We start from the raw sequence: 57,671 nt of genomic DNA on the forward strand, positions 1-57,671 counted from the left end.
TTTCTTTCAGGTGTTAATACTTCAAGTAACATATAATGTTTCTTAGAATTAGGTTTGACAAGAAAGGTGAAAGGCGTGTGTGAAATCGAGTTTCACGCCGCGCCTTTCACATCTTTATAATTATTTGGAGGCTTCTGCCAGCAGGCGTTTACCTTTTTCTATCGCGTCTTCGATATTACCTACCAGGTTGAAGGCAGCTTCCGGATACTCATCCACTTCACCGTCCATGATCATGTTAAAACCACGGATCGTTTCTTCGATGGGTACCAGTACGCCTTTAAGACCGGTAAACTGTTCTGCCACGTGGAAAGGCTGTGACAGGAAACGTTGTACGCGGCGTGCGCGGGATACTGTCAGCTTATCTTCGTCGCTCAGCTCATCCATACCCAGGATGGCGATGATATCCTGTAACTCTTTATAACGCTGCAGGATCATCTTAACGCGTTGTGCGCAGTTATAGTGCGCCTCGCCTACGATAGCGGGGCTAAGGATACGGGAGGTAGAATCCAGCGGGCTCACAGCCGGGTAGATACCTAAGTCGGAGATCTTACGATCCAGTACCGTGGTAGCATCCAGGTGGGCGAAGGTAGTAGCCGGAGCAGGGTCGGTCAAGTCATCCGCAGGTACATAAACGGCCTGTACGGAGGTGATGGAACCGTTTTTGGTAGAGGTGATACGTTCCTGCATCAGACCCATTTCCGTAGCCAGCGTAGGCTGATAACCCACGGCAGAAGGCATACGGCCCAGCAGTGCGGACACTTCAGAACCAGCCTGTGTGAAACGGAAGATATTGTCAACGAAGAAGAGGATATCACGACCGCCGGCAGCAGAGCCGTCGCCATCGCGGAAGTACTCAGCGATAGTCAGACCGGACAGGGCCACACGCGCACGGGCGCCAGGGGGCTCGTTCATCTGACCGAAGATAAAGGTAGCCTGGGAGTTCTTCAGCTCTTCCTTATCAACGGCAGCCAGTTCCCAGCCGCCATGCTCCATGGACTCCTGGAACTTCTTACCATATTTTACGATACCAGCTTCGATCATTTCACGCATCAGATCGTTTCCTTCGCGCGTACGCTCGCCTACGCCAGCAAACACGGAAAGGCCTTCGTAACCTTTTGCGATGTTGTTGATCAGCTCCTGGATCAATACTGTCTTACCTACGCCTGCACCGCCAAACAGACCGATCTTACCACCTTTTGCGTAGGGCTCGATAAGGTCAATTACTTTGATACCGGTGTACAGCACTTCGGTATCTGTAGCGAGGTCTTCAAACCTGGGGGGCTGACGGTGGATGGGGTAACCATTGGCGGTATCGATATCGCCAAGGCCATCAATAGCTTCACCTACCACATTGAACAAACGTCCTTTTATCTGATCGCCGATGGGCATTTTAATAGGAGTGCCTTTATCAGTTACCGCCATTCCCCTCACAAAACCATCTGTAGAGTCCATTGCTACGCAACGAACGCTGTCTTCTCCCAGGTGTTGCTGTACTTCCAGCACCACTTTCTGACCATTATCACGGGTAATTTCCAGGGCGTTGTAGATTTCGGGTAATTTTCCTTCAAAATGCACGTCCACTACGGGACCGATAATTTGCTTGATCTTACCTGTATTAGGCATATTATATTAGTGGTTTATAAATACTTAAAATGAGCGGTTTATAAAATTTGGCGCAAAGGTAATGATTGAAGGGGTAAGATTCAAATATACGCCCGGATTTGTTGGAGTTATCCTCAAATGTAAGAATAATCTAATGTTAAAGCAATTCCTGATCACGTAATTTGTCGCTTCCAGGGCCAATTTGTCCGGCGACTGCACAATATTCACCTGCGAATGGCGTGTTAATGAAGTTGAAATGTTAAAATTCAGGGGGTGATCTGTTAAGGACAGTTAAATAAAGTTAAGTTAGTTGACATATTGGGCCTCTGGTATGAAAATCGCATTACATTCAGCGTTAACAGTTATGTAGGAAATGAAGTGATTGGATTTCCTTGATACCTTAAAAAGTAAGTGACATGAAAAGCAAGATAACCTATTATGCGAGCGTGATGATAGCCAGCCTTTTCTTCACCACGTTGTTTGGCAGCGGGTGCGCCACCGCCCAGGTCCCACAGGCCGGCGTAAACGTATCCTTTTCTGCCTTTTACGACGCTTTAAGTCCCTACGGCCAGTGGATGAGCTATGGCAATTACGGCCAGGTGTGGGTGCCAAATGCAGGCCAGGACTTTCAGCCTTATTCTACCAACGGCCACTGGGTATATACGGATTATGGCTGGACCTGGGCCTCTGACTACGATTGGGGTTGGGCGCCTTTCCATTACGGCCGCTGGACATATGACAACTATTATGGATGGATCTGGGTACCCGGCGAAGAGTGGGGACCTGCCTGGGTGAGCTGGCGTAACAGCCCTGACTATTATGGCTGGGCGCCTTTAAGCCCTGGCATCAGCATCGGGGTTAACTATAACCCTCCTACTACCTACTGGTCATTTGTACCCTGTCAGTATATTTCCAGCCCGGTCATTAACCGGTATTATGTGGACCGCAGCCGGAATGTGACCATCATCCACAATACCACCATTATCAATAATGTACGGACCGGTGGCCGTACCCGCTACTACCGTGGCCCTGAAGTGAGAGATGTAGAACGTGTAACTCGCCGGCCCATTACCCCGGTTAGGGTGGTAGACAGCCGTCAGCCGGAACGTAGCCGGGTAGCCGATAACCAGATGCGGATCTTCCGCCCGCAGGGCGAGGCCTTGCGCCGGCCGCTGGCTGATAACCGCAACCGTACCACCGCTCCTGCGCGGGTAGACAATGGTAACAGGGTATTACCTGCACCCAATAATAACAACAGCAGTCAGCCTGGCGTACCGGGCAGGACCAGCCGGAGAGTATTTGATAATAACGATAACAGGCGCGTGGATGACAACCGGGTAACGCCCACGCCTACCACGCCGAATAATATTCAGCCTACTACGCCTGCTACTACACCCAACAGGCCTACGACTACACCGGCGCCAGACCGGAGCATTCCAAGGCGGGTATTTGATAATAACAATACCAATAACCGCCCGATAACACCGGCCACCACGCCTGCTACGCCAAACCGGCCTACGCCTACACCAGCGCCCGACCGGAGCACGCCAAGACGGGTATTTGACCAGCCTAACCGGCCTACACCAGCACCAGTGCCCAGACCTACGCCTGCTCCAACGCCAATGCCGCGGACAGCGCCTGCTCCGGCCCCCAGGCCTGCACCGGCTCCACAGCCACAGTCAAGGCCTGCACCGGCTCCAAGACCTAGCCCGGCGCCGCAGCGTACTTTTTCTAACCCGGCCCCCAGGCCTACGCCTGCCCCACGTGTGCAGCAGCAGTCAGCCCCCAGGCCGGCCCCTGCGCCCAGACCGGCTAATAATGACGGTGGAAGCAGGAGGATACAAAGGAATTAAGATCGTTTAGATAGATGACTAGGAGATAAAAAATGAAAAGACCCGTTGGTTTTGCACCAGCGGGCTTTTTGTTTGGAATGAAACCGGGATTGTGAGATAGACAGCTGAAATGGTAGTTCAGGCGGAACGGGGATCGCTATCCCGGAGTGTATGCAGGAAAATGTAAGCGGGGAGGTTGACTGGGGCGGAGTAAGAATGACTGGTGTTTTGGAGTTTATATTAAGGGAATGTGAGCATGGAGGTTGTGTGTTGGGAAAGTAGCCGGGCGCCGGTGGGTTATGTGGAAGCAGCCTAAAGCATAAATGTTTACGCTTTAGGCTGACAAGCTGAGGACCTAAGCGATTTATTTAGTACACAGGAACGGGTCGGGATCGCCCTGCGCTACCCGCTTATCTGCAGACCAGCAGAAGTTCATGGCCTGGCTGGTGATACTCACCAGCTTTAACTCCACTTTCATGCCCTTGCGGCTGCCGGACGCCTCAATAGACCGGGTACCCTTACCCGGGACATCGTTCACCGTATATTGTTCTGATTTGAAAACATCCCCTTTACTGCGCAGGTACTGCACGGTGACCACCACATTATCGATGGGATATTCCGTTTGGTTACGTACGATCACCTGCAGGTTCTTGATACCTCCCAGGAGCCCGGTGCGGTAATCGCTGGTGCTTACAGAAATGAACTGCTGCCAGTTGCGGCGGTAATAGGTACGGCGCTCCACAAACTGCCCCTGCACCCGCTCCTGCTGATCCTTACGGTCTGCTATCTGCTGGGCGGCCCCGCTGGCGGTGCTAAGGCTTTGTTTCAGGTCACGGTTCTCGTTCAGCAGGCGCTCGTTCTGGTTCAGGATCTGCCGGATACGATGCTGCTGCCGGTAATAGCCAACGCCGATGATCACGGCTAAAAAGAAAAAAATAATGGTATATAATGACCCTCTTTTCATCTGGAATAGTTTGTCCCTGGTTACTGTAATGACCTCAGCAGAAAAAATGATGCCATTTAATGGGGTGATATATAATATGCTAAAACCTTATAATACTTTCCGCGACATTACGGTTACTTCATTATTTTTGTAGCCCTATGGAGCTTGTCAAAGTAGATAACGCGAAAACCGCCAGGCAGTTTATACAGATCCATGTAGATCTGAATAAAAGCAATAAAGACTGGATACGCCCGCTGGATAAGGATATCAACCTGGTATTCGATCCGGAGAAAAATAAGACTTTCCGTAATGGAGAGGCAGTACGCTGGTTGTTAAAGAATGACCAGGGCGCCTATATAGGCCGTATTGCCGCATTTGTAAACAAGAAATACCGTAGCAAGGGCGATGAGCAGCCTACTGGCGGCGTTGGCTTCTTTGACTGTATTAATGACCAGGCCGCGGCCAACCTGCTGTTTGACACCGCCAAACAGTGGCTGCAGGAGCGGGGCATGGAAGCCATGGATGGCCCCATTAACTTTGGGGAGCGCAATAACTGGTGGGGATTGCTGGTAGAAGGATTCCATGAGCCCCTGTATGGCATGAACTACAATCCCCCCTACTACCAGCAATTGTTTGAGCAGTATGGTTTTCAGCCGTTCTTTCACCAGATCTGCTTTGCCATGAAGGTAAGCGACCCGCTGCAAAAGAAATTCTATGCCCGGCATGCCAACATAGCGAAGGATCCCGCCTATAGCGCCCGGCATATTAAGAAAGGGCAGCTGGAAAAGTACGCGAAGGATTTCTCCATCATTTATAATAAAGCCTGGGCGATCCATGACGGCGGTAAGGAAATGTCGCCGGCGCAGGTCATGCAGCTCTTCAAGCAAATGAAACCCGTGATGGATGAGCGCATAGCCTGGTTCCTTTATTATAACGACGAGCCTATTGGCTTTTGGGTAAACCTGCCGGAACTGAACCAGTTCTTTAAACATATGAATGGCCGTTTTGGGCTGTTACAGAAACTGCAATTCCTGTGGCTGAAATGGACAGGGCGCTGCCGGAAATTTGTCGGGATCATATTCGGTGTGATACCAGCATTCCAGGCCAAAGGCGCGGATGCTTATATGATCGTGGAAGGCGCCAAGATCATACAGGGCCGGCACCTGTATGATGATTATGAGCTGCAATGGGTAGGCGATTTTAATCCTGTCATGATGAATATAGGCGAGAGCCTGGGCACATACCGCAGCAGGAAGCTGACCACCTACCGCTACTTGTTTGACCGTACCAAACCGTTCAAAAGACACCCGACGATCTGATACGAAGAGGGTGTATGATATTTTTGATACACCCTCTTTGTATGCTGGTACCTGGTGGCTGTTTAATATTCTGGAGCTTTTATACCCGCAGCCTGTATTTCAGACAATTAATCACTCCCTGTCATTTATCCCCAAACGGTTTCAGCAGGAATGATATTTCCATTCTTCCTTTTTTAACTTCCGGAAATTCAGTTAAATTTAGTTGGTTTTGTTGCCATCAATATCTAACCTGTTCGAACTATGTCCAACTTACACCCGCCCGGTATAGGGCAGGTACCGGAGTTATTGCCGCCCTCCTCTTTTTTCCGGCGGCAGGTTGCAAAAGTATCCGGCAGTATCCTGATATTCCTCGTTGCCTGCATCTTTTTGTTATGCAGCGCTACCGTATTGGCCACGGCCTGCATTGCCGGCGGTATTATACTGGCGTTGAATATGCCGCGCGTGCTTACTATTATCACCGCGCTGGCGCTGATGCTGCTGGGTATTATGGTGCTGGTGTTCCTGGTTCGTTTTCTTTTTAGCCGCCGCCAGCAGGAAACGCCCTGCCGTACCTTACTGGAGCCCTCTGAACATCCGCGCCTGTTTGATTTCATTACCCAGCTGGCAGCCGCCACCAAAACAAGGCTGCCGGAAAGGATCTTTGCCATTCCCGGCGTGCGGGCCAATATATTTTACCATACCGGCGCCAGGGGCGGTTTACGGCCATTCCGCCGTGACCTGGAAATAGGACTGGGCCTGGTGAACAGCCTTAACCTGGGCGAGCTGACCATGGTACTGGCCCATGAATTCGGTCATTTTTCCCGGCGCAGCATGCAGCTGGGCAATTACCTGCAGACGTTACAGGAAAAGATCTATCACCGGCTGTATGAGAACGGGCACTGGCGCACCACCCTGGTAAAATGGGCCGGCCGCCATGTGATCCTGAGCCTGTTTGCCCGGATGGTGATGTGGATAGGCAATGGCATACAACATGTGCTGCAATTGTTATATGATGATATTAACCGGGAGTACCTGCGGCTGGGCCGTGAAATGGAGCGTTATGCAGACTCCGTGGCTCTGCGTATTACCGGCACCAATACAGCTATCTCCGCCATGCGCCGGGTAGAGATGGGCAGCATCTGCTTTGAGCACTGCTTGCATAAACTACCCGCCCTGGCCGCACAGCAGCGCCGTTTCCGTAACCTGTACCGCGTGCATAGCGCGCTGCTGCACCACTACGCCGCACAAAATAATATGTTGCTGGATGCCGCGCAGCTGCCACTGATCACAGACGACTATCCGCAGGATGCGCTGCGGAGCCGGATCCAGTTCCGTCAGCAAGAGGCCCTGCAACCCGACCGCGAAGAGCGGGAACGATGGTACCGGCAGGCTGCCATCGACCGGGAAACAGACACCACCTCCTCCTGGGGGCTGTTCAACAACCCGGAGCAGCTGCAGGAATCCATGACCCAACTGGTGTACAACCGCGAAGTGCCGGAACAGGCCCCTTACCAGTGGTATACCCCCCAGGCGTTTATTACCGACCTGGAACAACGGCAACGTCAATACGAGCTACCCGCCGTTTTTAATAACTATTATGACGACCGCCCGTTTAGCGCCCTTACGCCCGGCTGCCTGCAGCCATTAACGCCCGCGGAACAGGCTACCGTCAACCCAGATACCTTATACGCCACCGCCCATGCCGGGCAGATCCACCAGTTATTCCGCAACCGCCAGGATGTAGAGACCCTGGAAGCCATTGCCGGCGGCGAGATACAGGTACAGGCCTTTGAGTTTAACGGCAAAACCCTCTCCGCCTCAGAAGCAGCAGGCCTGCTGGCCATCCTTACAGACGAGACCAACCGGCTGACCACCTGGCTGCAGGCGCAGGATTGCCTGGCCTTCCGCTACCACTACACCCAGGCCGTGGCGCAGCATACTGCACAAACACTGGTGCAACAGTACCAACGGGTATTGCAGCACCAGGATAAAGCGCAGCAGCTGGAAGCCCAATGCACCATGATCCTGCATTGCATCAGCGCCCTGTTTGGCGCCGCCGGGATCACTGTGGAAGAAGCCCTGCCCTGGTTTGAAATGCTGGAGGAAGAGAGCCGTATTTTCAGGAACCTGTTACAGGAGCTGTGGCAGCATCCGGACCTGACGCCGGCAATAGATGCGGAATTGGAGCAACGGATCCGGCAGTACCTGCAGCAGCCGGATAATTACCTCGATGGGCATACGCCGAAAGTAGCGGAGATACAGGTGTTGCATGATGTGAGCGCGGCTATGCTGGAGGTGTATAATGGGCGGATCACAGTGATGAAGAAGGGGTATCTGGAGATGGTGGTGGGGATGGAAGGCAGGTGACGCCCGCAACCTGTGACTGCCAGCCAGGCACACTCCACTCTCACAGAATTTCCGTACTTTCGACCTTTGCGAATGCGTTGTATATGGAGAATTTTATCGTTTCAGCCCGTAAATACCGTCCTCAGAACTTTTCGACCGTAGTAGGACAATCCCACATCACTACCACCCTTAAAAATGCGATCCGCAATAACCAGCTGGCGCATGCCTTCCTGTTCTGCGGTCCGCGCGGAGTAGGTAAGACCACCTGTGCCCGTATATTGGCCAAAACCATTAACTGCGAGCAACTGCAACCTGATGGGGAGGCCTGTAACGAGTGTCATTCCTGTAAATCATTTAACGAAGGCAGCTCCTTCAATATCCATGAGCTGGATGCTGCCTCCAACAACTCTGTAGATGATATCCGTACGCTGGTGGAGCAGGTGCGTTTTGCACCGCAGGCCGGTAAGTACAAGATCTATATCATAGATGAGGTGCACATGCTAAGCTCCTCCGCGTTCAACGCTTTCCTGAAAACGCTGGAAGAGCCCCCCTCCTATGCCATCTTTATCCTGGCCACTACGGAAAAGCATAAGATCCTGCCTACGATCCTGAGCCGTTGCCAGATCTTTGATTTTAAGCGTATTACCATACAGGATACGGTAGATCACCTGCAGGAGATCTGTACCAAAGAACAGATCCAGGCAGAAGCAGACGCCCTTCACCTGGTAGCCCAGAAGACAGACGGCTGTATGCGCGACTCACTGAGCACGCTGGATAAGATCGTAAGCTTTACCGGTGGTAAGCTTACCTACCAGAATACCCTGGAGCACCTGAACATACTTGATTACGATTACTTCTTTAAGTTGATGGACGCCGTGCTGCAACAGGATGTAGGCGGCGCGCTCCTCATCTTTGACGAGATACTGCAGAAAGGGTTTGAAGGGGATAATTTCCTGAACGGCTGGGCAGAGTTCCTACGGAACCTGCTGATGTGTAAGGAAGAAAAAGTGCTGCACCTGCTGGAAGTATCCGGCAACCTGAAGGACCGCTATAAGCAATTGTCCGGAAAGATCAGTCCGGCCTACCTGATCACGGCGCTGCACGTGCTGAATGATACGGAGATCAACTACCGTATGGCCCGTAATAAACGCCTGCATGTGGAGATGGCCCTTATTAAGCTGTGTTATCTGCAGCAGGCCGTTACCCTGGTGGGCGATGACCAATCCGGCGAGGTGGTAAAAAAAAAGTTAGTGCCTGATGGGGCGGTACCTCAACAGCTACGCGCACCCTTTGCGCAGGCCGCACCGGTAAAAGCCGGTAAGCCGGCAACTGCCGCCTCTATTGCCCAGAATGAATCTGCCCGTTTAACGATCGAAACGCCGCCGGCTGCGAAAACCACCACTCCGGTGGCCACTCCGCCGCCAGCTACGCATACTACAGCAGCTGCTACCGCGCCTGCAGCCACTCCTCCCCCCAGCACGGCCCCCGCTGCCCGTACCACGCCAGCCAAAACAGGCGCTACCGGCAGCAAACTTACCGGCCTGGCCGCCATGAAGGAAGCCCTGGCCGCCAAAGCGGAGCAAACACCTGTAAAGGAGGTGATCCCCATTACCCAGGGCGCCCTGGCCGTATATTGGGAGGAATTCATTGATATTTTCCGGCAGGCCAACAAAATGACGGTGGTGAGCAACCTGCAGCTGGCCGTCGTAAACCTGCTGGCCAAGGAAGAGATAGGGATCGTAAGCCGTAACATTGTACAGTTCCGGTTTATGGAGGAAGAGAAGCTGGCCATCTCCGACTTCTTTAAACGGAAGTTCAACAACCCGACCCTTGTGCTGACCCTGCAGCTGGACGAAAGCCAGCAAACGCAGGATATAGGGCCTGCCCCGCTGAGCAGCCGGGAGCAGTTCCAGCTTATGACAGAAAAATATCCGCTCATTAAAGAGCTGAAGGATAAATTGAATATGGAACTGGACTTTTAATCAATTGATAATGGATAATGAAGAATTAGTAACCGTGCTGCCGGTGATACCAGGTACCGGCCCTTTATTACAAAATCCCGCTGTCGCGCCATATTGCGCACAGCGGCCGATATAGCCCGGGTTATTATTAATATTCATTTTTCATTATTAATTTTTTCGTCTTTCTTTTGTAGGTTTGGGCAAAATTTTGAGTAAATACTATGGCAGAAGTTATCAGAATGCCTCTTCTAAGCGATACGATGACAGAAGGGGTGATTGCGGAATGGCATAAAAAGGTGGGCGATACCGTAAAATCAGACGATGTAATAGCCGAAGTGGAAACAGATAAGGCTACTATGGAAGTAATGGGTTACGTAGAGGGAACCCTCTTATATATAGGTGTGGAGAAAGGTAAGGCTGCCAAAGTAAATGAGATCATTGCGATTGTGGGTAAACCCGGAGAAGATTATAAAGCTTTACTGGAAGGTGGCGCACCAGCTCCTGCCGCTTCAAATGGCAAGGCCGATGCGACTCCTGCTCCCAAGGCAGAAGCACCTAAAGCAGACGCGCCCGCCCAGCAGCCCGCAGCCGCCAATGGCGATGTAGCTGCCGCAGCAGCTGCTGCCCTGAAAGATGCTACTGTGATCCGGATGCCGCTGTTGAGCGATACCATGACAGAAGGCAAGATCGTAGCCTGGAATAAAAAAGTAGGCGACACCGTAAAAAGCGACGATGTACTGGCAGAAGTGGAAACCGACAAGGCGACCATGGAAGTGATCGGTTATGCCGACGGTACCCTGTTATATATAGGCGTTAAAGAAGGCGATGCCGCTAAAGTGAATGGCATCATCGCCATAGTAGGCAAAAAAGGCACCAATGTAGATGCTATCCTGGCAGCAGAAGGCACTGGCGGCGCACCCGCAGCCACAGCCGCTGAAAGTCAGCCTGCAGCTACCGGCGGATCTGCCCCTGCTACCCCGGCCGCACAGGAAGCGCCCGCAGCTACCGCCAATAAGGATGGCCGCGTAAAAGCCTCTCCCCTTGCCAAGAAACTGGCAGAAGAAAAAGGCATCGACATTAGCCAGGTACCTGGTAGCGGCGATGGCGGCAGAATTGTGAAGAAGGATGTGGACGGATTTGTGCCCAGCGCTAAACCGGCTGCCACTACCGCTCCTGCAGCAGCTAAAGGCGGCGCCCCTGCATTTGTGCCCGCCGGCCAGGAAGGTTATACTGATACCCCGCTGAGCCAGATGCGTAAAGTGATTGCCCGCCGCCTGAGCGAGAGCAAATTCACCGCTCCCCATTTCTACCTGAAGATAGACGTGATCATGGATAAGGCCATGGAAGCGCGTAAAACTATCAACGAAATATCTCCTGTAAAGGTTTCCTTCAATGATATGGTGATCAAGGCTTCTGCCATGGCGCTGCGTCAGCATCCGTTTGTTAACAGCAGCTGGATGGGTGATTTCATCCGCCAGAACCATCATATCCATATCGGTTCTGCCGTTGCTATTGACGAAGGCCTGATCGTACCGGTTATCCGGTTTGCCGATCAGAAATCCCTGAGCCAGATAGCCGGCGAAGCCAAGGACCTGTACGACAAAGCGAAGAACAAGAAACTGCAACCGCAGGAGTTCAGCGGCAATACCTTCAGCATCTCCAACCTGGGTATGCTGGGTATAGACGAGTTCACCGCTATCATTAACCCGCCGGATTCCGCGATACTGGCCGTAGGCAATATCAAGGAAACCGTAGTGTCTGAGAAAGGCCAGTTTAAGGTAGTGAACATTATGAAGCTGACGATGAGCTGCGACCACCGTATTGTGGACGGAGCGGTAGGCGCCCGTTTCCTGGCTACCCTGAAGGGCTTCCTGGAGAATCCGGTGACGATGCTGGTATAAGTAGTTTTAAGATAAAGATATATGAAGGCGAAGCGAGGGCTTCGCCTTCTTTTTTGGGGGTGGTTGACGGGCTGGAGAGGTTTGTTATGCGGGTTGCGGGCGCTTGGGCTGGGCATGGGATTGGTAAGTACTTATAGGCGGGTTGTGAGTCAGCCGGGGCCACAGACCGATGGTATTTGCAACGCGGTTGTAGTGCCGGTAAGCTCAGGAGCTCGCCAGGTGCCAGCAGGCAGATGTTGCCCACCCTCGGAGCTCTTAGCAAGCCTGCTTGATAAGGTAAGAGATCAGCGGACTACTATTGTTAGCAAACCAGTTTCTCAGCCAGATAAAGCTCGCGCTTAAAATGAGACGCCCAATCGCCGGAAGGCGCCGGCAGTTCTTTGCCGGTTCGGCTGAATTTGCTAAATTGAGGTTATCCCCAAATAACTTTTCCCGTCATGAAAGCTCCTGTAAATACATTGAATTGGTTTGAGATCCCCGTAAATGATTTCGAAAGGGCGCGCAAGTTCTACAACCAGATATTTGAGTATGACATGCAAGACACCCTTATGGGCGGTAACCGACGCGGCTTTTTACCCCATGACCAGCAGGGCGGCGGCGTGGGCGGCGCCATTGTGCAAGGTCCTGATTATATTCCCAGTCAGCGCGGCAGCCTGGTATACCTGAATGCAGGCGATGACCTGAGCACGGTACTGGCCCGTGTAGCCGATGCCGGGGGACATGTTGTGCAGGAGAAAATGCTGGTGTCTGAGGATATAGAGCTGGGCTTTTATGCTATTATCCGGGATACGGAAGGCAACCGGATAGCGCTGCATTCAATGAAATAGCCGGGTGTTGAGGTCAGGGCTATTGCGGTAGGTTGCACTTTCAATGCAGGAAGTTGGATGTTGGGCAGCCGGTGTTAGGGCGTTGGGCGGCCGGGTGTTACCCCGCCACCTCGCATAATAACTTTCACTAAGTTTTGAAAATTCGAAAACATATACTATCTTGCATACAGTTTAAAAGGGATGCGTATGAAACTGGCAGAAGCAAAAGCACAATTCCTTCAGAGCTGGGGATCTTTAGGCGCCCAATGGGGCATTAACCGGACCATGGCGCAAATCCATGCGCTCTTACTGATCATGCCGGATCCCCTGAGTGCGGACGAGATCATGCAGGAGCTGAACATCTCCAGGGGCAATACCAACATGAACGTGCGGGAGCTGATCAACTGGGGGCTGGTAGAGAAGGTGCTGGTGCCCGGCGAGCGCCGGGAGTTCTTTACTGCAGAAAAAGACATCTGGAAAGTAGCCACCCATATTGCCCGGGAACGGAAGAAAAGGGAGCTGGATCCTATTATGAAAACACTGAACCAGCTGCAGGAAGTGGAAGGTGATCAGAAGGATAAGTATGTGAAATCTTTCCGGGAGTCTATTCAGAATATTAACCGGTTTGCCCATCAGACGGATAAAACCCTGAACGCATTTACCAAAGCGGAGGAAAACTGGTTTTATAATACTTTAGTGAAGGTCTTTAAGTAGTAATAACGTTAGTCTGGTTGTGGTGAATTTTTCAAATAGCAATTAGTAGTTGATTCATCCATTTTATTGGTGAAATCTTAAATATCAATTAATATAAGTCTTATTCATCCACTTATTGGTGAAATCTTCAAATAGCAATTAATATAGGTCTGAGTCATCATTTCATTGATAAGATCTTCAAATAGCAATTAATATAAGTCTGATCATCCATTTATCCATATACCGCCTCCCTGGCGGGGCAGGGAGGCTATTTTTTTGATTATATATTTCAATAAATATTGAAAATTATGAAAAACATGGTAAGCGTAGAAGGTAAACAGCACATGAAAAATGGTGGTGATGGGGAGGAACGGAAAGTGGTGGCGGATGTTGACCGGGATTCCAGAAGCAACGACCGGCTGCAAGGCCAGAAGACGATGGAGGATAGTGAAACCCGCGCCAAAAACAATGACCATCTGCAGGATCGGAAGATTCCTAATACCGGTAAACATATCACTGAAAACAACAATCACCTGCAAAACCGCAAGACCATGGCAGCCAGTGAACGGCACACCAGGCATGACGATCAGCTATCCTATCGGAAGATCGTAATAGCTGGTGGCACTGGCTTCCTGGGCCAGGGGCTGATCGATCATTTTGGCGGGGACAATGACATTATCGTGCTTACCCGTCACCCGCGGCAAAACCATGGCCGCACACGGTATGTGTATTGGGATGGAGAAAGCCTGCATGGCTGGGAATCAGCGCTGGAGAACGCGGACCTGCTTATTAACCTGGCTGGCAAGAGCGTGAACTGCCGTTATACAGAACGTAACAAACAAGCGATCCTGGATAGCCGTATCCGCACCACGGCGCTGCTGGGGACAGCCGTAGGCATGCTGGTGAACCCGCCGAAAGTATGGATCAATGCCGGTTCCGCGACCATTTACCGGCATGCGCAGGACCATCCGATGGATGAATTCATTGGCGAGATAGCCGACGATTTCTCCGTGCAGGTATGTAAACAATGGGAACAGACCTTTGAGGATATTACCCTGCCGCATACACGGAAGCTGATATTACGTATTGCCGTTACGCTGGGCCCGCAAGGCGGCGTGATGCCTCCTTTTCTGAACCTGCTGAAATTTGGGCTGGGCGGGCAGCAAGGCGATGGACGCCAGCAATTTAGCTGGGTACATATCACCGATCTGTGCCGTATGATAGCCTGGTTATATCATCAGCCCCGGTTGGATGGCGTATTTAATTGCAGCGCCCCTCATCCTGTAGATAACAAGACCTTTATGCAAACGCTACGGAAAGCCGGCGGGCACAGGTTTGGGCTACCGGCTCCCACCTGGCTGTTAAAGCTAGGCGCCCGGCTGATAGGCACAGAAACAGAGCTGCTGTTGAAAAGCCGCTGGGTGCTGCCGACCCGCATCACCATGGCCGGTTTTACCTTCCAGTATCCTTACCTGCAACCGGCGTTTGAAGATATCCTTCGGCAACTGCCACGCCGTCAGTACCACCTGTTTTAATACAGCGGGCACGATTTATGGGGAGGTTAGAGGACTTATCTCAGCATTATGGAAACAGCAATTAATGGTAATAAGAAGCTAACGGTGGTATTAGGCGCATCCGGTAACCCGGAACGTTACAGCTTTCTGGCGGTATCCAAATTAAAGGCGCATGGGCACCCGGTGGTAGCCATCGGTAACCGGGAGGCGCAGATCGCAGGTACGCCGGTGATCACGGAACATCCTGCCCTGGAGCAAGTAGATACGGTTACCCTTTATCTGAATCCACAGCGTCAGGAAGCCTATTATGATTATATCCTGCAGCTGCATCCCAAGCGCATTATCTTTAATCCCGGTACAGAAAATCCAAAGCTGGAACAGCTGGCAATTGACAATGGCATTAAGCCCATGGAGGCTTGTACCCTTGTATTACTGAGCACTGGTCAATACTAAACATCCCTGCTGTTACCTCTCCCCCATTCTCCGGTTGCCTACAAAAATTAGGCTTTTGAGCTGCCGTTTCGTATATTCGGTTAGTTTTTCCCGATCCATGTACCCCAATACAGGCTGGCAATAGACACAGATTGGCTTTTCTACTACAGGTTATCGACGTATAACTCAAACGCCTATTCACTTTTTAATTATATACACATGTTAAAATGGAGAAGATTCAACGGCGATCCTATTCAGTTACCCATTAAGGAAGAGGTACGCCAGGCCATTATCCGGGAAACAGGCCGCGGGTTCCGCTTAAAAGTATGCATTGGCACCGATTCGCAGGTGAAAGGCGTAGACACGGAGTTTGCTACCGTGATCGTTTTCCTGCGCGAAGGACATGGGGGTTTTATGTTCATCCACAACGAGAAAACGCGCGATGTTTATTCCATTAAGGAGCGCATGCTGATCGAAGTGGCCAAGAGCATAGAAATTGCCTATGAGCTGTGCGACCTTTTCACGGAGTATGATGTAGACATGGAAGTGCATGCAGACATCAACACCAATCCCCAGTTTAAAAGTAACCTGGCCTTGCGCGAAGCAATGGGTTATATACTGGGTATGGGATTCGCTTTTAAGGCCAAACCGGAAGCCTTTGCCAGCAGCAGTTGCGCCAATAAGGTGGTAAATTGAGTCTGGTAACGTAACCGAACGTATTTAGCCCCATTGTTTTTGGATGTGTCCGCACCTCCGGTAGGTTTGTCTCCCCTATTTTAACCCAATATTAAGTTTTCCTCAGCTGTAACAAATCCCCGCTTTTCTCCCTTTAATAGGTGTATCCCGTACGGCATACAGCCACGTTATTGCAATAACAACGCAGCGACAATTATCATTTTCTAAAACCAGTTTACAATTATGAAATTTAACAGATCCCTATTGTCTGGCGGAATAGCTATGCTTATTTGCCTGCTGGCAGCCTGCAGCAAGGATGAAACCCCGCCAGCCGGAAGTTCTTTAATCATCACCCGCTACGCCTCCATGTCAGTTGGTAACTGGATAGCGGTTAAGATCACTACTGACGACAGCTATAAGACAGAAAAAGGCGTTACCTATAACTTTAAGGAAGATACAGTACACTACATAACACTCACTAAAGAGCAACACAATACGGTGAAGGACCTGCTGCCTGCTTTCCCATTGGGTAAGCTACAGGATAGCGGCGAGGACAATTTTGGATGCAGAAGCTGTACAGATCAGCTGGTGTACGTATTTACCTATAAAGCTCCAGACGGCGAAACGGAAACCTGGGAGGTAGAGGATACCAAGGCGCCCGATTTTATGGAGGACTATATGAAGCAGGTACACGACAAACTGCAGACGGCCGGTCTATAGCCAGCCTTCCACAGGGCAATGGCCGGCAGAGAGATCAGGCTATTGCCCTGAATTGCGCATTCATTTCATCTATGAACCCCAGGATGGCATCGCGACCTACTTTTTTTGCGGTAGCGGTAATAAAATGCTGGGGCAGGAACTCCCAGTTCTCCCGCAGCTTATTGAGGAAGGCTTTTACGTTACGGCTGGTCTCTGCCTGCGTATTTTTATCGGCCTTGGTGAACACCAGGTTAAAAGGCACCTGCCACTCCCCCAGCTGGTTAATGAAGTCCAGGTCTAATTTCTGGGGCGTATGGCGGCTATCTATCAGTACAAATACATTTACCAGGTTTTCCCTTTTGCGCAGGTAGTTCTCTATCATCTGCTCCCATTGGCGGCGCTGTGATTGACTTACTTTGGCAAAGCCATAACCCGGCAGATCCACCAGGTACCAGGCCTGGTTAATGAGGAAGTGATTGATCAGCTGCGTTTTACCGGGCGTACCGGATGTTTTGGCCAGGTTATCCTTGTTGGCCAGCATATTTATGAGAGATGATTTTCCCACGTTAGAACGCCCAATAAAAGCATATTCCGGCAGGTTGGGCGTAGGGCATTTCTGCCAGTCCACATTACTTATCAGGTATTCAGACGATTTGATGATCATACGGTTTGTTGATGGTCCATGACGCCCGGTAAGGGTATTATGGCGGTTATAAAACTGCGTGGCACGGGATACCTATCCTTGCAATAGTACATCAGCATATAAGCACATTTGCCTAACTTTGCCCCCTATGTCAGATCAAGCTAATGTTCAGAAGGTAGTTCCCTATGCGGAGTCAAAATTAAGTAAGAAGGAGCAAATAGCGGTCATGTTCAATGATATCGCTTTCCGCTATGATTTCCTGAATCATTTCATGTCATTGGGGATTGATGTGCTGTGGCGCAAGAAGGCGTTACGGTTGCTGAAAAGCCTGCAGCCCAAACAGCTGTTGGATGTGGCTACCGGCACCGGCGATTTTGCCATAATGGCCAACAAAATGCTGCGACCTGACAAGATTACCGGCATAGATATCTCTGAGGGCATGTTGGCCGTGGGCCGGCAAAAGATAGCGAAGTTGGGTTTGGAGGACAAAATTACCCTGCAGGGGGGCGACAGTGAAACAATAAGTTTTCCAGACAGGACGTTTGATGCGATAACGGTGGCCTTTGGCGTCCGGAACTTTGAGAACCTGGAAAAGGGACTGTCTGAAATGTTGCGGGTGTTGCGTCCGGGCGGAAAACTGGTGATACTGGAATTTTCTAATCCAACAGTTTTTCCCATTAAACAATTATACAATTTGTATTTTCGTTATATAACTCCCCTGCTGGGAAAATGGATAGCCCGGAGCCAGGCAGCTTATAGCTACCTGCCGGACTCAGTGAAGGCCTTTCCGCAGGGCGAAATAATGTGCAATATTTTAACTAACACTGGTTTCCAGGCGGTTACATGCAAAAAGCTCACATTCGGCATATGTTCAATTTACTGCGCAACGCGCTGATCCTATTCCTATTCATGTTCCTATGGAAACCTTCCTACGTGTGCGCCCAGCAAATGATGAATATGGAGGAGCATGACCAGAAGCCTTATTATTTTGGTATTACCCTGGCCGCCAACAATTCCAACTTTAAGTTGTACCAGGCGCCGGTATTCCTGAAACAGGATTCCATCATGGTGGTAGAGCCGCTGAAGACAGTGGGCTTTAACCTTGGTTTACTCGCGAATGCGCGCCTGAGCCAATATTTTGACCTGCGTTTTAACCCTAACCTGGTCTTTGCCTCTAAAAACCTTTATTATAAAGAGAACTACCCGGTACAGGAAACCGATCAAAAGATAGAATCCATCCTTTTAAGCTTCCCGCTTCAGATCAAATTCAAATCTGACCGTATTGGTAACATGCGCGTGTATACAATTGCCGGCCTGAAGTATGACTATGACCTGGCCGCCAGCTCCCGCGCCCGCCGCGATGACAAGCTGGTGAAGATCCGTACCTCTGATTACGGGTATGAGATAGGCGCTGGTTTTGAGTTTTATTTCCAGAGCTTCATTTTCTCCCCGGAGTTTAAGGTGAGCAATGGTTTTGGCAATGTGCATGTGAAAGATCCCAACCTGCGTTATTCCAACGTAATTGACAAGCTGCAGTCCAGGATGCTGGTGTTCTCTATACACCTGGAAGGCTGATCTTTTCTCTATTTACATAATGATATGGAAGGGCAATGCGAATTATCCTACTTGGAGTGTTATGCCCGTTGCTGATCAAAGCGCCACAATTGGATAATGGCTGGGAAGGCCGGCATGGTTGGCTGATGACCGTTGGAGGGGTAGCGGACGGGGTGCTGCGTATTTGCGGGAGTTAGAGGAGCCCCTGTGCTGCCAGCCGGTAATCAGTATTTGAAAATTCGTAATTATCTTCGCCCCATGCAAAACTACCTTATCAAAAATATAGCTGTAGTGAATGAGGGGCGCACTACAGTACAGGACGTATGGATAAAGGACGAGCGCATTGAGCAGATAGGTTCCCAGCTCAGCATCAGCGGCAATTACACAGAAATTAACGGTGAAGGCAAATACCTGCTGCCCGGCGTTATAGACGACCAGGTACACTTCCGCGAGCCGGGCCTTACCCATAAAGCCACCATCCATACGGAAGCACGGGCGGCCGTGGCGGGCGGTACCACCAGCTTTATGGAGATGCCCAACACCAAACCGGAGGCCATTACCCAGGAACGGCTGGAAGATAAATACGAGATAGCCCGGCAACGCTCGCTGGCCAACTACTCCTTTTTTATGGGCGTAGCCAATGACAATGCCGATGAGGTATTGAAAACCAATGCAAAAAAAGACCGCGTATGCGGCGTTAAGATATTCATGGGCTCCTCTACAGGGAACATGCTGGTAGACAATTACCTGACCCTGGAGAAGATCTTTTCTGAAAGCGAGCTGCTGATAGCGACCCATTGCGAGGATGAAAAGATCATACAGGCCAATATGGCGCTCTATAAGGCACAGAAGGGCGAGGACCACCTTACGGCCGCGGACCATCCGCTAATACGCAATGAGGAAGCCTGTTTTGAGTCATCGCTCGTGGCCATACAGTTTGCACAAAAGCACAATTCCCGCCTGCATATATTGCATATCTCCACGGAAAAGGAGCTGCAATTATTTAGCAATATGCTGCCGCTGGCGGAAAAACGTATAACCGCCGAGGTATGCGTACACCACTTATATTTTACCGCAGATGACTATGCCCGTTATGGCAACCTGATCAAATGTAACCCGGCTATTAAGGCGGAGCATAATAAACACGCCTTATGGAAAGGCCTGCTGGACGACCGCCTGGATATCATCGCCACAGACCATGCCCCGCACACCTGGGAAGAGAAACAGCAGCCGTATCTGCAGGCGCCCTCCGGCGTGCCGCTGGTGCAGCATAGCCTGCTTATGATGCTGGAGCATGTGAACAAAGGCAATATCACTTTAGAAAAGGTGGTGGAGAAGATGAGCCATGCGCCGGCTACCTGTTTCCGTATTAAGGAACGGGGGTATCTGCGCGAAGGATATTTTGCAGACTGTGTGATCGTGGACCTGCAACAAGCTACCACTGTAGACAAGGAGAATATCTTCCATAAATGCCAGTGGAGCCCATTTGAAGAGCATACTTTCCCGGCAGCCATTACCCATACTTTTGTGAGTGGGCACCTGGCCTGGGAAAATGGGGTGTTTAATGAAAACAAGCAGGGGCAAAGGCTTTTGTTTCAGCTGTAAGAGCTAATGTGCAGATGTACTGATGTTGGGATGCCGTAATGGAGTGTGGGTAGTCTGCCATGCCAATGATCTTTATTATAATGTAATATGCATACTTAATAATGGTCCCGTTTGCCAGTTGCTGGCAGGCGGGACCATTGTATTAGGGGGATGATAGCGGCTTTATGGAAATTCCTGCACCCGGCATCTTACCTATAGTAATTTTTTACATTTAAACGTATATTCACAATTAAACACGGGCTGCATGGAGTTGGATAAGACGACCTTTTACGACCTATCGATTTTTAACCGCGAGGAGGAGTTCTCATTATTTCACCGGCTGGATTTTACGACCACGGCTGGCGGACGGGAATACCTCCGGCAATTATTCAGCACGCCCCTTCCGGATATTGCCGCTATTGAACAGCGGCAGCAAACGTTGAAATATATACTGGAAAAGGAAGCCCAATGGCCGGAGATCATCAGCAACGGGACCATTGTAGTGGTGGAGAATTACCTGGAGGCCCAGATAGCCCCTATCTCCAGCACCAGCGGGCCTGGCCTGCTGCTGAATGCCGTGATCACCAAAACCATCTATGCACCGGATTACGGTTTTATTAAATTCTCGTTCACCCAATTGCTGAACCTTGTAAAAGGTTTCCGCTCCCTGGTACAGACCTTTAATACAGACCAGACGCCTAAAATACTGAAACAGATACTGGACAGGGCGCAACAGCTGCTGCACCAACGCGAGTTCAGCGAACTGCTGCAGATAACGGATCCGGAAAAATTATCCTTTGTGCAGATATTGCGCCATGATCATTTTATCCGCAACCGGCAGAAGAAACAGCTGTGGGAGCTGCTGGACCTGTATAAAAAATTGGACGCCTATTATGCCATGGCTAAGGCTATGCGCCAATTTAAGCTGCAATTCCCGGTGTTTGAGGATACCGCGCATCCTTTTATAGCAGCTAAGCAACTGTACCATATGATATTGCCTCAGCCGGTATCTTACGATATTGAGCTGGACCCGCAGGCCCGTTTCCTGTTCCTTACAGGGGCCAATATGGCCGGTAAGACCACTTTTATCAAAGCGGTAGGCGTGGCCGTATTCCTGGCGCATATAGGCATGGGCGTACCGGCGCAAGCGATGAAGCTGAGCTTTTTTCACGGCATCTTCAGTAACATACAGGTACAGGACAATATCTTTAAAGGCGAGAGCTATTTTTACAGTGAGGTACAACGTATCAAAAACACCATCATTAAGATCAGCAATGGCAAACACTGGCTGGTGCTGATAGATGAGATGTTTAAGGGCACCAATGTGGAAGACGCCAAAAACTGCTCCCTGGCTGTGATACAAGGACTTGTGCGCAGCACCAATTGCCTGTTCATACTATCCACCCATTTGTATGAACTGGCGGAAGACCTACAGGAGGAACCGCATCTGCGTTTTAAATACTTTGAATCTGAAGTGATTGATGACAACCTGCATTTTACTTACCAGTTGAAGGATGGTATAGCTAAAGAGAAAATAGGCTATCTGATCCTGAAGCGGGAAAAAGTGCTGGATCTTTTGAAGGAAATAAAATAAAAATTGCCGCCTGGTAGTTATTTGCTGTTAGTCGTTAGTGATTAGTTATGAAATGATTAATACAACGATACCCTGTTACTAATGGCAAACGGCCGATAGCTATAGGTTGGAAATATTGCCACTGCGAAATGAGTGCAGTGGCAATTACTAATTTTAGCGGCAATCCTCTAATATTTTTTTAACCATTAAATGAAAACCAAACTATGCTGCTATGTGAGACTGTTTCTGCGTTCTTCCCTGTATAGCAAAGAGCCGACATGAAAAACCTGTAAATGCCAACAGACCATAACCATACCTTTTTAATTAATGTTACCCATTAACTAACAACCGATGAAATATTCATTTCCTGATGTGCCGGCACATTTGGTAAGTGTTGCCCATGCTATACCGGTACAGTATAAAAATTACCAGTATCCTTTTACGCAGGGGCATTTATTAACGGCGCCCGCGGCCGTTATCCTTGAACAACAGATCACCCTGAAGGGTTGTGTAGTCTCTCACCACTGGATGTTTGTAAAAGCGCCGGTAAAGCTGCTGCTACAGGCAGATAGCCAGGGATTTACATTGCATTGTATGCTGCAGGGCAGCACGGATTGCCGCTTCAACGGTAAAGAAAAGTTCCGCTTATACCAGGGGCAGTATAACCTGTTGCAATTGCAGCAGGGCTCCCATGTAATCCATTTAAACCCAGGCATCTATGCTTCATGGGCTACAGACAGTCCCTATGAGCTCCTGACAGAAATGGCCCACGGCTCTGTACATGCCCGGGATCTATTACAACATCCGCAGTACCGGGCAGAGGGTACGGGAACGGCTAAACCGTTTTCCGGCATTATGTGGAATAAGCTGTACCAGCTGATCGAGGAGATCAATCAAAGCACGCCGGGTAAGACCACTACGGAAATGCAGCTGTATGGCAAGCTGCTGGAGATACAGGCCATGGTACTGGAAGACCTGGATAACGCGGCCGGCACCACTTACCGGGACGCCAACAGTAAACTGTTTGAGACCATCCGCGTATTCCTGTCTAACCACCTGGACGCCAGGCCTGACCTGGCTCAGCTGGCCCGTTGCTTTTGTATGAGCCAGTCGAAGCTGAAGCAGGGCTTTAAGAAATATTATGCCACTACGGTGTGGAGCTATCATCATCAGCAACGTATGGAACGGAGTATGCAGCTGTTGCTGCATACCAGTAAAAGCGTGGCGAATATTGCAGCGGAACTGGGTTATATGCCCACCAATTTTGCGCGTGATTTTAAGAAATTCTATGGGTACTCTCCCCGCTCTCACCGGTCAAATGGGGTTAGTTTTGCAGAGAAAGAATAGTATATTTGAAGGAGATCATTTTTGATCTCCTTTAGAGAATTCTTTGCCAACAAGAGTACCTATGTCCAAGAAGCTAATGACGGAAATCATAGCAGGATTATTCATCCTGCTGTTTTTGTATACTGCTTTGAGTAAATTGAACGAGTTTGCGCTTTTCAAACATTTTCTGTGGACTTCTCCACTAATAGGGCGGAAGGCGAATATAGTCGCGTGGGTCGTACCAGCCGTTGAGATATTGGTATCCTTACTGCTATTCCTGCCTGCCACCCGGAGGCGCGGCCTTTATGCGTCTTTTATGCTGATGCTTGCATTTACAATATATCTGGCATACATGATTATCTTTGTACCAAAGCTGCCCTGTTCCTGTGGCGGGGTCATCAGCCAACTAAGCTGGCAACAGCATCTCATCTTTAATATTGTCTTTACTATCCTTTCTGTAGTGGGTATACGGCTAAGCAAAGCCGTTCCAGCAAGCAACCACGTTTCCCTATCATAAAAGCAGGAGAAGCCGAAAACCTGTATAAACGAGTAGGCTGTTATCATAACCAATGTTAAACTCTAACTGATGAAAAAAAATCTAATCTGTGTATTGGCGGTGGTGCTGGCCGTAGCGGCGGTATCATACGCGAGAGCCAGCAAACGGGATCTGGCCAGCCAATGGTTCTTTTACCAGGACGACAATGATGGCATTGCCTTTACCGTTGATGAGGCCAGAAATGTAAATTTTTATGTTGAAGCGAATGGGGTGAATCCAAGTATAACTTGCAATGGCCTCAGTAAGCTCTGTGCTATCTTTGCACAGACAGATAACAATCACAGACCTATTATTACAGAGAACAATGCCGTAGACGCACAGATCGTGACTTTCTTCAATACCGGTTTCGGTGGATCCCTGATCAAACGAGTGCCATAAGCTACGTAAATTTTAATTGTAAAGGGCGCATCAAAACATGGTGCGTCCTTTATTATTTTATGGGTTCTGGGGAATGTTTGTGAGTGCAATTACATCTATCGGTATCTGCATGGCATAGCGCAGGCTATGTGGAGGCAGCGTATAGGTGTTACCGTTCATAATGCGTGCAGGCGTTACTGCCAGTATAGGATCAAATTGCAACCGCCGCAGATCCGTCCAGCGGGTACCACGGAACAGCAGTTCCTTCCTTCTTTCTGTGAGTATTTTACTAAGGGCCTCTGTGGCATCTGTAGCTGTTAAAGGAACAAAGAAACCGGTACGCCATCTTTTCTCCAGCAGGGTATTAAGGTCCTGCATGGCCAATGCGGTACTACCAGCGCGGGCCCGCCCTTCTGCCCTGATCAGGTACATCTCATCTGTTACAATGCCCGCAAATATATACCCATTCTGCGAGCCCATACCGCCATAGTCTCCTTTGAAGCTTTTTGCATCGTTATTCAGGAAGCAGATTGATTTCCTGAGATCGTTATCTGCGTAGCTCTTATAGAGCGTTGTATCTGTTTTGTTAGTACCGGGGAGCAGCGTGTTGGCCGCGGGCGATATCATGTCGAGGATCACTTCCGGGTTAAACCGGGGAATGGATACATCTGCCATGGCATCCAGGGTGTTATAATCCAGCAGCGTGTTATATAGGTGCAGACAGGAGTCTGCATAGGCGGCCGCTTTGGCATAGTCGCGCATATCCAGGTATACTCTTGCGAGCGCACCCAATACGGCCGGGCGGGAAGGCCTGCTCTTTATCTGCGGCAATGCCGGTAACAAAGGTAGTGCCGCCTGCAGGTCCATTATTATGCGATCATAACATTGCTGTACGCTGGCCCGCACAGACACATCCTTATAGCTGGATGAGAGCCGCAGGGGGACGCCTTTATCAGTTGCAGCGGTGGCTTTGTCATAAGGAGCAGCAAACAGCTGTACCAATGCATGGAAGTAAACGGCCCTGAAGAACAGGGCGCTGCCTTTTGCCTGGTCACGAAGCGCGCGGATACTATCCGCCGGCACTTTAATATTATCCGCGTTATCCAGCACAACATTGGCGGTTAAGATGGGTTGATAGACCCAGTAATCTTTTGTCTGATCGTTCTTTTGCCACAGGTACAGATCGCGGGCATTTTCTGAGAGGGTATTCCAATCGTCTGCGGAGAGGTAGTAATTATCCGCCATCATTTCGCCCGCAGCAGGGTACTGCCCATTCATGAGGCTGTAATTATCCATGAGCAATTGCAGGTCCTCCGCGGTGGAGGGAAGCGTCCATTTCTCATCCGGCTTCGCATCCAGGTAGTGCCCGCAGGACAGTAGTCCCAGCGAAAGCCCTGTTACAAAGATCCATCCAATAATATACCTGTATCGCATTATCATTTACGTTTATCATTACATATCTATCCTGCATCCTATTGCAATGGATCGCGGCAATGGCAGCCCGGAAGGCGCATCGGGATCCAGACCGGCCTTATTGGCTTTCCAGATAAGCACGTGCAGGTTGGTGATATATGTATAGAGCTGCAGCCGGCTAAAGAACAGGCGGCTATCAGCCTTTTTATTAAAGTTATAGCTTAACCGGATATCATCCAGGCGGATATGATCGCCTTTTTCTACCGTGATCTCCGAATTGGTGTAGAACTGGTCCCTGGATGCGGAGGGATTAGGATAGATCATGGAAGGCACATTGGTGAACTGTTCATCTCCGGGATGCTGCCAACGCTTCAGGTAGTCGCTATGTCCGTTACCGGTAGAGAACAGCGGGCCGTAGGCGATGGTATTACGCCTGAAATAGTAGCCCAGGCGATAGGTAATATTTGTAGAGAGGGACAGGCCTTTCCAGGAAAAAGTATTCAGGAAGTTCCCGAAGAATGGCGGTAATGCCGGGCCATCTATCGCCTGATCTGATAAGGGTGTTTGTACCAATGATGCATAGTCTTTACTTACCTGTTTATTTACGTAACCGCGCGGATCGCCGGTAGCGGGGTCCAGTCCGGCCCATCTGTAACTTACCAGTGAATAGGGATTACGCCCTACTATAGGGAAGATGTTTGCTCCGGTGCTTACATATCCGGTGGTATAAGGCTGTAGTAAATATTTGGTCAGCCGGTATGTAACATAACTAAACTGCAGTGAGGACTGCCATTTGAACCCGCCCCTGTTCAGCGGCTGTATATTCAGCTGTACGTCTATGCCCTGGCCGCTCATATCTGCAGAGTTTGTGAAGGCAGCGCCCAAACCTGTTGACAGATCGAGCATCTGGAGGCCGATCACATCCACAGAGCGTTTACGGTAATATTCTATACTGCCACCCAGTATATTTCCTTTTAAGGCAAAATCCAGCCCGGCGTTGAGGGTATTCACCTTTTCCCAGCGCAGGTCTGGATTGGCCAGACTACGGATGTCTGCATAAGCCAGGTTCGTGAACTGGAACGAAGGGTCGTATTTGTAAAGCGTAGTAAGGGCCGCGATGGAGTTATTCACGTTACCGCTACTGCCATAGGTGACGCGCAGGTTGAGGTAAGGCAACCAGGTTACGTGATAGCAATCCTGGTTGGATGCTTTCCATGCCAGGCCGGCGGACCAGAGGGGAATACCTTTACGGTTGGTATTGACCCCGAAGAGGTTAGAGGCGTCTTTACGCGCGCTGGCGGAAAGGGTATAGCTGTTATTATACGTATAGGCGGCATTCATGTAGAGCGAGACAAAACGATCCACCTGGTCTGTATAATCATTATTAGACGGGATGTTAGCGATACCGCCCAGGTATACCGGGTAGGCATTGACAAGATCTACGTTTCCGCTGAACTGACGATAAATATTGCCCTGGGTATGCGCATCCCTTAATTCTGTACCGGCCACCGCCGTTATCTTATTACGGGCGCCCCATGCCTTATCCCAGTTCAGCTGCGCCCTTACAGTATGCACATCTGTGCGGCTGTTGGATTGGTCGAGTATAGGGCCTTTGGGTACGATGTAGATAACGCTATCGTTCCTGATCTGGGTGAAACGGTTTACCAGGTCGCGGGTAAAGAAAGTCTGTTCATTGTGGAACTGACGGATACCTTCATCTGAGTGCTGGTACTGGTATTTTACTTCGGCAGTGAGCGTTTTTGACAGATCGTATTTAGCGCCTATGTTGGCGATGATGATATTGGTCCAGCTGGTATTATCATTCTCCGCCATTTCCTGGAGAGGGCGGTATTTCCAATCCATGAGCAGGCCATGGCCGGCGGTATCCGTGTAGGCGCCCCGGTAGCGGTAATCCAGTGGAAGCGGATTGCCTTTACTATCTGCCAGGCTGCTGTATGGCGGCAGCACCCGGGTACCCAGCTTATAATTGTTATCTGCAAAGCCGCCCTGGCTGTTATTGTCGTTATTGTGACGGGTATATTGTGCGCCCAATTGCAACTGTAAACGTTTTGTTGCCTGCCAGGTTGCGTCTGAACGGAGGGTGATACGCTGATAGTTATTGCCCACGAGGTTAGACAGGTCTCTGTCAAAGCCGGTGGAGAAATAGTATTTCAGTTTACTTGTGCCGCCGTTCACATTTATGGCATACTGCTGGTTAACGCCCTGGCGGTAAACATAGCGGAGGAAATCGTTACGCACATCCTGACTACGCAGCGCATTGATAGCCGCATTGGCCTCTGCCTCCGTAAGCTGGCCGCTGCGTTGTTTAGCCAGGATCTCCACTACGGGCGTTACGGGCGGACGGTTTCGGGAATTGAGGGCGCCGTTATATGCGCCTTGCGCAAACAGGGACTGTTCCAGGTCGATAAAGTCCGAAGAGGGTATCAGCGGCAGCTGGAACAGGTCTTGTTTATTGACGAAGGTTATATTGGTATTAAACGACACCCGGGGCGCCTGGTTAAAGCGGCCTTTTTTCGTGGTGATGACGATCACCCCGTTGCCCGCTTTAGCGCCCCAGATGGAGGCCGCCGCGGCGTCTTTGAGGATGGTAATATTCTCAACATCATTGGGATTGATGTCGTTAATATCCCCTTCGTAGGGGAAATTGTCCACCACTATCAACGGCTGGGCGATGGTGGCTGTGAGGGTGTACAGGCCGCGGATCTGCATTTTGGGCGCCGCGGGATCCCGTTTATCGAAGAGCAGGCCGCTGGTAACGCCATCCAGGCGGTCCAGGATACCGGTGCTGACCTTACGGTTAAGGATATCGTTATCCAGTTTGGTGAAGGAACCGGTGGCCCTTTCGCGGGGCAGCTCCTGGTAGCCGGTGGAGACGATGGAAACGCCAGTCATATTGACGATATCCTGCTCCAGCTTTATCTGCATGGGTGTGCGGCCGTTCCATTTCACCTGTTGTTTTACGTAGCCAGCGTAGCTAACGGAGAGGACTACCTCTGCCTGCATACGATCGAGGAGGAAGCGGCCTTCCTCGTCTGTAGTTACCCCCTTACGGGTGCCATTTACCAGAACCGTAGCACCGGCCAGGGGGACGCCGGCAGCATCTGTTACAGTGCCGGACATCATGGTAAACGGGCTATGCTCCACTCCCACCTCAGGTTCTGCGGCGCGGATGAGGATGATCTTATCCTCCAGGGACCAGGCCACGCCTTTTCCGCGGAAGAGTTGTTGCAATAGGTTCTCTACAGGCATATCCTTTGCGTGCACGCTTACCGGTTGCCGGGTGTCCAGCACGGAAGCCGCATAGAAAAAATGATACCCGGTTTGTTTGGTAATGACCTTAAAAACATCCCGCATGGGCACATGATCTGCGGAGACGGTCACTTTTCCGTTATCCTGCATATAACGGCCGGCCCGTACGGGTAGTACGGAGCACATCAGCCACAGCCACAGCATCACAGGATAACACAGATGCAAAGGTGTATTCCGCATATATAATTTTTTCCGCCAAACTGGCGGTCCCCCCGTTTTGGCGTACATTTTCACCACAATCTAAACATGTCTACGTGATTATTCCATCAAAATAAGGTATAAGACGGTTGATCCTCGTAAAGGGTGATTATTGTCCTTTTGGTTTTCTACCAGAAAATTTAAACAAAATTTCTGTTATCGCCTACACGCAGGCCGGATAATTGGCAGTTTTTGCCAATTCCCTTATTTTCGCCGTCCATCAACCAACCATATCCATGATTGTGAAAACCTTTGGCAGCGCGGTCCAAGGCGTTGCCGCCATTTCCATTACCATAGAAGTGAATGTTTTTCCCAAGGGCACCAAATTCTTTATTGTGGGCCTGCCGGATAATGCCGTAAAGGAAAGCGAAAAACGGATAGAATCCACTATTGTTAGCCTGGGGTGTCGTTTTCCCCGGTTCCGGACGGTGGTAAATATGGCGCCGGCGGACATTAAAAAGGCCGGTTCCGCATATGATCTGCCCATTACGCTGGGTATACTGGCTGCCTCCGGGCAGATACCGGCGGAGCCGCTGCACCAATATACCATTATGGGAGAGCTATCCCTGGACGGCACCATACAGCCTATAAAGGGCGCGCTGCCCATGGCCCTGCAGACCAGGAGCGAAGGCTTCCGGGGGCTGATAGTGCCGTTGCAGAACGCCCGCGAGGCCGCTATGGTGCACGGGCTGGATGTATACGGCGTATCTCATATACGGGAAGTGATCCTGCTGCTGCAAAACCCCGGTTCGATGACGCCCGTACAGGTAGATACGCGGGCAGAGTTCCTGGCCGCCCAGCAGGACTGCGATGCGGACTTTAGCGACGTGAAAGGCCAGTACAGCGTAAAACGGGCATTAGAGATAGCAGCCGCCGGCGGGCATAATGCGCTGATGATAGGGCCGCCCGGTTCCGGCAAGACCATGCTGGCCAAACGGCTATCCGGTATACTGCCACCCCTTACCCTGCATGAAGCGCTGGAAACCACCAAGATCCATTCCGTAGCCGGCAAACTGCCCGCGCATAGCTCCCTGATAGCGCGGCGCCCTTTCCGCGACCCGCACCATACCATTAGCGACACTGCGCTGGTAGGCGGCGGCAGCACTCCGCAGCCGGGAGAGATATCGCTGGCGCATAACGGGGTGCTTTTCCTGGATGAGCTGCCGGAGTTTAAGCGGAAGGTGCTGGAGGTAATGCGGCAGCCAGTGGAAGAAAGGCAGGTGACCATTTCCCGGGCCAAGACCTCTGTAGCATTCCCTGCCAGCTTTATGCTGATAGCTGCTATGAACCCCTGCCCCTGCGGGTATTATAATCACCCGGATAAAGATTGTACCTGTGCGCCAGGGATGGTGCAGAAATACCTGAACCGGGTATCCGGCCCATTGCTGGACCGGATAGATATGCATGTGGAGGTAACGCCGGTGCCGTTTGCCTCACTGAGCAGCCAGGAAGAGGCAGAGCCCAGTCATCTGATACGGCAACGGGTAATGCAGGCGCGGGAACTGCAACACCAGCGTTTTGCGGAGTATGAAGGTATTTACTGCAATGCGCAGATGAGCAGCCGGTTGCTGAAAAAGATCTGTCAGCTGGATGAGAGCAGCAGTACTTTATTAAAAACGGCTATGACCAAATTGAAGCTATCTGCCAGGGCCTATGACCGGATATTAAAAGTAAGCCGGACCATTGCCGACCTGGAAGGTATGGAAACCATACAGACCGGGCATATAGCGGAGGCCATCCGGTACAGGAGCCTGGATAGGGAGAGCTGGGGAACTAGCTATTAGCTTTTAGCGGTCAGCTTTGGGCTGTTGGCGGGATAATAGGTAAACAGGCTAACGGCGGATAGTGGCTGTAGTCCGGGTGATAGATAAGTGAGCTAGCGCTAAAGGCTGATAGCTAGCGGCTAATCGTTAGCTGGTGACTGCTACTTTGTTATACTCTTCACTTAGCTTTTTCTGCATGTCTATAGGTACGGGGGCATATTCTGCAAAGAGGGCTTTTACCTTGGCCTTGCCCTGGGTAACATTGCGCAGGGCTGCATAGAGTTTATCCAGCTCTGCCTGGGGCGTACGGGCCCGTATGACCTGGTAACCATCGTGGGAGTCCATGCCGGTGATGATGCTACGGCGGCTTTGCAGCTCGCTCATGATATCGCCGCTCATGGTATCCGGGGCGGTGGTCTCCACATCGTATACCGGCTCCAGCAATTGGGGCGCGGCCTGGTGGAAGGCATCGCGGAAGGCCATCATGCCGGCTATCTTAAAGGAGATATCGTTACTATCTACGGGGTGCATTTTGCCATCGTATACGCTTACCCGTACATCCCGTACGTAGGAGCCGGTGAGGGGGCCTTCGTTCATCTTCTCCATTACGCCTTTGAGGATGGAGGGCAGGAAGCGGGATTCTATAGCGCCGCCTACTATACAATTGTTGAAGACCAGCTTACCGCCCCAGTTGAGGGCTATCTCTTCCGTGTCCCTTACAGGGTATTCCTTTAGGGGAGGCATACCATCGTAATAGGGCTCTATCTTCATATACACTTCGCCAAACTGGCCAGCGCCGCCGGATTGTTTCTTGTGCCGGTAAGAGGCCAGGGCGGGTTTCTGGATGGTTTCCCGGTAAGGTATTTTGGCGGGCAGGTAGTCAATCTGCATCTTGTAGATATTCTCCAGGCGCCATTTGGTGATGGCGAGGTGCAGCTCGCCCTGGCCGTGGAGGATGACCTGTTTGAGCTCCCGGTTGTACTCCACTTCCAGGGTGGGGTCTTCCATATGGATCTCTGCCAGCACTTCGCCCAGCTTTTCATCATCTGTCTTATTCCGGGCCTCAATGGCGGCCCTTACTTTGGGCGGGGGGAAGTGGATGGGATCTACCTGGCCGTTAAAGCCTTTATCGCAGAGGGTGTAATTAGTAAGGGTATTCTTTAGTTTGAGGGTGCAGCCTATGTCGCCGGAGCGGAGGCGGTCTACCGGGTTGCGGTTCTTACCATCTGCAATGAACAGCTGGTTAAGGCGCTCTGTGGTATTGCCTTTCTCGTTCATTAGCTCCTGGCCGGCCTTTACCTCTCCGGAGAGCACTTTAAAGAAGCTGAGGCGGCCGATGTGCGGCTCCAGGAGGGTCTTAAATACGAAGAGGCAGGCGGGGGCGGCGGGATCGCAGGGAATGGGGTTGCCGTCTTCCGTGGTTTCCGGGGGCATTTCTACGGCGGAGGGGGCTACGTTATCGATAAAGCCCATGAGGCGGCCGCTACCCATATTACGTTTGGCGGAGAGGCAGAATACGGGGAAGACCTGGTGTTTGAGCATGCCTATTTTGAGGCCTTCGCGCATTTCGTCCTCGTCGAGGCTACCTTTTTCGAAGTAGTGTTCCATGAGGGTGTCGTCGTTCTCTGCCGCCTTCTCTACCAGTTCGTTATGTAGCTTGTCTGCCCGTTCTTTTTCGTTGTCCGGGATGGGTAGTTTTTCGGGTTTGCCCCCATCCGCCGGAAAACGGTACATGGTCATTTTGAGGAGGTCTATCACGCAGTTAAAGCCCAGGCCCTGGTTAACCGGGTATTGCATGATGGTGACGGCCGGGCCCAGGATGCGGCGGGCATCATCCACCACTTTGTTGAAATTGGCCTCTTCGTTATCGAGGTGGTTAACGGCCAGGATGGTGGGTTTGCGGTATTTATCCACGTAATCCCAAATAAGCTCCGTGCCTACTTCCACGCCGTACTGTGCATGCAGCAGCAGCAGGGCGGTATCGCATACGCGGATGGATGCAATCACCTCGCCTATAAAGTCTTCCAGTCCGGGGGTGTCTATGATATTGATCTTGTAATCCCTCCATTCTGTGTGCAGGCAGGTGGCATACACGGAGCTACCTCTTTCGTACTCTATTTCGTGGTAATCGGATACTGTGTTGGCTTCTTCTACCGTCCCTCTTTTGTGGATAATGCCGGCTTCAAATAACATAGTTTCGCTGAGGGTAGTTTTTCCGCTTTTGGCGGCGCCTAACAGTACGATGTTTTTAATGTGTTTTTCATCATACGTCTTCATCTGAAAATGGTTTTAAGGGTCAGATGGAACCTCGCGGTTTCATAAAAGTGGAATGTCTGTCTGAATAGGTGCTAGCCGTTAGCTGTAAGCCGTTAGCATTTTAAGCGTAGCAAGGCTGGTTGGAGCAACCGGGACTGGCGATCAAGGACCGTGAAAAAGGAGTGCCGACTATTGACTTCCAACTAATGACTATGTTACTATTAAGTTAACATATTTTGGGTAAACAAGGGCGATCAAGAAAAGATGTTACAACATATAATGATCTTAAATTATCGTATCTTTGCGGGCTGTAGAATCGATAATTTTGCAAGCTGATCTATATTTATGTTGATGTATTCAATATCTCAATATCTATGCTGATGTATTCAGGTAGATGTATTTATGTTGATGTATCCAGGTAGATGTATTTATGCTGATGCATCCAGGTAGATGATCTATGCTGATGTATACAGATAGATGTATTTATGTAGACGTAGATATATATCATGCTTGCTCCAACCAGTAAATCAATTAATAGTTAGATGAAATTATTCCTGCATTATCTTAAAAGCTATAAATGGCTCATATTGCTGGCTTTGCTGCTGGCGACGGTGAACCAGGTATTCTCCCTGCTGGATCCATATATATTCGGGAAGATCATTGACCGGTTTGCGTCTCATCCACAGACGACAGAAAAGGTGAATGGCGTAGCGCGCTCTATGCCCGCTTACCTGAATGGGGTGGTGCTGCTGATACTGGCAGCTATTGGCGTAGCGATGGTATCGCGTATTGCCAAGGCCTTCCAGGATTATTTTGTGAACGTGATCATTCAGAAGTTTGGGGCTACGGTGTATACGGATGGCTTAAGGCACTCCCTGCGGTTGCCTTACCAGCAGTTTGAGGATCAGCGCAGCGGTGAAACGCTGGCGGTGTTACAGAAGGTGCGTATAGATTCTGAGAAGTTTATCACCTCTTTTATTAACGTGTTGTTTACCTCATTGGTAGGCGTAGTGTTTGTGATGGTCTATGCTTTTACGGTACACTGGTCGCTGGTGTTTGTATACCTTGGCGGCAGCATACTGCTGGGGGTATTAATGAACCTACTAAGCCGGAAGATCAAAGTAGTACAGAAGACGATCGTAAAGGAAACGACCATGCTGGCCGGCTCCACTACGGAATCACTGCGTAATATTGAGCTGGTGAAGAGCCTTGGGCTTACGCACCAGGAGATCAGGCGCCTGAACTCCACTACCATCAAGATACTTATGCTGGAATTAAAGAAGGTGCGTACCATTCGGAGCATCAGCTTTGTACAGGGTACCTTTGTGAACCTGTTGCGTTCCAGCATCCTGTTCCTGCTGCTGTATTTACTGTATCCCGGTACGGTAAGCATTGGACAGCTGTTTACCCTGCAGTTGTATTCTTTCTTCATCTTTGGCCCTTTACAGGAGCTGGGTAATATCATACTGGCGTACCGTGAGGCGCAGGTATCGCTGCTGAACTTCCAGAACATCCTGAATACGCCGGTAGAAGAGATGCCTGCGCAGCCTGTACCAGTGGATAAGATAGATGAGCTGATCTTTGACCAGGTAGGTTTTAAACATTTAACGGCCAATAACAAAGCGCTGGATGATATCAATTTCCGGGTGAATGTGGGCGAGACCATTGCGTTTGTAGGGCCTTCCGGCTCCGGTAAGACCACGCTGGTGAAACTGCTGGTAGGGCTATACCGTCCACATGAAGGCAGTATCCTGTATAACGGGGTAGACAGTACAGCAATTGATATAGAAGCCATGCGGCACCAGATAGGTTTTGTAACGCAGGATACGCAGCTGTTCTCCGGCAGTATTAAGGAGAACCTGCTGTTTGTGAACCCGCGCGCTACGGATGAAGATATCATGGAAGTGTTGCAGAAGGCATCTTGCCAAAGCCTGCTGGCACGCGCGGATAAGGGTATTGATACGGTGATAGGCGAAGGCGGGATAAAGATATCCGGTGGTGAGAAACAGCGACTGTCTATTGCCCGCGCGCTGCTGCGGCACCCGCGCCTGCTGGTGTTTGACGAGGCTACTTCTGCGCTGGATTCCATCACAGAAGAAGAGATCAGTCAAACGGTGCGGCAGGTGACTGCTACCCGGGATCATATTACGGTAATGATCGCCCATAGGCTTTCTACGATTATGCATGCGGACAGGATCTATGTGCTGGAGAAAGGGCATATTATTGAAACGGGCACCCATGCGAGCCTGCTGGCGGAGAAGGGGTTGTATTATGCTATGTGGCGGCAGCAGATTGGGGAAAGGAAGAGCGTGGAGCTGGCGTAATGCACATTATTTTTATCTTTGCGACATGAAGAAAAAACGCCCGAATTACTTCCTGAGCCTATTGAAAATGAAATGTCCGCGGTGCCGGAAAGGAGATATGTTCAAAGACAAGAACCCTTTTCACTGGCGGTTATCGAAGATCTTTAATATGCACGAGCACTGCCCGGTATGCGGCCAGCAGTTTGAGCTGGAGACGGGGTTCTGGTTTGGGACCGGGTATGTGAGCTATGCGCTGGCGGTAGCGTTCTCTGTGTTTACCATTATCCTGTACTGGCTGATCTTTGGGCTATCCTGGCAGGATAACAGCGTGTTTATATGGCTGGGCGTGAATGGGGTGCTGCTGGTGGTGTTGCAGCCATGGCTGATGCGTATTAGCCGGGTGTTGTACCTGTACTTTTTTGTGTATTATGATGAGGATACGGCGGAGTTATAATGAAGAAGGGGTATCAGTAGTCTGATACCCCTTCTCATTTAGTATATATGACGACCTTGTGTTAATCTTTTCTCCAGGTCTTCTTTTGTGATGGCGAACTGGTCTCCTATCTTCTTCCCATCCCTGTAAGTTACAACGGTGATCTGCGCGGCTCCTTTGGGGAAAGTAAGCTGCTGCCCGCTTTGGTATTGCGGGTAAAACTGGTCAGGGTCTGAGTTATCGAAGGTGTAGTAGATATCCAGTCCTTTTATCTCTGTGGACAGGCGTACGGTAAGCGCACCGTTGCCATCCCTGCCGGGGGTAGCGATGGCGTTGTAGGCGCTACGGGCGTATTTTACGCCGGCGGCATCTAAACGGGGGTACTGGGCTTCCATACGGGTAATGAAATCATCCCAGTTACGTTTTGCCTTTGGGCTCCAATATACCTCTGCAAGGGCCAGGGAGCGGGGCCAGGTCATGTACTCCGCATGGCGCAGGGTGTTTACGGATTCCGTCCACAGATTGCCCTGGCCGCCCAGGATGAACTTTTCGTCTACACTATCCGGAACGGGATCATAGTTATATGAGTCGCTGAGGCGGCAAATACCGTAAGTGGGCGGCTCTGCGGCGGTCTCTCCCTGGTAGAGATCGAGGTAGCAGAAGTCCCAGGGGGTCATTACTACGTGGTGGTTCATGCGGGCGGCTTCTATACCGCCTTTCATGCCGCGCCAGCTCATTACGGTAGCTTCGGGCGCAAGGCCGCCTTCCAGGATCTCATCCCACCCTATCAGCTTTTTGCCTTTGCTGTTGAGCATTTTCTCCATCCGTTTTACGAAGTAGCTCTGCAGCTCATTCACATCTTTGAGGTGTTCTTTATCCATGCGTTTGCGGCATTTAGGACAGTTGCTCCAGAAGCCTTTGAAGGCCTCATCGCCGCCGATGTGTATATATGGGTTTGGGAACAGGGCAGCTATCTCCGTAAATACTTTATCGAGTACGGCATATACGGAATCGTTGCCGATGCAGAGCACATTGTCATTTTTTCTGCGGAGGCTATCGCCGGGGCCTACCGCGTATTGCAGCTGTGTGCAGGAGAGGTTGGGCATAGCGGTGATCATGGAGAGGCTATGCGCCGGTACGTCTATCTCCGGGAGGATGGTGATATAGCGGTCCTGTGCGTACTTAATAATTTCGCGGATATCATCCTGGGTATAAAATCCGCCGTAAGGCGTAGCCTCACCCGGTTGTGGGGGAAGGAACGTACCCCAGCGGCCGACACGCTCTACGCGCCACGCTCCTTTTTGTGTGAGCTCCGGGAAGGCTTTGATCTCTATACGCCAGCCGTTATCGTCGCTGAGGTGCCAATGGAACGTGTTGTACTTGTATTTGGCCATTTCATCTATGTAGCGCTTTACTTCGTCTTTGGTGAAGAAGTGACGGCTTACATCCAGCATAAGGCCACGCCAGCCAAAGCGGGGATAATCCACGATGTTTACGCAGGGAATGGGCCAATTGCCAGTGACGGTCTTATCCGCTTCAATATCCGGCGGTAAAAGCTGCAGCAGTGATTGCAGGCCATAGAAGATACCCTGGGCCATATTAGCGCGGATCACTACCTGGGTAGGCGTTACCTCCAGTGCATAGCCTTCTTTTTGCAGGCGGTTTCTTGCCTGGTTAACCACGATCTCCAGGCGTATACTTTTTGCGGCCTCCTTTTTTTGCTGGAGGCGGTAGCCGGTGGAAGCGGCTATCTTATCTGTAAACCACTGAACGGTGCCTGCGAGGTCCTTATCATCCTTCTCTGCCCCGGTAACGATCAATGCGGTGTTATTATCCAGCATGAACTCACCGGGATTTTCCGTTATCTCTGCCGGTTCCGGGATAATATGTACCCTTGACTGGGCGGTGGTAACGTGAAACGAAAACAACTGTGCCAGCAGGGCGCAGGCAAACATCATTGGTCTATTCATCGGCTATTATTTTTTACGCGGGTGATGACGTGCAGGCCGGACGGGGCCTGGCGTATTAACAAATATAGGGTAGCAGGGGTGGGAAAACAAGGCTTATATACAGGATATATAAAAGAGAAGCCGGCACAAGGCCGGCTCCCTTAAGAAAAAGTGACTATAACGAAAAAGCTTATTTAAAATCTATGGGCACGGTCAGCTTTACGCTGAAGGTGCGGCCCATATTGAACACGCCCATACGGCCGGTGAGCAGATTCTCCGGGGCGTATTTAAGGCGGCTCAGGTGGCTCTGGTAAGCCACATCGCCAATGTTGTTAACCGCAAAGTGCAGGGAGAACAGCACTTTACTGTCTTTATTAACGATATCCGTACCCAGATGGGCATTGAGGACGGTATAACCATCCGTAGGCGTTTCTGTTTCATAAGCGCTGAAGACGTTGTGCTGGGCCATGTTCAGATCCATCTGCAGGCCTGCATATGCATTACTGAAGAAGGGGCCTACTTTCTTAAAATTACCCCGCAGCTCACTGAGCCAGCGGCCGGCGGGAATGTTGGGCAGGTATTTGGTGGAATCCGAGCCATCGCCCGCAGTGGTGGCGCGCACGTAGGAGAAGGTATTCTCGAAGTGCAGCCAGTCAATGGGGTGTGGGTGGATATCCAGCATTATTTCTCCACCGTAGAGATTAGCGGTAGTTTGCTGGTATTTGAAAGCGCTGTATCCTTCCTCATTATCCGTAGCCGGGATAGAGTCTGTACCAGCGGCGTTGATCAGTTTACGGGAGAAGATAAAGTCTGTGATATGGTTGTAGAATACGCTGGCGGTGAGGGAGATGTGCTGGGTATTGAAATCGATACCCGCATCTACCTGTGTGCTGACTTCCGGCTTCAGATCCGGGTTACCGTATTCGTATTTGATAGTGCCTTCGTGCACCCCATTAGCCGCCAGCTCCGCGATGTTGGGAGAGCGGAAACCGCGGGCGGTATTCAACTTAAGCACTACTTTATCATTGGCCTCGTAGCTGATGCCGGCGCTGGCGGAGATGTTAGAGAAGTTACGGTCAAAGGTGGCAAATTTGGTACTGCTGCCATCCTTAGGCTCGCCGATGGGCGCGCCCTCCGCATCCAGGTAGAGCGCTTTGCCCTTCATGGAGCGGGTATCGAAGCGGAAGCCGCCGCTGAGCGTTAATTTGTTGAATGTTTTGCGGGTAATGGCAAAGGCGCCGAAGTCGAAGAGATCGTAGCCGGGGATCAGGAACTCATCGCCAGAGATACGGTTCTGCTGCGACATGCCGTTTACGCCTACGGTAGTTTGCCAGCCTTTCATCTCCGGGAAAAAGTATTTAAGGCTATAGTTGAACGTTTTTAGTTGCAGGTTGAGCTCCGGATCATCAGGGGCCAGCACATCACCATACTCGCGGCGCTGGTTGGACTGGTAGCCCAGCGTTAGCCCCAGGCGGCCGCCATTGTGCAGGTAGAAGTTGTTATCCCATACCAATTTCTGGTGGTTGATCTTTTGCTTAGGCACGTTCATACTGTAAGACTTAAAATCATCGGCCACCGTTTCTTCTTCGACACCGTTTACGTTTGTGAGTTTGGTAAAGCGGCCCTGATCATCACGATCCCCTTCTACCAGGCCCAGGTTCTGGTTAAAAGACGTGAAGCTAAGGCGGGAGTAGCCCCATTGCTTATTAAGGCCGATACCCGCGCCATAGTTGGTGTTATTGAAGCGGGAGTTAAATACGTAGCCATCGTATTTATTCTTATAATCATGGGCCCATTTCTGGGTGCCGTATACATTCCAGGTAAAGCCGTTCTGGTTGCCGGCCAGGTCTGCATGGTAGGAAACCTGTCCGTTATTGGAAAGGTAGTTGGTGGCGATATTGCCTTTGATGCGGCCTTCTGCCAATGGGGAAGGCGGCACAATATTTACCACGCCGGCCAGTGCATCTGAGCCATAGACCAGGGAGGCCGGGCCTTTGAGCACTTCTATCTTGCTTACGTTGTAATCATCTATCTCAATGCCATGTTCATCTCCCCACTGCTGTCCTTCCTGCCGCACGCCATCTCCTACCACCACTACCCTATTGTAGCCCAGGCCACGGATGTAAGGCTTGGAGATAGCAGGCCCTGTGGTGAGCTGGTTTACGCCGGGTATTTTGGCGATGGCGTCTATGATATTGGTAGAGATCTGCTGATCAAGGTATTCTTTACGGATAACGCTGATGGGCGCCGGGTTCTGTTTAACAGAAGTGGCCAGGTTTACGCCGGTGATGACTACTTCGTTCTTTTCTATGAGCGTTTCTGACAGCTCAAAATCATGGCTGGTAGCGCCATTAACGATGACGGTAGCGGTGAAGGCGGCATAGCCGATATAATGCACTTCTACGAGGAAACGGCCTTTGGGCAGGTTCCTGACGGTATAATTACCCTGCGCATCCGCGGAGGCGCCCACGCGCAGGTCTGGAAAATAAACGGTAGCGCCGGGCAGGGCGGTATGGGTAGCCTTGTCCAGCACTTTGCCGGTTAGGGCATTGTCATAGCCGCCATCTGCGGCCAATAAGGACATGGGTATCAGCAATGCGGCAAAAAGTAAGCGCAACATGGGAAATAGCTGTTAGCGGTTAGCTTTTAGCTGTTAGCAGCGGGCCGTTGGACGGTTAGCCTTTAACGCGGTGCGTGTTGGGCTAGTTCCGGTTACGACTTTAGGCTGCCAGTGGAGACTAAAGCTGTGAGAAATTTGTTTGGGTCATTGTATGCCTACAGGAGGCGTCAATTATCAGCTAATGGCGGGGGGAGCGCGAAGGGCGGCGTTGGTAACGCAGGAGATGGCAGCTACGGGGATGTAGGGTAAGGTGTAGACCCATATTACCGGCTGCGTGGGTGCTATGTATTCTGAGGTGATCTGCTCATAGGGCGGTACGCCTATCTGGAGAAAATCACAGTGTTTATGTTTAACGGAGAAGACGGGGCTGGTATGGCTGCCATGGTCCTCTTTATCCACCGTATCCTGGTGGGGCGCCAGCAGGTGTATAAATTCCCTGGGTGTGATCTGCAAAGCGAACACACCCAGGAGTATAATAGACAGTATCTTATGTAGCCATTGTCTTTTCACTCAGCGAGCTGTGAGTGGCAAAGATAGGGAAAAAGGCCCTAAATGCAACAACGTTGCGGGACCATGTGATGAACGGCAGGCGGCTACCGTACTTTCATCATGGTACGCACCTGTGAGATGGAACCATTCTGGAAGCGGGCGTAATAGATGCCGTTGGGCAGGCCCTCTGCATCGAAGGAGATGGTATAATCCCCCGCCACATGCACTTTGCTTACCGGCACTGTAACGAGACGGCCGGTTGTATCAAAGATCTGGATCATGGTATGCCCGCCTTTCGTGGTGTACTTGATGTACGTTTTTTCCACAAAGGGGTTTGGATAGTTGGTGATATAGTTGATACCGGCATCCCTTACATCCGGCACGGCGGTAATGAGACCGCAGGCGATGCCACTTACGATGGGCAGGCGCTGGTAATCCTTCATCAGCACGTTCTCCAGCTCTTCCTGTTTTACGCAGAACCATTGTTCCAGGAGGGAGGCGTATACAGAGCGGAAATCGTACTGCATGGCAATATTATCCGCCACAGTAGACGTGTCTGGCAAGGTGGGCGAGTTACCCAGCACACCCTGGAGCACATAATCGCCAAAGACGATCACCGGCGCCGCAGCGCCGTGGTCTGTACCCATACTACCGTTGGAACGGATACGGCGGCCAAACTCGGAGAAGGTCATGCCGACTACGCGTTTAGACGCTTTCAGCTGGGTAAGATCATCCATAAAGGCCTTGATAGCGCCGCTCACCTGATCGAGCAGGTCTGCATGGAAACCTTTGGTGGTATCGCCGGCTTCTGTCTGGTTGGCATGGGAATCGAAGTTACCCAGGCTCACCATGTACATGCGGGTCTTTAAACCACCCGCTACCAGGCGTGCCACTATCTTGAGCTGGTTGGCCAGGTTGGTATCAGGATAAGCGCCCTGACGGGTTACCTTGCTGGCGGCCAGTTTGATGGAATCGATATATTTATCGCATTGTTTTGCGATGAGGCGGATATATTTCAGCTCCACGCCCCAGTGTTTATCCAGCGGGGGATCGTTGGTGGGCGCTTCGCCTATGAGATCATAGAAATCTGTAGCGCTGCTGATAGCCACGCCCATGCTGGCCGCGGGGCCCTGGAACATGGGAGATACCAGGGAGCCTATCTGGATGGCCAGCGGATCCGGCGCTTCTGTATTAGGGAAGCCTTCCGGGAAGTTGGGATATTCCTCTGCCAGGTAACGGCCGCCCCAGCCGGTGCTGAGCACCTTATCAGAATCGGCGCCAGTTAACCAGATATCCGTAGCGCGGAAGTGGGAATAATCCGGAGAGGGATAGCTTACGCTCTGTATAATACACACCTTACCATCATCATACAACTCCTGGATACCCTTCATAGCCGGGTGCAGGCCGGTTTTTATATTACCCTGGAGGGGCAGCACCTTCCCTTCCGGGATGGCGATATTAGTACGCGCGGCCTGGTATTTACCGTATACATCCAGCGGAACGACCATGTTAAGGCCGTCGTTACCGCCGAAAAGCTGGATCATTACCAGTACGTGATCGTTATCCGTAGCGGCGCCCTGGAGGGCTGACAGCAAGGGAGAGTTGGCAAAAGCTTTAACCGGATACCCGTCAATAACGGCAGGTATTGCGACAGATGCCGCTGTGACTTTAGCTGTATGTTTGAGAAATTCTCTTCTACGCATGTTAGAGGTCTTTCAGGAGGTCAGGATAATTGGTATTCAGATAGGTCCATGATGAATTTGTACATGGTCTTGAGGCGTGTTTCCACTACCTGCTTCAAGGCCGCGTCTGTAGGATTATTCTTATAGTTCTGCCAGGCCTGCGTCCAGTAGTAATCCGTAGTTTGTCCGCTCAGGAGGAACTGACTCTTCAGGGAAGCCTTAAAAGCATCCGGCGTTTCTACCCGGTACAGCAGATCCAAGGAGTCCTGGATAAGGGTGTTGGGATTGCCGGGATCAGACAGTTGATCGGCAAAAGCAATCACATCCGCCTTCAGGTTGTTGCGGGCGCCCTGACCTGTTATGAGGAAGTCTGACAGCTGGTTACGTTTAGGCAGCGTATCCGTAGTGATCCAGAGCTCATGGAACATGGGCTCCTGGTAGTACGCCGGCCATCCGGCCACGTTAGGCGGATCGCCCAGGTTCTGCTGCATTTTGCCAGCGGTATCGCGGATGTAATCCCATGCATCGTAGGCGTTCATATAGTCTGACGCAGCCGGGAACTCTACGCTGAACTCACGGCAGAGGCCTACGCAGAAATCGGCCGGGCTTTTAATGAGGCAGGACATGTTCAAAGGATCGTAGAAGTGCTCACTTTTGAACATAGCTTTGAGCAGGGGTACCAGCTCATAGTCATTATCGCGGAAGATATTTGCCAGGGGCGTGATCACATCCTGCTCTACCTGGTCATCGATACTGTAGTAAACGAAATAACGGTAGAGTTTGCGCACGATGAACTTAGCTACTTCTGCGTTGGAGAAGATAAGATCCAGCAGGGCATCCAGCTCTTCTGCGCCGGCAGCGCCGGTTTGACCTGTTACGGTACGTTTGCCGTAGAAGTCGGAGAACTGTTTATTCTCAAAATCGTGCTCGCTGCTATCGAAGTAGCTGGTAACGGTTTGCGCGTTGATGCGGTAGCCGGTGAGTACGCGGGAGGCGGCGCGAACGTCATCTTCCGTATAATGAGAGTCTGGTCCTTTACCGATGGTGAACAGTTCCTGGAGCTCGCGGGCGTAGTTTTCCTGCGCAGCTGTTTTACTGTTAAGGTCACCGTTGAGGTAATTGAGCATACAGGGGTCGAGGGTAACGGCTTTCACCAGTTCCTTGAAGTTCCCGATGCAGTGTTTACGGAGGGTGACATTATATTGGTAGTGGTAGCGCAGGTCGAGCACCACGGTAGTTTCTGTGGGGAAGTGGTTGTGCCAGAAGAGGGTCATTTTCTCCTGTATGCTCCTTTTCTGGTTGAGGAGCACGCCCATCCACCATGCGCGGTAGGAGCGCTGGCGGTTCTGGCCCAGGGAGTCGCCATCTGTTTTCACGTATGGCGCAGACATGACCCATGGTTGTCCGGGTGCGATGCCGGTGGAGTCGTCGCCATAGTTATTAACAGGAGGCGCGGGAGGCGTAGGCTCCATGGTAAGAAGGGCATCTACTACCGCATCCATATTGCCAAGGGTTTTAGCCCAAGCAAGATCTGCCGGAGTGGCGCCGAATAAAGCACGTTTGAGGACGTGTACCATTTGAGGAGTTTCAAATGCGCCGGTATACGTGTTAACACCGGAATCTGTACGGCCGAAAGAGGCGTTGTTCACCGTTCTTTTTTGGCGTGCAGCGGATAAGGTTAGGAATTGTCTGCGATCCATATAAGTTGGATATGGTTATAGCGGATTTAGATGGTAATACATTTACACGAGCGAGGTCATCGCGGAGCCAAATTAGTAAAAATTTTAATTTATGGGGATTATTTTATTTGGAATTGGGGGGAAATTGCGGGGCGGGGAAATCAAGAGGGGATGATAGAAAAAAGTTGTATACAAAACTGTGCATTATTAACAGAAATAGTAAAATCTCTATCAAAACGATAGTCATACATTCAATAAGTATCTGAATTATACCCAATTACAACTAAATAATTATTTGCTTAGAATAAAACAGAGGGTTAACTTTGATGCCAATGTTAAATCAAGCTATTCTTTCATAGCAGAAGGAACCACCCCGCTTTCAACCAGGTAGTTCCTCTGTTCATGGACGAATACACAAAAAAATTCCATATGATGAATTCGCGCTCCATGCTGCACATGCGAACAAAGCCGCAGTGCATTATCCCAACGCCTTTTACAGGCTATTATATGACTTCTCAATTGGCAGCTGCGATCGTTAAAGCTGCCCACCATACCATCCCAACACATCCCCGTATTAGTGCTTATTATCGAATATCTGATTTTACCAGGTGACTTCCTGCACTAAACCCACAGATTCGACCAAGGCAACTTGATCTTTATACTATCATTTTGATACGTTTGTATATTAATTTAATTTATCTATACAAAAGTAACACAAACGAATTATAAAAAAGACCATGCCTATGGTATATTTTTTTATGAAATATTTATATGACTATATAACAATGGCTACATTAAGAGAGATGTTACATACACTGGAAAAGGCACTGGGGGTATATGGAAAATACATTTCTACCCAATTAAGAGTAAAACAAACGACTTATAGTTCCTGGAAGACTGGTCAGAATAAGAATTGCAGCATTTCTGTTTATGAAAAATTTAAAGAAATCTTTGGTATCGATCTCTATCAATCCCTACAAAAGGATGTGATTTTTATTTCAGATGCAAAGAAACTATCCAAAGAGCAATATGAGGTGCTAGTGACCAACGGCCCCGTTAAAATTGAGCGACTCCAATAGTCATCTTTGTGTGATGTTTCACCTTAACCGGCCTTACGCGACTTTCCCGCAGGGTTATTTATAATTAACCAACATTTTTATCTACAGGAAGCTTAGGGTTTAGCGTTTTATTTGATCGTTATTTGAAGAGGCCAATTGTGCTTTCGATGTTTTATTATATGTTCATAACCATTATGCGTTGGCAGACGTTTTCACCCTTTATCCCCCTACGCTGTTACCCAGGCAATTCTACGCTTTAACCTGCTACTATGTACGCTTTTACCAGGGCTTTCTTATGCTTATGGGATAAGTGACATTTGATAATGTGATGGAGTATACATGGTACTCACCACCTTTTTATTCCTCCTGGCTCTGGAATTTATTGACATTTGCTAAATTTTTGAATTGGCCCTCCCCGTAACTTTGTTGCTGTTACATAGTTTATTCATCATCTAAAAAATTCTACGTTATGGCTAAGCAAAGTGGGCCTTTATACATCACGGGTACCTATAATGGTATTTGTTTCTACAAAATGAACGGGGAGTATTATGCCCGTCAAAAGAGTTCCCTGAGCGGTAAGCGGGTAAAGAAAGATAAGGCTTTTACCTTAACAATGGTATATGCCGGGATCTTTGGACGTGCGTCTGAGATTGCCGGAGAAGTATACCGCAGTCTTGACCCTAAGAAGAAAAAACATGCGTTATACCGGTCCATGACCAGCAAGGCTAATAAGCTTTTAAAAGAAGGGCTGGATGCGGAGGCCGTGAAAGCCCGGTTGCTGGCGGATTGTTTGCCTGCGGATAAGGTGGAGCGGCCGGGGTGCCTTACACCGGTCAAGACTGTTTCTGCAACGGAACGATTAGCAAATACATCTACCAAGGCGCCGCGTATCGTCCACCACCGGCATGGGAAACGCCCAATGCTGCGCGACCGCAGGGGCAGTTTATCTGTGAGTACGCAGGGACTGTTGACCGGTGCTGATGAAGATGGACTATTGATAATGAGCACCCGGCTTAAGATGCATTACCATCGCGCGAAGCGGCCAGTTTTGTAGGATGCGGGGCATGTGTAAGGCCGATTGTCTTATTATCCTATTGCCCTCTTATCCTCTTACAGATCCAGCAACCTGCGGTGATAATTGATCTGCCCCAAATGGTAGCTTAGATGCGCCAGCAAGTGGGTGAGGAAAAAACCTATGGTCATTTTTTCTTCGAATACCACCAGTGGATATTCTTCGTCCAGCTGTGCTTCTGTAAGTGCGCTTAAGGCAGCATCTACATCAACGGCGGTCTCGTCTATATGCTTTAACAGCTCTTCCCTGGGAATGTTCTTTAATGAAAACTCCAGTGGCCTGTCACGGACATAACCGGTTTGGCCGATGTGTGTGCCGATGAACCCTTTGAGATTGCCTATCAGGTGCAGGCAGAGGTTGCCGGCGCTATTGGGTATTTCCTTTTCGACATGCCAGAGCTGCTGTTCATTCTTATAGGCACTGATCTCGTTACGAAGACGCAACAAATCGCGTTGGTAGAGTTTTTTTAACGTTGGTATAAGCATAACCGTTATTAATCGAAGCTAAAGATACACGAATGCGGCGATATGCTTATTCTGATCTCAGGCTTTTTACCGGGTTCATAAGAGCAGCCTTTATTGCCTGTGTGCTTACGGTAAACACCGTGATGAACACGGCGAAGCCAGCTGCTATGGCAAAGATCCATCCACTGATGACGGTGCGGTAGGCAAAAGCATCCAACCATTTATGCATACAGAGCCAGGCCAGGGGACTGGCAATTATGATGGCTATACACACGAGCCGGATGAAATCCGTTGACAACATAGCGGTGATATTAACCACAGAGGCGCCGAGTACTTTGCGGATACCTATCTCCCGGATACGCTGCTGCGCAGCAAAAGCAGCCAGGCCCAAGAGGCCTAAACAGGAAATGAAGATAGAGATGCCGGTGAACCAGCCCACGATCTGCGAGGTACGCGTTTCTGCGTGATAGTTACGCTGGAAGTCTTCATCCAGGAAGCTGTATTCAAAGGGCTCATCCGGGCAAAGGGTTTTCCATTTAGCGGCGATCAGCGCCAGCGCTTTGTCCATCTGCCCGGTATTTACATGTACGATCATGTAATTGAAGAAGCTGCCGCTATCCAGGAAAAAGACGTAGGGCTGAATAACATGGTGTAAATCTTCGAAGTGGAAATCCTTTACTACGCCCACTATTTCAAAGGTATGCGATGTTTGTCCGGGTACTTCCCAGACAAGGTGTTGTCCGATGGCATCGTCCAGGGGAATGGACAATTTACGTAGCGTGCTTTCATTTACGACCATGCGGTCGCTGGTATCGCTCATAAACTCCCGGGAAAACAGGCGGCCTTTGACCAGCTGGAAGCCCATCATCTTCAAATAATCCGGGGATACCCAATTTGTCTTTGCCGTTTGTACTTCGCTGATCGTTTGATCCTGGCGATGCAAGGAAAAGTCTGAGGGATTGGAGATACCCGGGTAATATCCGGTCCCCTCCGCCCCTAGTACCGTGGCGCTTTGCAGGATCTCGTTACGCAGGCTGGCATATGCCTTATGCGAGACCTCGCTGCGCATGGGTATTACCAGTTGCTGGCTCTTGTCAAACCCTAAGGGCTGATCACGAAGGAACTGCATCTGCTGCTGTATGATGAGGGTAGCCAGGACCAGTCCGATGGAGATCACGAACTGGAAGACCACTAATCCTTTCCGCAATGCGGTAGCAGACATTGAGTTTATGAAGCGGCCTTTCAGCACCTGTATGGGGTTAAATAATGCCAGATAAAAGGCGGGATAACTGCCTGCTATCAACCCGGTGAGCAGCGCCAATGCAATGAAGGCGCCGATGATGGGCGCTTCCATCACTACTGCAAACGATAATGTTTTACCTGTGAGCTGATTAAACAGGGGTAAACCCACGGCGACCAATACCATCGCGAATACCAGGGCCAGTAGAGATAGGATCACGGACTCGCCCAGGAACTGTCTTATCAATGCGCCTTTCTCTGCTCCCATTACCTTCCGGATGCCTACTTCCGCGGCCCGCTTTGCGGAACGGGCGGTAGCCAGGTTCATAAAGTTAATGCAGGCAATGAGCAGGATAAAACCCGCAATGCTGGACAATATATAGAGATAGGTTTTGCTATTGGTGGGGGTAACGATACTACCCGCGCGGTCATATAAATGTATATCCGTTACCGGTAGCAGGGAGATGCTTCTCTGATAGCCGGCAGCCTTGAGATCTTTATTAGCGTATTGCTCCATAAAGGCCGGAAACTTACGCTGCAGTTTACCGGGATCTGTACCCGGACGCAACCGCACATAGGTAGTGAACATGTTGCTATGGGAAAAGTTAAGTGTGGCTGTACGCAGGAAATTCCCTACCCAGCCAGCGGACATGGGCAGGAAAAAGCGGGCGTCTATATGGGAACGGCTGCTTTCATCTTTATATACGCCCGTTACGCGGAAGATACCTCCATTGCCGGAGACGCCCCCTACGATGATCGTTTTGTCCAGCGCGGGAGCATTACCAAACAGCTTGCGCGCCACCGGTTCTGACAGCACGATGGCGTTGGGCTCCATCAGGGAGGTTTGGGGATGACCTTCTATAAATTGATAGGAGAACAGATCGAAAAAAGTGGAATCTACCTGATAGCCTTTTGTTTCGTAGAAAGACCGGATGGTGTTGCCGGTCTCTTTTACCTGCAGCAATATTTTTGAATCGACACGGTTGCTCCAGAGACGGGCGACCTGCTCCACTTCCGGGAAAGCCGCTTTGAGCGCCGACGCGTAGGGCGCGGAGATAGTGGAAAAGACCTTTACATCAGTACCGGAAGCTACCTTGCCTTCCCCTTTGAGGAAATAGAGATTTGCAGCGTGTTGCTGGTGATGGTCGAAGATCAGCTCACTACGGATGTAGAGGAGCAGTAACATGCAGCAGGCCATTCCAATGGAAAGGCCGAATATGTTGATGGCGGAAAACAGCTTGTTCCTAAGCAGATTCCGGACGGCGATCCTAAAGTAATTCTTGAGCATAGTGATGGAGTTTTCACGAAAGGAATGCCAGAAGTATATTGTTTTGGTAGTCAGGCGGTTTTAGTTGGCGGGGAAGCGAGAGATGTTCGTTTTCGTACGGGGGATGTCCGGTTTTGCCGGTGACATGCGATGGATTGGGGGCTTTTGAAGGGATATTAAAAAAAACCGTCCATTATGGCAGGGATGCTGCGTAATGGACGGTCTGGTGCTATATGTGCAATAGATTCAGATCTAGTCGATGCGCTCGATAATGCCGGCGATGCCTTGTCCGCCGCCTACGCAGGCGGTGACCATGCCGTACTTTTTGTTGAGGCGTTTCAGGTCGCTGAGGACCTGAACGGTGAGCTTAGCGCCGGTGCAGCCTAAGGGATGGCCCAAGGCGATGGCGCCTCCGTTGATGTTGACGATGTCCGGGTTGATGCCCAGCTCGCGGATAACGGCCAGGGACTGGGAGGCGAATGCCTCGTTAAGCTCTACCAGGTCTATGTCCTGCAGGGATTTACCGGCCTGTTTCAGGGCGCGGGGCACTGCCGCTACGGGACCGATGCCCATAATACGGGGATGTACGCCAGCGGCAGCACAGGCTACCAAGCGGCCGATGGGTTTCAGGCCCAGTTCGTTGACCATGGTTTCGCTCATCACGATAACGAAAGCAGCGCCATCGGAAGTCTGGGAGGAGTTGCCCGCAGTAACGGAGCCGCCTGCGGCAAATACTGGTTTTAGTTTTGCCAGGGCTTCGGGTGAGGTGTCTGCACGCGGGCCTTCGTCTGTATCTACGGTGTAGGAGCGCTTCTGCTTTTTGCCTTTAGCGTCTACATATACTTCTTCTACATTTATGGGCAGGATGCCTTCTTTGAAATAACCGTTTTTAATGGCTTCCAGGGCTTTCTGATGGGAACGCAGGGCGAATGCGTCCTGGTCTTCCCGGGAGACCTTGTATTCCTGCGCTACGGCTTCGGCGGTGAGGCCCATGCCCAGGTAATAATCCGGCGTGGTGCTGGCAACCTGGTAGTTAGGTACCGTTTTCCAACCAACGGTAGGTACCAGGCTCATACTTTCTGTACCACCAGCAATGATACAATGGGCCATACCGGACTGGATCTTGGCGGTGGCGATGGCGATGGTTTCCAGGCCGGAAGCGCAGTAACGGTTCACGGTCATGCCAGGAACACCTTCTCCCAGGGCCCTTACGGAGATCATACGACCGATCTGGAGGCCTTGTTCCGCTTCGGGGACTGCATTGCCGACGATCAGATCGTCCACCCGGCTGGGATCCAGTTGGGGAACGCTGCTTAAAAGGCCAGTGATGACGTCTACGGCCATGTCATCAGGCCGGTAAAAGCGGAATCCGCCCCGTTTGGCCTTGCCAACGGCGGTGCGGTATCCGGCTACTATATACGCTGTTTCCATGCTTTACACTCCTTTTTGCGGGGAAATCCCGATTTTTTATACAATTAAGTTAAATAACTTTTGTGAATTTTAAATCAAGGTCTTAAATTTGCAACCCTGTTAAGGGGAAAGGCTGGTGAAAATTAGTCTTTTATAAATTTTGACTCTGTAGCTCAGTTGGTAGAGCAGCTGACTCTTAATCAGCGGGTCTAGGGTTCGAGTCCCTACAGGGTCACTGGAAGATAAAAAAGTGAAGTCTAAACGGCTTCACTTTTGCTTTAAGGCCATAGGGCTGGATAGCGTATCCGCTCAGCTTTCATTTCGAGTTTCTCCGCCATATCGTATGGCCGCTTCCAGTATATCAATGTCTATATCTTTTAGCGTTTTGAACTTAATGCAATACCCGGTTACGCTCGCCTTGCCTAGTTTGCTTCCGTATGTCCGGGCTAAGTATGTTTTGTCTTTGATACCAAGGATATAGACAGAGATACCCGTTGTGTTTGCACTGATACCAATTTGAAAAAACTCCTTTGTTGTTCCATTAGCATATTTTATGGTATGAGATCCATATCCTATAGTAGGGTTCGCAACCGTTTTATTTTCGCTGTTTTTACCATTATCGAACCACAATTTACATGCTGGCAAGGCTTGAAGCGCGCGCAGGTGCAACTCTTGCATCTCATTACGTTTGGGTTCAGGTTGGCTTGCAATATAGTTTCGGATTTGGTCTTGTATGTTCATAAACCATTGAATTACGGAGCGTTGATACTGTCCTTTCAAATTTCGTTTATTTTAACTTACCTACTCATTTATTTCCTTTAATTTCCGGGAGCAATAATAAATAGGTATGGAATCCTGGTATAATTATCTGTATGTGCATTCGTACAAGTTGATAGTGAGCAAAAAAGGAATGAATGCCAGGTGTAGTGCGTTATTGTTAGTGTCCGCGATGTTTATGCCTATTGTATTGGCAATCGGGCTATTTGCCGCCATGAAACTGATAAAATTGTCATCCGTTGGATATTGGATAGTTGCTTTGCTTTTGGTGTGCCTCAATTATTACGCAAATAAGAGATGCATTTATAATAAAAAACGATACAAAGCAGCCGTATTGATATTTGAGCGGGAAAGCAGCACCCAAAGAAAGATCGGCTATATCGTTACAATAGCGTTTGTGGCAATTTCACCGATACTGTCCTTTATCTTGTTCGTTTTATCAGGTAGTTTCTTATGACAGATAACACTGGTAGAAGTGCTGTTGGGATTTGGCATTTATCAGGCACTTCGTTGTGACTGAATGATAATATTAGCTTTGATATCTCCCGATAAGATATAAAGATAACCTGGACAGCGAGGAAAGGTATATGCAACTCCCGTTTCACAGTTACAAAGAAATTATTACAAGAAAAAGAACTAACAGATGAAAGTGCTAACCTATTTTATTGCCTTTGTAGTTGTTACGATCCTGGTTTCATGTGTGGCCGCCACGAAGTTGTATTCGCAAAAGAACCGGCATCTTTTACACAAGACAGACCTGGATACCACGGCGTATTTTTACGGCCAGCATATTGATGTAGAAGACCGTAGAATGGAAATCGGCGATACTAGTGAAGGCCTGTATATTCTGGGCAGTGTTGATGACAGAGATATCATAAATAGCTCAAAATATTCCGATGAGGAGAAGATTGAGGTACTAAGACAGTTCTTGACCTTCCAGGGGGATACTGTAAGGAGCAACAAAGGTTACTTTTTACATGACATCATATGGGAGCGGCCTAAGCAAAAAGAACCATTTACCATAGAAGTAGAGGCCCTTTTTTCCCTTACGCGGATGCTTACTGAAGGATTACCTCCTATAGACCCTGTTATAATAGAGCGGCAAACCGGTAAACCAATAAACACAGACCGCAAAAAGATGGATGAGGTATATGCCATTTATAAAAAATGGTTTGCGGACAATAGTAACACCGACTTTACGGACATGTCATGGCCATTGGCAGGCACACCTTATCATTGGCGTGGGGATGACAAGGACTTAAGGCCATTTTTTAAGAAGTCACTCAGGTAATATTTACCAGGTAAGTTGACCAGTTTCAGAGGGTAACCTAATATTCGATTGCAGAAGAGCAAAAATGTTTGTATATTCCTTTGTACTTCATATTCCCCATCATGCAAACGATTTTTTCCTAATATACCCTTTCCGAATTTATAAAACAGGCCCTCAAATGAACTATCCGGTAATCCCTTCAATACCATTTGTACGTAGCTTAAAAAAGTGCATTTTCTCAATAGGAATATTATTATGCAGTAGCGCCTTCGTTAAAAGCCAGAATAACCGCTTTACCTTCTCAACCGGTGCGGTGATAAATGAGAATGATTTCAGCTGGTCGATTGCTGGTAATTTGCAAGGTCAATCTCCGAATGTTTTATCAGAATTGCACTTTAATAACATCACATCTCTGGGCTTTTATCTAAGTGGTACTTATAGCCCTGTAAAATGCCTGCGGTTAGATGCATACTATCAAAGAAACGGTGTAATTAGTGGCAGCGGTGAGGACACGGACTATAAGGGCGATGATCGCACGGATCCTACGTTCCAACAGCCCTTTTCGAGCAATAAGGGTTATCTGGAAGTCTTGAGGATAGGTGCGAAGGCTATATTTTTACAACGGGGGACGTTCAGTTTGGGGGCTGGAGCGGCCTATAAAAGTGCGAAACAAAGTTTTGCTATCCTTAGTCCGGAATTAACGGACTTACGAAGCACTTATACAGCCAAGTGGCGGGGACCGGCTTTCTCCGTGGAGGGTAATTATGTGATCAACCACTCTTTTTCTGTTGGAGCCGATATAACTTATGCTGTGATCAGTTACAGGGGAGAGGCGAACTGGAATCTGATCGATATATTCATGCAGCCGTTAAGTTTTGCCCAGACTGCAAGAGGTCACGGCATGGACTATAGTATAAAATTCAGGTATTCCGCCAATGACTTCCTTTCATTCTCACTTGACGGGATGTTTGGGAATACAAGGGTCTTCCAGGGAACTGACATATCCTACCTGAGAAACGGTATGCAGCTATCAACGCAATTTAATGGCTCCAGGAATGACTATTACGGAGCCCGTCTGGGAGCAACTGTTCAATTCTAACAGCTAGATGTTTACTGGTTAAATAAACATGGCGTAAACACACAAAGCCGGTTCCAATAACCGGCATTTTTTTACATGTCTGGGCAGTAGCTGGGTCTCTTATTTTTCCAGCCTGTATTTTATCCTGATCTCAGGCGATACCGCTGTATTGAGCAAGATCAAAGAAGTGTCCGGGGAAAGGGTTAGTTTTCCTTTTACATCTGTTCTTTGATTGCCGTTCGCATCCAGGAAATAAATGCTATCAGCGGTTAACTTGAGTGCGAAGACGGAGTCTTTCTGGATAGTATATACAAAATCAGTTTTGATATTTGTCCTGGAGCTATAGGTGGCAAAATTACTGCTTTGCAGTGTGTTCCCCTGGGCTAACCATGAAAAGGCATTGCCGTTTGCGATCTTTGTCCAGCTTTCACTTGTCTTTATGGAGTCCTCGCGCCAATTGAATTTAGCACCATATGTAAAGGGGTCTATCTGTAAGTCATCGTCCTGATCCTTCTTATCGCATGATTGGAATAACAGTAAAGCCACAATTGGGCACAGAAAATAGAAAAGGCATTTCATTCGCGGATATTTTGGTTATTTTGAAAAACGCAATTTAGGTTTTTAATCCTTCAAACAGAGAAAAAGCCTGCTATTTTTTGCAGGCTTTTTCCCGGTATTGTCAACTTATGGACAAGTAAATTTTCCTAAATCATTGGTTAGTGTGCAACAATTAGGAGGGTTTGGATTGCCATTGTTCAAGTACGCTTGTAAATCAAGTCTTTCAGATGGCGTCATAACTGTATTATCTGACCAATATACAACGGGAGCCAATTCTGCATACACATCTGTTCTTGCCATATAAGGAAGATAAAAATAGTTTATCCAGGACCGGTCACTGTTAGAAAGGAAACTACCCTGGAAGATATCAGTACCATCGGTTCTGGTGTACATTGGCAGGCTTGTGTTATGTACTACGGATGTACTGCTTGTATAAGAGCTATATCCCATTATAGAAGTGTAGTCGTAAACACCTGTCTGATAGTAATCTGTTGATGGTATACTAAACTGTGCCAGTCCGGAAGAAGTAAGGTTAGACGTATTAACAGTGACATATGAGTTCCTGTCCAGGCGCGTATGTTCATGCCTTAATCCCAGTGCGTGGCAAATTTCATGGATAATTACACTGTTGTCCCATGAATTAAAGGCGAAATCAGCGAGGTTGATGCGTTGTACTCCCCCTACCCTTCCAAGGTATGAGTTGCTGACATCAGCGCCATCTGTTGACCAAAACTCAATGTTCGGGTATTCAAATCCATAAGTGGGATCTACAAGCGGCTCACAGGTAGCATTGTAAAACCTCACATTTGTGTTTGATTGCATTTCAAGTAGCGCAGATTGCACCCTCTGTTTCTCCCACAGGGTTAAATTCGATCCATATATGATCCTGACCATCGCCCATAAGTTATAGGGCGTGGGATAAATACTGAATGCCCTTGGGATTGTACGGCCACCCTGGGCTGTGTTTTCAAATGGTACATTGTAAACCGGGTGTGCATTTTTCACGGCGCCAACATAGTCTGGTTTCTTCGCCTGCAGCTGACCATGGGCTTCCAGATTTTTGTACTGTTCTTTGGTAAGGCGTATATCACCCTCCCAGAAATAATCAGTTCCTTTTTTTTCAACTACAACACCGGACTTTAAAGTGATGGGGCCGTCCTGCGCATTATCCTGCTGATCAGATGATTTGTCCTTAGTACAGGAGAAGAAAAACAGTACTGATAACAACGATAGCGTTTTCAGATAGTAATTACGTTTCATGTTCATATTAATTGGTTAAGATTAAGGGAATATTGAGGGTTATGAAATACCAGGGTTCTGTTCATAAGGGGGTATCGTGGGTTATTTAATATAGGTTATCACTAAAAAAGAATGTAAGGTTAAGCAAATTATTTTCGTGGATACTCTGCAACAGTACTATGTCTAAGTTAAACAAATATTCCTATTATTAAAAAATAATTATCTACTGCGATAATACTGCAAGGAGTTGCATAACGGAAAGACATCAAGGCGCCCGAACTTTCAAATCTCAGCAAGTCAACCCTACCATTCTTCAATAAAATTTTCAGCATTGATCAAATTTCAATACATTAGTAAACACAATTAATTTTCTAAACCCAAATGCTTAACCCATAAAGACCAAACGCATTTGTTGTTTTCCCTGGTATTGACGCCCTGCAGCCTTGTACATCACCTGTAATAAACAAGACAAAACGCTCATTACTGGAACCAAGATCGTATGCTGAACAACCACTCCATGGCATTGCTCCCAAGCTAAAGACAGGAGAGGATTATTTATTAAATGCTATCCGTTATGAAAAAGGTCACAGTGCCCAAAAAACTCCATCTGTTGAAGATCAAAATTTCCAGTCTCAGCAAATCAAAACAGTCAAAAGGAATTTGTCTGACCTCTATTGATCAGACTACCTGTGGTTGCAGGACCCTTGACTGCGTTTGATAACCCGAACCAGGCATGATCTATTTACCCATGCTTCCGGCTTGTACGGAAGCGAAGGCGCCCTCTTTATGTTGAGGGCGCCTTATTATCTGTTTAAGATCTAAAACACGAATTCGCCGCTATAGGGATCTACCGTAGTAGCCATCGGTTTTTCATCCCCCAGCTGTGGCACAGCTGGCGACGGATGTACTTTAGGCGCCCAAAACAGTAACGATGCCAACGCCACTGTAGGTGATATCACGCTCCAGGTAGCCAAATTGTTACTTTTTCTGACTTCACTCATGTAGTTGGTGACTATAAAGGAATTAGCTTTTCTTTCTAACGGCACCAACTCTTTTAAATCGTACTTATACAATTCCCCTTTCTTTGATAATCCCCACGGCGCATCCAGCTCTGTGCAGCTGCTGTCTACCTCTCTGGCATATATGGTCACCTTATTCTTTCTTACGGAAATATCATAATCTGTAACAGATGGCGCATTTGCCAGGAACTCCTTATAACTAAGATATACGCCTTCCTTATAAACGGTATCTATATAGATGGGCGCGCGGAATTTTTCCTGCTCCCGTGCAACGATCTCCGCTTCAGTTAGCGCCGGGTCGCTGGCAGCAGTACCCACGGCCAGGTCACAGTAGATATAGAACACCTGCAGCGCGTGGGCAATGTTATCATCGTGCACTTGAGTTACATAAAGGGCTTGTTGGACCAATATGGTATCAAAGGTTTTCAGCAACCTGTAATGCTGTTTGTCTGCGGAGAGCCAGGCATCTGCTTTCAGCCTTACTATGGCGCCGGGGCCTTCATTGACGCGCAGGTCTTTAATGATCCACAGCATCTGCATGCCTGATCCTTTATAGACATTTCTAAGCATGTCATTTACGTAGTCCTGCAGGAAAGATGTGTAGGGCCGGTCCGGCACAGCATATTTCAGGCCTTTGGGAATAAATCCCAGCTGGGTAGTATCCGCACAAACCGGGATCACCCTGACACCCGATAACGGTATAAGCGTTTCCCCTTTGGCCCGGTATTGTCTGGCCTTCAGGTGGATGGTCTTGATCTTTCGGGTTTTAGTAGTATCGGCAGATTGGGCAAAAATGGCAAGGGCCTGTGT

44 protein-coding genes and 1 tRNA gene (2 of these 45 running past the window's edge) are annotated in these 57,671 nt (G+C 49.5%); 25 read left to right on the plus strand and 20 right to left on the minus strand.

Translation table 11 applies throughout. The features are described 5' to 3' along the window. Together atpC and atpD are read right to left on the minus strand one after the other, a co-directional pair. A protein-coding gene (atpC, locus tag F0L74_RS31315; protein ID WP_149841817.1) for an ATP synthase F1 subunit epsilon crosses the window boundary here: on the minus strand, positions 1 to 32 show its 5' end (the start). It extends 223 nt beyond the left edge of the window; the window shows 32 of its 255 coding nt (coding positions 1-32); it begins with the start codon at positions 30 to 32; its stop codon lies beyond the left edge, outside the window. A gap of 88 nt (positions 33 to 120) precedes the next feature. Further along, positions 121 to 1,623, minus strand: a complete 1,503-nt coding sequence (gene atpD, locus F0L74_RS31320) for a F0F1 ATP synthase subunit beta (protein WP_149841818.1) — start codon at positions 1,621 to 1,623, stop codon at positions 121 to 123. A 395-nt stretch (positions 1,624 to 2,018) separates the two neighbouring features. Between atpD and F0L74_RS31325 the strand changes: the two genes are divergently transcribed. Next, a complete protein-coding gene (locus F0L74_RS31325; RefSeq protein WP_149841819.1) occupies positions 2,019 to 3,455 on the plus strand; it encodes a DUF6600 domain-containing protein in 1,437 nt (478 codons plus the stop codon). A gap of 343 nt (positions 3,456 to 3,798) precedes the next feature. Here F0L74_RS31325 and F0L74_RS31330 read toward each other — a convergent pair whose 3' ends face one another. Next, entirely contained in the window at positions 3,799 to 4,398 is a 600-nt protein-coding gene (locus F0L74_RS31330; protein ID WP_149841820.1) for a hypothetical protein, read from the minus strand. 137 nt (positions 4,399 to 4,535) lie between these two features. Here F0L74_RS31330 and F0L74_RS31335 point away from each other — a divergent pair, with 137 nt between their 5' ends. The 10 genes from F0L74_RS31335 to F0L74_RS31380 all read left to right on the plus strand — a co-directional run bounded on the left by F0L74_RS31335 (position 4,536) and on the right by F0L74_RS31380 (position 16,723). Next, positions 4,536 to 5,696, plus strand: a complete 1,161-nt coding sequence (locus tag F0L74_RS31335) for a hypothetical protein (RefSeq protein ID WP_149841821.1) — start codon at positions 4,536 to 4,538, stop codon at positions 5,694 to 5,696. A gap of 240 nt (positions 5,697 to 5,936) precedes the next feature. Then, positions 5,937 to 8,042: a M48 family metallopeptidase gene (locus F0L74_RS31340; protein ID WP_149841822.1), complete on the plus strand. Its 2,106-nt coding sequence runs from the start codon at positions 5,937 to 5,939 to the stop codon at positions 8,040 to 8,042. Positions 8,043 to 8,125: 83 nt separating this feature from the next. Next, a complete protein-coding gene (locus F0L74_RS31345) occupies positions 8,126 to 10,003 on the plus strand; it encodes a DNA polymerase III subunit gamma/tau (RefSeq protein ID WP_149841823.1) in 1,878 nt (625 codons plus the stop codon). Positions 10,004 to 10,203: 200 nt separating this feature from the next. Beyond that, positions 10,204 to 11,883: a pyruvate dehydrogenase complex dihydrolipoamide acetyltransferase gene (locus F0L74_RS31350; protein ID WP_149841824.1), complete on the plus strand. Its 1,680-nt coding sequence runs from the start codon at positions 10,204 to 10,206 to the stop codon at positions 11,881 to 11,883. Between the two features lie 437 nt (positions 11,884 to 12,320). After that, complete coding sequence (locus tag F0L74_RS31355; protein ID WP_149841825.1) at positions 12,321 to 12,710, plus strand: VOC family protein; 390 nt, start codon at positions 12,321 to 12,323, stop codon at positions 12,708 to 12,710. 186 nt (positions 12,711 to 12,896) lie between these two features. Further along, a complete protein-coding gene (locus tag F0L74_RS31360) occupies positions 12,897 to 13,403 on the plus strand; it encodes a GbsR/MarR family transcriptional regulator (RefSeq protein WP_149841826.1) in 507 nt (168 codons plus the stop codon). Positions 13,404 to 13,690: 287 nt separating this feature from the next. Beyond that, on the plus strand, positions 13,691 to 14,917 hold the full coding sequence (locus F0L74_RS31365) for a TIGR01777 family oxidoreductase (RefSeq protein ID WP_246197883.1): 1,227 nt from the start codon (positions 13,691 to 13,693) through the stop codon (positions 14,915 to 14,917). Positions 14,918 to 14,965: 48 nt separating this feature from the next. Beyond that, a complete protein-coding gene (locus F0L74_RS31370) occupies positions 14,966 to 15,349 on the plus strand; it encodes a CoA-binding protein (RefSeq protein ID WP_149841827.1) in 384 nt (127 codons plus the stop codon). Positions 15,350 to 15,547: 198 nt separating this feature from the next. Further along, positions 15,548 to 16,024 carry a ribonuclease H-like YkuK family protein gene (locus F0L74_RS31375; protein ID WP_149841828.1) on the plus strand — a complete coding sequence of 159 codons (477 nt, stop codon included), beginning with the start codon at positions 15,548 to 15,550 and terminating at the stop codon, positions 16,022 to 16,024. A gap of 222 nt (positions 16,025 to 16,246) precedes the next feature. Then, positions 16,247 to 16,723 carry a hypothetical protein gene (locus tag F0L74_RS31380; RefSeq protein WP_149841829.1) on the plus strand — a complete coding sequence of 159 codons (477 nt, stop codon included), beginning with the start codon at positions 16,247 to 16,249 and terminating at the stop codon, positions 16,721 to 16,723. 34 nt (positions 16,724 to 16,757) lie between these two features. Here the strand turns inward: F0L74_RS31380 and yihA are convergent, their stop codons facing one another. Further along, positions 16,758 to 17,366, minus strand: coding sequence for a ribosome biogenesis GTP-binding protein YihA/YsxC (gene yihA, locus F0L74_RS31385; RefSeq protein WP_149841830.1), 609 nt, complete (start codon positions 17,364 to 17,366; stop codon positions 16,758 to 16,760). Positions 17,367 to 17,424: 58 nt separating this feature from the next. Between yihA and ubiE the strand changes: the two genes are divergently transcribed. The 7 genes from ubiE to F0L74_RS31420 all read left to right on the plus strand — a co-directional run bounded on the left by ubiE (position 17,425) and on the right by F0L74_RS31420 (position 24,316). Continuing rightward, positions 17,425 to 18,240 (plus strand): bifunctional demethylmenaquinone methyltransferase/2-methoxy-6-polyprenyl-1,4-benzoquinol methylase UbiE, encoded by an 816-nt coding sequence (gene ubiE / locus F0L74_RS31390; protein WP_246197885.1) that lies wholly within the window; start codon positions 17,425 to 17,427, stop codon positions 18,238 to 18,240. Then, positions 18,213 to 18,920 (plus strand): type IX secretion/gliding motility protein PorT/SprT, encoded by a 708-nt coding sequence (gene porT / locus F0L74_RS31395; protein ID WP_246197887.1) that lies wholly within the window; start codon positions 18,213 to 18,215, stop codon positions 18,918 to 18,920. The genes ubiE and porT overlap by 28 nt, the downstream gene beginning before the upstream one ends. Positions 18,921 to 19,157: 237 nt before the next feature. Continuing rightward, complete coding sequence (locus tag F0L74_RS31400; protein ID WP_149841831.1) at positions 19,158 to 20,504, plus strand: dihydroorotase; 1,347 nt, start codon at positions 19,158 to 19,160, stop codon at positions 20,502 to 20,504. Between the two features lie 244 nt (positions 20,505 to 20,748). Beyond that, a complete protein-coding gene (locus tag F0L74_RS31405) occupies positions 20,749 to 22,077 on the plus strand; it encodes a MutS-related protein (RefSeq protein WP_149841832.1) in 1,329 nt (442 codons plus the stop codon). A gap of 330 nt (positions 22,078 to 22,407) precedes the next feature. Beyond that, the gene (locus F0L74_RS31410) at positions 22,408 to 23,403 is read left to right on the plus strand and encodes a helix-turn-helix transcriptional regulator (protein ID WP_149841833.1); all 996 of its coding nucleotides are present in this window, start codon (positions 22,408 to 22,410) and stop codon (positions 23,401 to 23,403) included. A gap of 61 nt (positions 23,404 to 23,464) precedes the next feature. Then, on the plus strand, positions 23,465 to 23,899 hold the full coding sequence (locus tag F0L74_RS33705; protein WP_149841834.1) for a MauE/DoxX family redox-associated membrane protein: 435 nt from the start codon (positions 23,465 to 23,467) through the stop codon (positions 23,897 to 23,899). Between the two features lie 69 nt (positions 23,900 to 23,968). Further along, on the plus strand, positions 23,969 to 24,316 hold the full coding sequence (locus F0L74_RS31420) for a hypothetical protein (protein ID WP_149841835.1): 348 nt from the start codon (positions 23,969 to 23,971) through the stop codon (positions 24,314 to 24,316). Positions 24,317 to 24,373: 57 nt separating this feature from the next. Here F0L74_RS31420 and F0L74_RS31425 read toward each other — a convergent pair whose 3' ends face one another. Beyond that, the gene (locus F0L74_RS31425; protein ID WP_188316245.1) at positions 24,374 to 25,729 is read right to left on the minus strand and encodes a RagB/SusD family nutrient uptake outer membrane protein; all 1,356 of its coding nucleotides are present in this window, start codon (positions 25,727 to 25,729) and stop codon (positions 24,374 to 24,376) included. 18 nt (positions 25,730 to 25,747) lie between these two features. Beyond that, complete coding sequence (locus tag F0L74_RS31430) at positions 25,748 to 29,218, minus strand: SusC/RagA family TonB-linked outer membrane protein (RefSeq protein WP_188316246.1); 3,471 nt, start codon at positions 29,216 to 29,218, stop codon at positions 25,748 to 25,750. 254 nt (positions 29,219 to 29,472) lie between these two features. Between F0L74_RS31430 and F0L74_RS31435 the strand changes: the two genes are divergently transcribed. Beyond that, a complete protein-coding gene (locus tag F0L74_RS31435) occupies positions 29,473 to 31,020 on the plus strand; it encodes a YifB family Mg chelatase-like AAA ATPase (RefSeq protein ID WP_149841838.1) in 1,548 nt (515 codons plus the stop codon). A gap of 126 nt (positions 31,021 to 31,146) precedes the next feature. On the opposite strand, the gene fusA2 is transcribed toward F0L74_RS31435, so the two are convergent. Next, complete coding sequence (fusA2, locus tag F0L74_RS31440) at positions 31,147 to 33,276, minus strand: elongation factor G2 (RefSeq protein WP_149841839.1); 2,130 nt, start codon at positions 33,274 to 33,276, stop codon at positions 31,147 to 31,149. A gap of 521 nt (positions 33,277 to 33,797) precedes the next feature. Between fusA2 and F0L74_RS31445 the strand changes: the two genes are divergently transcribed. Continuing rightward, complete coding sequence (locus F0L74_RS31445) at positions 33,798 to 35,579, plus strand: ABC transporter ATP-binding protein (RefSeq protein ID WP_149841840.1); 1,782 nt, start codon at positions 33,798 to 33,800, stop codon at positions 35,577 to 35,579. Between the two features lie 25 nt (positions 35,580 to 35,604). Further along, entirely contained in the window at positions 35,605 to 36,012 is a 408-nt protein-coding gene (locus F0L74_RS31450) for a DUF983 domain-containing protein (protein ID WP_149841841.1), read from the plus strand. Positions 36,013 to 36,050: 38 nt separating this feature from the next. Here the strand turns inward: F0L74_RS31450 and F0L74_RS31455 are convergent, their stop codons facing one another. The 6 genes from F0L74_RS31455 to F0L74_RS34200 all read right to left on the minus strand — a co-directional run bounded on the left by F0L74_RS31455 (position 36,051) and on the right by F0L74_RS34200 (position 45,458). Continuing rightward, a complete protein-coding gene (locus F0L74_RS31455) occupies positions 36,051 to 37,961 on the minus strand; it encodes a beta-N-acetylhexosaminidase (protein WP_246197889.1) in 1,911 nt (636 codons plus the stop codon). Between the two features lie 169 nt (positions 37,962 to 38,130). After that, the gene (locus F0L74_RS31460; RefSeq protein WP_149841842.1) at positions 38,131 to 40,560 is read right to left on the minus strand and encodes a TonB-dependent receptor; all 2,430 of its coding nucleotides are present in this window, start codon (positions 40,558 to 40,560) and stop codon (positions 38,131 to 38,133) included. Positions 40,561 to 40,734: 174 nt separating this feature from the next. Next, positions 40,735 to 41,070: a hypothetical protein gene (locus F0L74_RS31465; protein ID WP_149841843.1), complete on the minus strand. Its 336-nt coding sequence runs from the start codon at positions 41,068 to 41,070 to the stop codon at positions 40,735 to 40,737. A gap of 83 nt (positions 41,071 to 41,153) precedes the next feature. Beyond that, positions 41,154 to 42,752, minus strand: coding sequence for a DUF1501 domain-containing protein (locus F0L74_RS31470; RefSeq protein ID WP_149841844.1), 1,599 nt, complete (start codon positions 42,750 to 42,752; stop codon positions 41,154 to 41,156). Between the two features lie 20 nt (positions 42,753 to 42,772). Then, positions 42,773 to 44,431 (minus strand): DUF1800 domain-containing protein, encoded by a 1,659-nt coding sequence (locus F0L74_RS31475; RefSeq protein ID WP_149841845.1) that lies wholly within the window; start codon positions 44,429 to 44,431, stop codon positions 42,773 to 42,775. A gap of 946 nt (positions 44,432 to 45,377) precedes the next feature. Beyond that, complete coding sequence (locus F0L74_RS34200) at positions 45,378 to 45,458, minus strand: hypothetical protein (RefSeq protein ID WP_368732375.1); 81 nt, start codon at positions 45,456 to 45,458, stop codon at positions 45,378 to 45,380. Positions 45,459 to 45,937: 479 nt separating this feature from the next. Between F0L74_RS34200 and F0L74_RS31485 the strand changes: the two genes are divergently transcribed. After that, positions 45,938 to 46,522 carry a hypothetical protein gene (locus F0L74_RS31485; protein WP_149841846.1) on the plus strand — a complete coding sequence of 195 codons (585 nt, stop codon included), beginning with the start codon at positions 45,938 to 45,940 and terminating at the stop codon, positions 46,520 to 46,522. Positions 46,523 to 46,578: 56 nt separating this feature from the next. Here F0L74_RS31485 and F0L74_RS31490 read toward each other — a convergent pair whose 3' ends face one another. The 3 genes from F0L74_RS31490 to F0L74_RS31500 all read right to left on the minus strand — a co-directional run bounded on the left by F0L74_RS31490 (position 46,579) and on the right by F0L74_RS31500 (position 50,941). Continuing rightward, positions 46,579 to 46,986 (minus strand): DinB family protein, encoded by a 408-nt coding sequence (locus F0L74_RS31490; protein WP_246197893.1) that lies wholly within the window; start codon positions 46,984 to 46,986, stop codon positions 46,579 to 46,581. 85 nt (positions 46,987 to 47,071) lie between these two features. Beyond that, a complete protein-coding gene (locus F0L74_RS31495) occupies positions 47,072 to 49,531 on the minus strand; it encodes an ABC transporter permease (RefSeq protein ID WP_149841848.1) in 2,460 nt (819 codons plus the stop codon). Positions 49,532 to 49,762: 231 nt separating this feature from the next. Then, positions 49,763 to 50,941: an acetyl-CoA C-acyltransferase gene (locus F0L74_RS31500; RefSeq protein WP_149841849.1), complete on the minus strand. Its 1,179-nt coding sequence runs from the start codon at positions 50,939 to 50,941 to the stop codon at positions 49,763 to 49,765. 141 nt (positions 50,942 to 51,082) lie between these two features. On the opposite strand from F0L74_RS31500, the gene F0L74_RS31505 reads away from it, so the two are divergent. Beyond that, positions 51,083 to 51,155: transfer RNA gene (locus F0L74_RS31505), tRNA-Lys, on the plus strand. 74 nt (positions 51,156 to 51,229) lie between these two features. Here F0L74_RS31505 and F0L74_RS31510 read toward each other — a convergent pair. Continuing rightward, a complete protein-coding gene (locus F0L74_RS31510) occupies positions 51,230 to 51,661 on the minus strand; it encodes a DUF1801 domain-containing protein (protein ID WP_149841850.1) in 432 nt (143 codons plus the stop codon). 679 nt (positions 51,662 to 52,340) lie between these two features. Here F0L74_RS31510 and F0L74_RS31515 point away from each other — a divergent pair. Continuing rightward, positions 52,341 to 52,988 (plus strand): hypothetical protein, encoded by a 648-nt coding sequence (locus F0L74_RS31515; RefSeq protein ID WP_149841851.1) that lies wholly within the window; start codon positions 52,341 to 52,343, stop codon positions 52,986 to 52,988. 157 nt (positions 52,989 to 53,145) lie between these two features. Next, on the plus strand, positions 53,146 to 54,066 hold the full coding sequence (locus F0L74_RS31520; RefSeq protein WP_149841852.1) for a hypothetical protein: 921 nt from the start codon (positions 53,146 to 53,148) through the stop codon (positions 54,064 to 54,066). Between the two features lie 99 nt (positions 54,067 to 54,165). Here the strand turns inward: F0L74_RS31520 and F0L74_RS31525 are convergent, their stop codons facing one another. The 3 genes from F0L74_RS31525 to F0L74_RS31535 form a co-directional block, all read right to left on the minus strand. Next, positions 54,166 to 54,624, minus strand: a complete 459-nt coding sequence (locus F0L74_RS31525) for a hypothetical protein (protein WP_149841853.1) — start codon at positions 54,622 to 54,624, stop codon at positions 54,166 to 54,168. 105 nt (positions 54,625 to 54,729) lie between these two features. Continuing rightward, entirely contained in the window at positions 54,730 to 55,869 is a 1,140-nt protein-coding gene (locus F0L74_RS31530) for a M12 family metallopeptidase (protein ID WP_149841854.1), read from the minus strand. Between the two features lie 791 nt (positions 55,870 to 56,660). Further along, a protein-coding gene (locus F0L74_RS31535) for a hypothetical protein (RefSeq protein ID WP_149841855.1) crosses the window boundary here: on the minus strand, positions 56,661 to 57,671 show its 3' portion. Its footprint extends 33 nt past the window's final position; 1,011 of the gene's 1,044 nt are visible here — the last part of the coding sequence; the start codon falls outside the window, past its right edge; it ends in the stop codon at positions 56,661 to 56,663.

The sequence above is a fragment of the Chitinophaga agrisoli genome (assembly GCF_008386695.1).
Taxonomy (GTDB): Bacteria; Bacteroidota; Bacteroidia; order Chitinophagales; family Chitinophagaceae; genus Chitinophaga; species Chitinophaga agrisoli.

Bases quoted from the DNA above. Each gene is read 5' to 3' on its own strand.
- F0L74_RS31525 (WP_149841853.1), bottom strand. From the start codon at position 54,624: ATGAAATGCCTTTTCTATTTTCTGTGCCCAATTGTGGCTTTACTGTTA.
- atpD (WP_149841818.1), bottom strand. From the start codon at position 1,623: ATGCCTAATACAGGTAAGATCAAGCAAATTATCGGTCCCGTAGTGGAC.
- F0L74_RS31460 (WP_149841842.1), bottom strand. From the start codon at position 40,560: ATGTTGCGCTTACTTTTTGCCGCATTGCTGATACCCATGTCCTTATTG.
- F0L74_RS31405 (WP_149841832.1), top strand. From the start codon at position 20,749: ATGGAGTTGGATAAGACGACCTTTTACGACCTATCGATTTTTAACCGC.
- F0L74_RS31455 (WP_246197889.1), bottom strand. From the start codon at position 37,961: ATGAATAGACCAATGATGTTTGCCTGCGCCCTGCTGGCACAGTTGTTT.
- F0L74_RS31500 (WP_149841849.1), bottom strand. From the start codon at position 50,941: ATGGAAACAGCGTATATAGTAGCCGGATACCGCACCGCCGTTGGCAAG.
- F0L74_RS31350 (WP_149841824.1), top strand. From the start codon at position 10,204: ATGGCAGAAGTTATCAGAATGCCTCTTCTAAGCGATACGATGACAGAA.
- F0L74_RS31355 (WP_149841825.1), top strand. From the start codon at position 12,321: ATGAAAGCTCCTGTAAATACATTGAATTGGTTTGAGATCCCCGTAAAT.
- F0L74_RS31340 (WP_149841822.1), top strand. From the start codon at position 5,937: ATGTCCAACTTACACCCGCCCGGTATAGGGCAGGTACCGGAGTTATTG.
- F0L74_RS31530 (WP_149841854.1), bottom strand. From the start codon at position 55,869: ATGAACATGAAACGTAATTACTATCTGAAAACGCTATCGTTGTTATCA.
- F0L74_RS33705 (WP_149841834.1), top strand. From the start codon at position 23,465: ATGTCCAAGAAGCTAATGACGGAAATCATAGCAGGATTATTCATCCTG.
- F0L74_RS31475 (WP_149841845.1), bottom strand. From the start codon at position 44,431: ATGGATCGCAGACAATTCCTAACCTTATCCGCTGCACGCCAAAAAAGA.
- F0L74_RS31420 (WP_149841835.1), top strand. From the start codon at position 23,969: ATGAAAAAAAATCTAATCTGTGTATTGGCGGTGGTGCTGGCCGTAGCG.
- F0L74_RS31345 (WP_149841823.1), top strand. From the start codon at position 8,126: ATGGAGAATTTTATCGTTTCAGCCCGTAAATACCGTCCTCAGAACTTT.
- F0L74_RS31510 (WP_149841850.1), bottom strand. From the start codon at position 51,661: ATGAACATACAAGACCAAATCCGAAACTATATTGCAAGCCAACCTGAA.
- porT (WP_246197887.1), top strand. From the start codon at position 18,213: ATGTTCAATTTACTGCGCAACGCGCTGATCCTATTCCTATTCATGTTC.
- F0L74_RS31370 (WP_149841827.1), top strand. From the start codon at position 14,966: ATGGAAACAGCAATTAATGGTAATAAGAAGCTAACGGTGGTATTAGGC.
- F0L74_RS31330 (WP_149841820.1), bottom strand. From the start codon at position 4,398: ATGAAAAGAGGGTCATTATATACCATTATTTTTTTCTTTTTAGCCGTG.
- F0L74_RS31430 (WP_188316246.1), bottom strand. From the start codon at position 29,218: ATGCGGAATACACCTTTGCATCTGTGTTATCCTGTGATGCTGTGGCTG.
- F0L74_RS31375 (WP_149841828.1), top strand. From the start codon at position 15,548: ATGTTAAAATGGAGAAGATTCAACGGCGATCCTATTCAGTTACCCATT.
- fusA2 (WP_149841839.1), bottom strand. From the start codon at position 33,276: ATGAAGACGTATGATGAAAAACACATTAAAAACATCGTACTGTTAGGC.
- F0L74_RS31325 (WP_149841819.1), top strand. From the start codon at position 2,019: ATGAAAAGCAAGATAACCTATTATGCGAGCGTGATGATAGCCAGCCTT.
- F0L74_RS31515 (WP_149841851.1), top strand. From the start codon at position 52,341: ATGAAAGTGCTAACCTATTTTATTGCCTTTGTAGTTGTTACGATCCTG.
- yihA (WP_149841830.1), bottom strand. From the start codon at position 17,366: ATGATCATCAAATCGTCTGAATACCTGATAAGTAATGTGGACTGGCAG.
- F0L74_RS31450 (WP_149841841.1), top strand. From the start codon at position 35,605: ATGAAGAAAAAACGCCCGAATTACTTCCTGAGCCTATTGAAAATGAAA.
- F0L74_RS31380 (WP_149841829.1), top strand. From the start codon at position 16,247: ATGAAATTTAACAGATCCCTATTGTCTGGCGGAATAGCTATGCTTATT.
- F0L74_RS31400 (WP_149841831.1), top strand. From the start codon at position 19,158: ATGCAAAACTACCTTATCAAAAATATAGCTGTAGTGAATGAGGGGCGC.
- F0L74_RS31485 (WP_149841846.1), top strand. From the start codon at position 45,938: ATGGCTAAGCAAAGTGGGCCTTTATACATCACGGGTACCTATAATGGT.
- F0L74_RS31365 (WP_246197883.1), top strand. From the start codon at position 13,691: ATGAAAAACATGGTAAGCGTAGAAGGTAAACAGCACATGAAAAATGGT.
- F0L74_RS31410 (WP_149841833.1), top strand. From the start codon at position 22,408: ATGAAATATTCATTTCCTGATGTGCCGGCACATTTGGTAAGTGTTGCC.
- F0L74_RS31335 (WP_149841821.1), top strand. From the start codon at position 4,536: ATGGAGCTTGTCAAAGTAGATAACGCGAAAACCGCCAGGCAGTTTATA.
- F0L74_RS31360 (WP_149841826.1), top strand. From the start codon at position 12,897: ATGAAACTGGCAGAAGCAAAAGCACAATTCCTTCAGAGCTGGGGATCT.
- F0L74_RS31425 (WP_188316245.1), bottom strand. From the start codon at position 25,729: ATGCGATACAGGTATATTATTGGATGGATCTTTGTAACAGGGCTTTCG.
- F0L74_RS31495 (WP_149841848.1), bottom strand. From the start codon at position 49,531: ATGCTCAAGAATTACTTTAGGATCGCCGTCCGGAATCTGCTTAGGAAC.
- F0L74_RS31470 (WP_149841844.1), bottom strand. From the start codon at position 42,752: ATGCGTAGAAGAGAATTTCTCAAACATACAGCTAAAGTCACAGCGGCA.
- F0L74_RS31445 (WP_149841840.1), top strand. From the start codon at position 33,798: ATGAAATTATTCCTGCATTATCTTAAAAGCTATAAATGGCTCATATTG.
- F0L74_RS31520 (WP_149841852.1), top strand. From the start codon at position 53,146: ATGAACTATCCGGTAATCCCTTCAATACCATTTGTACGTAGCTTAAAA.
- F0L74_RS31435 (WP_149841838.1), top strand. From the start codon at position 29,473: ATGATTGTGAAAACCTTTGGCAGCGCGGTCCAAGGCGTTGCCGCCATT.